The 55,899-nt window shown below is 62.3% G+C and carries 53 protein-coding genes, 1 tRNA gene and 1 other RNA gene (1 of these 55 only partly in view); 26 read left to right on the top strand and 29 right to left on the bottom strand.

Going from position 1 to position 55,899, the window contains the following annotated elements:
• Positions 1-914, top strand: the final stretch of a protein-coding gene (locus ACYVOC_RS09855) for a PLxRFG domain-containing protein (protein WP_461161696.1). 7,438 nt of this gene lie to the left of the window's left edge; the window shows 914 of its 8,352 coding nt (coding positions 7,439-8,352); its start codon lies beyond the left edge, outside the window; the stop codon is at positions 912-914.
• A 165-nt stretch (positions 915-1,079) separates the two neighbouring features.
• Positions 1,080-1,370: a hypothetical protein gene (locus tag ACYVOC_RS09850; protein ID WP_461161695.1), complete on the top strand. Its 291-nt coding sequence runs from the start codon at positions 1,080-1,082 to the stop codon at positions 1,368-1,370.
• Between the two features lie 266 nt (positions 1,371-1,636).
• Here ACYVOC_RS09850 and ACYVOC_RS09845 read toward each other — a convergent pair whose 3' ends face one another.
• Genes ACYVOC_RS09845 through ACYVOC_RS09835 form a run of 3 tightly spaced genes read right to left on the bottom strand, consistent with a single transcriptional unit; the run spans position 1,637 to position 4,335 of the window.
• Entirely contained in the window at positions 1,637-2,464 is an 828-nt protein-coding gene (locus tag ACYVOC_RS09845) for an ABC transporter permease (RefSeq protein WP_461161694.1), read from the bottom strand.
• Between the two features lie 4 nt (positions 2,465-2,468).
• Positions 2,469-3,329, bottom strand: a complete 861-nt coding sequence (locus tag ACYVOC_RS09840) for an ABC transporter ATP-binding protein (protein ID WP_116004269.1) — start codon at positions 3,327-3,329, stop codon at positions 2,469-2,471.
• The gene (locus ACYVOC_RS09835) at positions 3,310-4,335 is read right to left on the bottom strand and encodes an ABC transporter substrate-binding protein (protein ID WP_116004268.1); all 1,026 of its coding nucleotides are present in this window, start codon (positions 4,333-4,335) and stop codon (positions 3,310-3,312) included. Before ACYVOC_RS09835 ends, ACYVOC_RS09840 begins: the two co-directional genes overlap by 20 nt.
• A 662-nt stretch (positions 4,336-4,997) precedes the next feature.
• On the opposite strand from ACYVOC_RS09835, the gene ACYVOC_RS09830 reads away from it, so the two are divergent.
• From ACYVOC_RS09830 to ACYVOC_RS09770, 13 genes are all read left to right on the top strand, one after another.
• Positions 4,998-6,299, top strand: a complete 1,302-nt coding sequence (locus ACYVOC_RS09830; RefSeq protein ID WP_461161693.1) for a tyrosine-type recombinase/integrase — start codon at positions 4,998-5,000, stop codon at positions 6,297-6,299.
• 18 nt (positions 6,300-6,317) lie between these two features.
• Positions 6,318-6,647, top strand: coding sequence for a type II toxin-antitoxin system RelE/ParE family toxin (locus ACYVOC_RS09825; RefSeq protein ID WP_461161692.1), 330 nt, complete (start codon positions 6,318-6,320; stop codon positions 6,645-6,647).
• On the top strand, positions 6,644-6,994 hold the full coding sequence (locus ACYVOC_RS09820) for an addiction module antidote protein (RefSeq protein ID WP_461161691.1): 351 nt from the start codon (positions 6,644-6,646) through the stop codon (positions 6,992-6,994). The genes ACYVOC_RS09825 and ACYVOC_RS09820 overlap by 4 nt, the downstream gene beginning before the upstream one ends.
• A gap of 111 nt (positions 6,995-7,105) precedes the next feature.
• The gene (locus ACYVOC_RS09815; RefSeq protein WP_461161690.1) at positions 7,106-7,384 is read left to right on the top strand and encodes a type II toxin-antitoxin system RelE/ParE family toxin; all 279 of its coding nucleotides are present in this window, start codon (positions 7,106-7,108) and stop codon (positions 7,382-7,384) included.
• Positions 7,385-7,400: 16 nt separating this feature from the next.
• Positions 7,401-7,712 carry a HigA family addiction module antitoxin gene (locus ACYVOC_RS09810; protein ID WP_461161689.1) on the top strand — a complete coding sequence of 104 codons (312 nt, stop codon included), beginning with the start codon at positions 7,401-7,403 and terminating at the stop codon, positions 7,710-7,712.
• Positions 7,713-7,816: 104 nt separating this feature from the next.
• Positions 7,817-8,962: a hypothetical protein gene (locus ACYVOC_RS09805; RefSeq protein ID WP_461161688.1), complete on the top strand. Its 1,146-nt coding sequence runs from the start codon at positions 7,817-7,819 to the stop codon at positions 8,960-8,962.
• Positions 8,963-9,420: 458 nt separating this feature from the next.
• On the top strand, positions 9,421-9,906 hold the full coding sequence (locus ACYVOC_RS09800) for a helix-turn-helix domain-containing protein (protein WP_461161687.1): 486 nt from the start codon (positions 9,421-9,423) through the stop codon (positions 9,904-9,906).
• On the top strand, positions 9,903-10,223 hold the full coding sequence (locus ACYVOC_RS09795) for a hypothetical protein (protein ID WP_461161686.1): 321 nt from the start codon (positions 9,903-9,905) through the stop codon (positions 10,221-10,223). The genes ACYVOC_RS09800 and ACYVOC_RS09795 overlap by 4 nt, the downstream gene beginning before the upstream one ends.
• Positions 10,223-12,205 carry an AAA family ATPase gene (locus ACYVOC_RS09790; protein WP_461161685.1) on the top strand — a complete coding sequence of 661 codons (1,983 nt, stop codon included), beginning with the start codon at positions 10,223-10,225 and terminating at the stop codon, positions 12,203-12,205. Before ACYVOC_RS09795 ends, ACYVOC_RS09790 begins: the two co-directional genes overlap by 1 nt.
• Before the next feature lie 166 nt (positions 12,206-12,371).
• Positions 12,372-12,677: a VRR-NUC domain-containing protein gene (locus ACYVOC_RS09785; RefSeq protein ID WP_461161684.1), complete on the top strand. Its 306-nt coding sequence runs from the start codon at positions 12,372-12,374 to the stop codon at positions 12,675-12,677.
• Positions 12,674-13,090: a DUF5681 domain-containing protein gene (locus tag ACYVOC_RS09780; RefSeq protein ID WP_461161683.1), complete on the top strand. Its 417-nt coding sequence runs from the start codon at positions 12,674-12,676 to the stop codon at positions 13,088-13,090. Before ACYVOC_RS09785 ends, ACYVOC_RS09780 begins: the two co-directional genes overlap by 4 nt.
• Positions 13,087-13,308 carry a hypothetical protein gene (locus tag ACYVOC_RS09775; protein WP_461161682.1) on the top strand — a complete coding sequence of 74 codons (222 nt, stop codon included), beginning with the start codon at positions 13,087-13,089 and terminating at the stop codon, positions 13,306-13,308. The genes ACYVOC_RS09780 and ACYVOC_RS09775 overlap by 4 nt, the downstream gene beginning before the upstream one ends.
• Complete coding sequence (locus tag ACYVOC_RS09770; protein ID WP_461161681.1) at positions 13,298-13,564, top strand: hypothetical protein; 267 nt, start codon at positions 13,298-13,300, stop codon at positions 13,562-13,564. The genes ACYVOC_RS09775 and ACYVOC_RS09770 overlap by 11 nt, the downstream gene beginning before the upstream one ends.
• Positions 13,565-14,062: 498 nt before the next feature.
• Here the strand turns inward: ACYVOC_RS09770 and ACYVOC_RS09765 are convergent.
• The 5 genes from ACYVOC_RS09765 to ACYVOC_RS09745 all read right to left on the bottom strand — a co-directional run bounded on the left by ACYVOC_RS09765 (position 14,063) and on the right by ACYVOC_RS09745 (position 20,303).
• Positions 14,063-14,138: transfer RNA gene (locus tag ACYVOC_RS09765), tRNA-Thr, on the bottom strand.
• An 11-nt stretch (positions 14,139-14,149) separates the two neighbouring features.
• Positions 14,150-15,157: a class 1 fructose-bisphosphatase gene (locus ACYVOC_RS09760; protein WP_116004267.1), complete on the bottom strand. Its 1,008-nt coding sequence runs from the start codon at positions 15,155-15,157 to the stop codon at positions 14,150-14,152.
• 10 nt (positions 15,158-15,167) lie between these two features.
• Complete coding sequence (gene pepN, locus ACYVOC_RS09755; RefSeq protein ID WP_461161680.1) at positions 15,168-17,891, bottom strand: aminopeptidase N; 2,724 nt, start codon at positions 17,889-17,891, stop codon at positions 15,168-15,170.
• Between the two features lie 9 nt (positions 17,892-17,900).
• Positions 17,901-19,005, bottom strand: a protein-coding gene (prfB, locus tag ACYVOC_RS09750; protein ID WP_461161679.1) for a peptide chain release factor 2 whose coding sequence is annotated in 2 segments (ribosomal slippage) — positions 17,901-18,923 and positions 18,925-19,005 — 1,104 coding nt in all. Because the reading frame shifts where the segments join, the coding sequence is not laid out codon by codon here.
• Between the two features lie 380 nt (positions 19,006-19,385).
• Entirely contained in the window at positions 19,386-20,303 is a 918-nt protein-coding gene (locus ACYVOC_RS09745) for an alpha/beta fold hydrolase (protein WP_461161678.1), read from the bottom strand.
• Positions 20,304-20,439: 136 nt separating this feature from the next.
• Between ACYVOC_RS09745 and ACYVOC_RS09740 the strand changes: the two genes are divergently transcribed.
• From ACYVOC_RS09740 to plsY, 3 genes are all read left to right on the top strand, one after another.
• Positions 20,440-21,501 (top strand): aldo/keto reductase, encoded by a 1,062-nt coding sequence (locus ACYVOC_RS09740; RefSeq protein ID WP_461161677.1) that lies wholly within the window; start codon positions 20,440-20,442, stop codon positions 21,499-21,501.
• Between the two features lie 71 nt (positions 21,502-21,572).
• Positions 21,573-22,076, top strand: coding sequence for a Cys-tRNA(Pro) deacylase (ybaK, locus tag ACYVOC_RS09735; protein ID WP_461161676.1), 504 nt, complete (start codon positions 21,573-21,575; stop codon positions 22,074-22,076).
• Positions 22,077-22,145: 69 nt separating this feature from the next.
• Positions 22,146-22,832 carry a glycerol-3-phosphate 1-O-acyltransferase PlsY gene (gene plsY, locus ACYVOC_RS09730; RefSeq protein ID WP_461161675.1) on the top strand — a complete coding sequence of 229 codons (687 nt, stop codon included), beginning with the start codon at positions 22,146-22,148 and terminating at the stop codon, positions 22,830-22,832.
• 8 nt (positions 22,833-22,840) lie between these two features.
• Here the strand turns inward: plsY and ACYVOC_RS09725 are convergent, their stop codons facing one another.
• Positions 22,841-23,707 (bottom strand): LOG family protein, encoded by an 867-nt coding sequence (locus tag ACYVOC_RS09725; RefSeq protein ID WP_116004258.1) that lies wholly within the window; start codon positions 23,705-23,707, stop codon positions 22,841-22,843.
• 317 nt (positions 23,708-24,024) lie between these two features.
• Here ACYVOC_RS09725 and ACYVOC_RS09720 point away from each other — a divergent pair, with 317 nt between their 5' ends.
• A complete protein-coding gene (locus tag ACYVOC_RS09720; RefSeq protein WP_116004257.1) occupies positions 24,025-25,185 on the top strand; it encodes a cytochrome P450 in 1,161 nt (386 codons plus the stop codon).
• 3 nt (positions 25,186-25,188) lie between these two features.
• Here ACYVOC_RS09720 and crcB read toward each other — a convergent pair whose 3' ends face one another.
• Genes crcB through ACYVOC_RS09700 form a run of 4 tightly spaced genes read right to left on the bottom strand, consistent with a single transcriptional unit; the run spans position 25,189 to position 28,408 of the window.
• Positions 25,189-25,572, bottom strand: coding sequence for a fluoride efflux transporter CrcB (crcB, locus tag ACYVOC_RS09715; protein WP_116004256.1), 384 nt, complete (start codon positions 25,570-25,572; stop codon positions 25,189-25,191).
• 30 nt (positions 25,573-25,602) lie between these two features.
• Positions 25,603-26,907 (bottom strand): TRAP transporter large permease, encoded by a 1,305-nt coding sequence (locus tag ACYVOC_RS09710; protein ID WP_116004255.1) that lies wholly within the window; start codon positions 26,905-26,907, stop codon positions 25,603-25,605.
• The gene (locus ACYVOC_RS09705) at positions 26,900-27,409 is read right to left on the bottom strand and encodes a TRAP transporter small permease (protein ID WP_116004254.1); all 510 of its coding nucleotides are present in this window, start codon (positions 27,407-27,409) and stop codon (positions 26,900-26,902) included. Before ACYVOC_RS09705 ends, ACYVOC_RS09710 begins: the two co-directional genes overlap by 8 nt.
• A 15-nt stretch (positions 27,410-27,424) precedes the next feature.
• Complete coding sequence (locus tag ACYVOC_RS09700; RefSeq protein ID WP_116004253.1) at positions 27,425-28,408, bottom strand: TRAP transporter substrate-binding protein; 984 nt, start codon at positions 28,406-28,408, stop codon at positions 27,425-27,427.
• A 188-nt stretch (positions 28,409-28,596) separates the two neighbouring features.
• On the opposite strand from ACYVOC_RS09700, the gene ACYVOC_RS09695 reads away from it, so the two are divergent.
• Positions 28,597-29,127 (top strand): winged helix DNA-binding protein, encoded by a 531-nt coding sequence (locus ACYVOC_RS09695; protein ID WP_116004252.1) that lies wholly within the window; start codon positions 28,597-28,599, stop codon positions 29,125-29,127.
• A gap of 70 nt (positions 29,128-29,197) precedes the next feature.
• Complete coding sequence (locus ACYVOC_RS09690) at positions 29,198-32,881, top strand: hydantoinase B/oxoprolinase family protein (protein ID WP_461161674.1); 3,684 nt, start codon at positions 29,198-29,200, stop codon at positions 32,879-32,881.
• Positions 32,882-33,169: 288 nt separating this feature from the next.
• On the opposite strand, the gene mnhG is transcribed toward ACYVOC_RS09690, so the two are convergent.
• From mnhG to gyrA, 16 genes are all read right to left on the bottom strand, one after another.
• A complete protein-coding gene (gene mnhG, locus ACYVOC_RS09685) occupies positions 33,170-33,553 on the bottom strand; it encodes a monovalent cation/H(+) antiporter subunit G (RefSeq protein WP_461161673.1) in 384 nt (127 codons plus the stop codon).
• Complete coding sequence (locus tag ACYVOC_RS09680) at positions 33,550-33,828, bottom strand: K+/H+ antiporter subunit F (RefSeq protein ID WP_116004249.1); 279 nt, start codon at positions 33,826-33,828, stop codon at positions 33,550-33,552. Before ACYVOC_RS09680 ends, mnhG begins: the two co-directional genes overlap by 4 nt.
• Positions 33,825-34,313, bottom strand: a complete 489-nt coding sequence (locus ACYVOC_RS09675; RefSeq protein ID WP_116004248.1) for a Na+/H+ antiporter subunit E — start codon at positions 34,311-34,313, stop codon at positions 33,825-33,827. Before ACYVOC_RS09675 ends, ACYVOC_RS09680 begins: the two co-directional genes overlap by 4 nt.
• Positions 34,310-36,028 carry a monovalent cation/H+ antiporter subunit D gene (locus ACYVOC_RS09670; RefSeq protein WP_461161672.1) on the bottom strand — a complete coding sequence of 573 codons (1,719 nt, stop codon included), beginning with the start codon at positions 36,026-36,028 and terminating at the stop codon, positions 34,310-34,312. Before ACYVOC_RS09670 ends, ACYVOC_RS09675 begins: the two co-directional genes overlap by 4 nt.
• Positions 36,025-36,390, bottom strand: a complete 366-nt coding sequence (locus ACYVOC_RS09665) for a Na+/H+ antiporter subunit C (protein ID WP_116004247.1) — start codon at positions 36,388-36,390, stop codon at positions 36,025-36,027. The genes ACYVOC_RS09670 and ACYVOC_RS09665 overlap by 4 nt, the downstream gene beginning before the upstream one ends.
• Positions 36,390-39,332 carry a monovalent cation/H+ antiporter subunit A gene (locus tag ACYVOC_RS09660; protein ID WP_461161671.1) on the bottom strand — a complete coding sequence of 981 codons (2,943 nt, stop codon included), beginning with the start codon at positions 39,330-39,332 and terminating at the stop codon, positions 36,390-36,392. Before ACYVOC_RS09660 ends, ACYVOC_RS09665 begins: the two co-directional genes overlap by 1 nt.
• 186 nt (positions 39,333-39,518) lie before the next feature.
• Positions 39,519-39,818, bottom strand: a complete 300-nt coding sequence (locus ACYVOC_RS09655; protein WP_116004245.1) for a ComEA family DNA-binding protein — start codon at positions 39,816-39,818, stop codon at positions 39,519-39,521.
• 48 nt (positions 39,819-39,866) lie between these two features.
• Positions 39,867-41,024 carry a lipopolysaccharide assembly protein LapB gene (gene lapB / locus ACYVOC_RS09650; RefSeq protein ID WP_461161670.1) on the bottom strand — a complete coding sequence of 386 codons (1,158 nt, stop codon included), beginning with the start codon at positions 41,022-41,024 and terminating at the stop codon, positions 39,867-39,869.
• Positions 41,014-41,316, bottom strand: a complete 303-nt coding sequence (locus ACYVOC_RS09645) for a LapA family protein (RefSeq protein WP_116004243.1) — start codon at positions 41,314-41,316, stop codon at positions 41,014-41,016. The genes lapB and ACYVOC_RS09645 overlap by 11 nt, the downstream gene beginning before the upstream one ends.
• 129 nt (positions 41,317-41,445) lie before the next feature.
• Positions 41,446-41,751: an integration host factor subunit beta gene (locus ACYVOC_RS09640; protein WP_116004242.1), complete on the bottom strand. Its 306-nt coding sequence runs from the start codon at positions 41,749-41,751 to the stop codon at positions 41,446-41,448.
• A 78-nt stretch (positions 41,752-41,829) separates the two neighbouring features.
• Complete coding sequence (gene rpsA / locus ACYVOC_RS09635; RefSeq protein WP_116004241.1) at positions 41,830-43,515, bottom strand: 30S ribosomal protein S1; 1,686 nt, start codon at positions 43,513-43,515, stop codon at positions 41,830-41,832.
• Positions 43,516-43,686: 171 nt separating this feature from the next.
• Positions 43,687-45,717 (bottom strand): bifunctional 3-phosphoshikimate 1-carboxyvinyltransferase/cytidylate kinase, encoded by a 2,031-nt coding sequence (locus tag ACYVOC_RS09630; protein WP_461161669.1) that lies wholly within the window; start codon positions 45,715-45,717, stop codon positions 43,687-43,689.
• Between the two features lie 60 nt (positions 45,718-45,777).
• The gene (locus ACYVOC_RS09625) at positions 45,778-46,662 is read right to left on the bottom strand and encodes a prephenate dehydrogenase (protein WP_116004239.1); all 885 of its coding nucleotides are present in this window, start codon (positions 46,660-46,662) and stop codon (positions 45,778-45,780) included.
• Positions 46,663-46,725: 63 nt separating this feature from the next.
• The gene (gene pheA, locus ACYVOC_RS09620; RefSeq protein WP_461161668.1) at positions 46,726-47,823 is read right to left on the bottom strand and encodes a prephenate dehydratase; all 1,098 of its coding nucleotides are present in this window, start codon (positions 47,821-47,823) and stop codon (positions 46,726-46,728) included.
• A 15-nt stretch (positions 47,824-47,838) separates the two neighbouring features.
• The gene (serC, locus tag ACYVOC_RS09615) at positions 47,839-48,948 is read right to left on the bottom strand and encodes a 3-phosphoserine/phosphohydroxythreonine transaminase (protein ID WP_461161667.1); all 1,110 of its coding nucleotides are present in this window, start codon (positions 48,946-48,948) and stop codon (positions 47,839-47,841) included.
• Between the two features lie 96 nt (positions 48,949-49,044).
• Positions 49,045-51,705 carry a DNA gyrase subunit A gene (gene gyrA / locus ACYVOC_RS09610; protein WP_461161666.1) on the bottom strand — a complete coding sequence of 887 codons (2,661 nt, stop codon included), beginning with the start codon at positions 51,703-51,705 and terminating at the stop codon, positions 49,045-49,047.
• A 227-nt stretch (positions 51,706-51,932) separates the two neighbouring features.
• Between gyrA and ompA the strand changes: the two genes are divergently transcribed.
• The 5 genes from ompA (at position 51,933) to ACYVOC_RS09585 (ending at position 55,837) form a co-directional block, all read left to right on the top strand.
• Entirely contained in the window at positions 51,933-52,571 is a 639-nt protein-coding gene (gene ompA / locus ACYVOC_RS09605; RefSeq protein WP_116004235.1) for an outer membrane protein OmpA, read from the top strand.
• An 82-nt stretch (positions 52,572-52,653) separates the two neighbouring features.
• Positions 52,654-53,364 (top strand): bifunctional 2-polyprenyl-6-hydroxyphenol methylase/3-demethylubiquinol 3-O-methyltransferase UbiG, encoded by a 711-nt coding sequence (gene ubiG / locus ACYVOC_RS09600; RefSeq protein ID WP_461161665.1) that lies wholly within the window; start codon positions 52,654-52,656, stop codon positions 53,362-53,364.
• An 11-nt stretch (positions 53,365-53,375) separates the two neighbouring features.
• A complete protein-coding gene (locus tag ACYVOC_RS09595) occupies positions 53,376-54,041 on the top strand; it encodes an HAD-IA family hydrolase (RefSeq protein WP_461161664.1) in 666 nt (221 codons plus the stop codon).
• Positions 54,042-54,053: 12 nt separating this feature from the next.
• Positions 54,054-54,440: a transfer-messenger RNA gene (ssrA, locus tag ACYVOC_RS09590) on the top strand.
• A gap of 218 nt (positions 54,441-54,658) precedes the next feature.
• Positions 54,659-55,837: a tyrosine-type recombinase/integrase gene (locus ACYVOC_RS09585; protein WP_461161663.1), complete on the top strand. Its 1,179-nt coding sequence runs from the start codon at positions 54,659-54,661 to the stop codon at positions 55,835-55,837.
• Positions 55,838-55,899: the final 62 nt, after the last annotated feature.

Here is a 55,899-nt window from a genome sequence, read left to right as displayed (position 1 = left end):
TGCGCAACGCCCACCAGTCCCTCAAGGGCGCATCGCCGCAAGAACGTGCGCAGGCGCGCAAGGCGCTGGGCGGCCTGCTGACTATGCACGGACTGGCGGCCGGGGCCCTGGGCCTGCCCATGGTCACCACGCTGCTGTCCGCCGCCTCGATGCTTGGGGGCGACGACGATGAGCCTTGGGATGCCCAGGTAGCGCTGCAGAACATGCTGGCCGACACCTTTGGGCAAAAGCCTGCAGAGGTGCTGGCCCACGGTCTCTCGCGCCTGACCCCCTGGGACATCTCGGGCCGGGTGGGTCTGGACAAGCTGATCTTCCCGGACGTGCAGGAGGGGCTGGAGGGCCAGCGCCTGGGCGAGTCCGCCATGGCCGCCGCCCTGGGCCCGGTGGCCGGCATTGGCATCAATGTGCTCAAGGGCGTGCAGGACATGATCGAAGGGCGCTATGCGCGCGGGCTGGAGGCGATGGCGCCCAGCGTGCTGCGCGGGCCGCTCAAGGCCTGGCGCTACGAGACCGAAGGCGTCAAGGACAAGAGCGGCATCGTGGTGCAGGACGAAGTGGACGCTGCTTCGCTGCTGGGCCAGGCGGCCGGGTTCTCGCCTTCGAGCGTGCGCAATTCCTTCGAGGGCAAGAGCGCTATCGTCCAGCACGACCGCGTGCTACAGGCCCGGCGCAGCGCTTTGGTGGAACAGTTCGCCATGGCGGCCATGGCCGGTGATGAGGAGGGCAAGGCCGAGGCGCGAGAAGCCGCGGCCAAGTTCAACGAGAAGAACCCGAACCGGCGGATCCTGCCGATGCAGTTGGCGCAGAGCGTGAACATGCGGCAGAAGCGGATCCGGGAGGCGCAGGAGGGTGTGTATCTGCCGGGCAAGCGGCGAGATGCGCTGGAAGCTGGGCGATTCGCGGTGCAGGATTGAGTGCGCGCTGGCACATACCGACCAATAGTCGGGATGTGGTGTCTGGTGGCTAAGGGTCGGATTTCAAATCTGAACCATTTGCAAGTCCTTGATTTTGTTGAACTCCTGCAGAAAACCGGAATTGCGTTGCACTGTGGATGCATCCAGTGATGCACAATCCCGGTCATGCCGTCCGATCAGATCGTCCAAACCGCCATTGCCCTTCTCGGGCCCGCCGCCATTTGGCTCTCACAAAGCCGCAGCGTCCGCTTTCAGCGGTGGGCCTGCATCGTCGGACTGATGAGTCAGCCGTTCTGGTTCATGGCAACGTGGGCCAGCGGGCAGTGGGGGGTGTTCGTCGTCGCGGTGGTGTGCGCGCTGGCCTGGCTCAAGGGGTTGTGGGTGCACTGGCTGGCGCCGCGCCGGGACACGGGCATCAGCACAATAGCACTTCCACCGAGCAGCATGCGGCCATGAACCTGACCCAGTCAATGCGCGGGAACCTGTCGCCGCAGGCCAAGTGTTTGCGCGGGTCGAAATCATGCTGAAATTCCCACCAATCGGCCCGAAGGCCGCGCCAATGCTGGCTTGAGGCTTGGACTTTTAATCCGTTTGTCGTGGGTTCGACCCCCGCACGTCCCACCAAAATTTGGTTATGAATTAAGCACTTAGCGCAGAAATGCCTGGGTGCTTTTTTTTGGGTGGAGCAGAATCTGTGCGTTCGCATGTTGTGAAAACTCCCATCAGAGTTTTTCCACCTCACCCGCCTTGGGCTGCCATTTCAGCAGCCGCTTTTCGATTCGCCCGACCAGTCCATCAAGGATCAGGGCAAAGGCGGTGAGAACCAGGATGCCTGCCATCACGGTATTGATGTCAAAAGTACCCTCGGCCTGCAGGATCAGGTAGCCCACCCCCTGGCTGGAGCCCAGATACTCTCCGACCACCGCGCCCACAAAAGCCAGCCCCACCGAAGTGTGCAGAGAACTGAAAACCCAACTGGTGGCGCTGGGCAGATAAACGTGGCGCAGCAGCTGTCGCTGGCTTGCGCCCAGCATACGCGCGTTGGCCAGCACTACGGGGCTCACTTCCTTGACGCCCTGGTAGACATTGAAGAACACGATAAAGAACACCAAAGTGACGCCCAATGCCACCTTTGAGCCCATGCCCAGGCCAAACCACACCGAAAAAATAGGTGCCAGAACAATGCGCGGCATCGAGTTGAAGGCTTTGATGTAGGGCTCCAGCAGGGCTGATGCGGTGGGTGAGAGCGCGAGCCACAGGCCGCCTGCAAGCCCGCTGCACGCGCCAATGGCAAAGGCCATCGCAGTCTCCATCAGAGTGACAGCCAGATGGCGATAAATATCGGCATCGGTGACGAACCAGTCCCAGATGCGCTCGAGAATCGCCAAAGGCTGACCAAAGAAGAACGCTGCCTGGCGGTCGTTGTCGAACATGAATGGTGGAATAAACCCAGGCCGGGTCATTGCGTCCCAGAACAGGAACAGCAGCACCAGCAGGCCCAGCTGCCATGCACGCATGGTGGCTGCGCGCGGTTTGATCGTTTGCCACATGGTCTCAAGTCGCCTTTTGCAACTGTTGTTGATAGCCCTTGAGCACTTCGCTGCGCAGGACATCCCAGATGCCGGCGTGTAGTTCGCGAAAGCGTGCGGTGGATTTGATTTCTGCAACGTCGCGGGGACGTGGAATATCGATCACGAATTCGCCCATGGGATAGGACGCGGGGCCAGCGCTCATCACCACCACGCGGTCGCTCATGGCAATGGCTTCGTCCAGATCGTGGGTGATGAAGAGCACAGCTTTGCGTTTGGCCTGCCAGAGCTGAAGCAGCTCGTTTTCCATGAGTTGGCGGGTCTGGATGTCGAGTGCGGAAAACGGCTCGTCCATCAGGATGATGTCGGGGTCGAGCACCAACGTTTGCGCCAGGCTGGCGCGCTTGCGCATGCCGCCACTCATCTGGTGTGGATACCGGTCGCCAAACCCTGCCAGGCCTACGCGGGCAAGCCAGTCCTGTGCCTGGGCGGTGGCTTCCTTCGAAGGGGTTCCGCGAAACTCCAGCCCAGCCGATACGTTGGCCAGTGCTGTGCGCCAGGGCATCAGGCTTTCGGCCTGGAACATGTACCCGGCACGCCGATTGAGCGTCGTAAGGTGTTCGCCAAACACCGTCACGCTGCCCGTGCTGGGCGCCAGCAGACCGGCGGCCACGTTGAGCAGCGTACTTTTTCCACACCCCGTGGGGCCCACAACGCTGACGAATTCGCCTGCACTGACGTGCAGGTCCACGTTTTCAACAGCGGTATAGCGCTGGCCCGGAGCGTCCTTGCTGACGAAGGTGCAAGCCACGCCCGAGAGCGTGAGCGCTGGCGGTTGCCCGCTGGGGTTGCGGCCGTTGTGCACGTCAGCCGCGCTTGCGGGCATGGGCTTTCTTGACGAATTCGTTGGTATAGACCGCATCGAGGTCGAGTTTTGCGGCAGCAATTTTGGGGTCCACGCTGGCCAGAGCACGGAATGCGGTGCGAGCCCCGGCGGGTGGAATCATGCCATCGGGCGAAAGGGCTTTTTGCGCGGCCAGAAAGCCATCGATATAGATGGCGCGGTCGCCCAGCAAATAATTTTCGGGCACGACCTTGATCACATCGCCAGGGCCAGCTGCCTGGATCCAGCGGTCGGCCCGCACCATGGCGTTGGTCAGCGCCTGTATGGTGGCAGGGTGCGCCTCCACAAAGGGGACAGGCGCATACAGGCATGCTGCGGGCATGGGGCCGCCAAAGACCGCTTCGGCCTCAGACACGATGCGTGTATCGGACACGATCTTGAGATCGCCTGAGCGCTGCAGTAGCGTGATGACCGGGTCAAGATTGCTGATGGCGTCGATCTGCCCCGACCGCATCGCGGCCACCGCGCCGCTACTGGCGCCCACGCCCACAAAGCTCACCTCGCTGGGTTTTACGCCAGCCTTTGCCAGCACGTAGTTGACCATCACGTTGGTGGAGCTGCCGGGCGCCGTCACACCAATCTTTTTGCCACGCAGATCGGCAATGGATTTGTAGTGGGGCATGGTCTTTGGGTTGATACCCAGCACCACCTGCGGCGCCAGTCCTTGCAGTACAAAGGCGCGCATGGGCTGGCCCTTGAACTGCATGTTTACGGTGTGCTCAAAAGCACCGGAGACTACATCAGCACTACCTCCCACCACGGCCTGCAGCGCTTTGGAGCCGCCCGCGAAATCGACCACAGTGACGTCCAGCCCCTCGTCCTTGAAGTAACCCAACTGCTCGGCGATGGTCAGCGGCAGGTAGTAGAAGAGATTTTTGCCCCCGACCGCGATCGTGAGCTTTGGTTTTTCGATGGACTGGGCCAGTGCAATGCCGGGTAGTGCAGCACTGGCAAGTGCGGAGGCCATGAGGTGGCGGCGGTTGAGCATGGGTGTGTCTCCTTTGGTTTGATTTGACTTCCCACACTGCAGGCCCCATGGGAAGTGGCTGGCAAGGCATCGTAGCACCGCAAGCGCGCAAACTGCAGCCGACTGCCCGTTTTTGCGGCAGTGCAACACAAACCCATGTAAGCCGGGCACTTGCGCACGGCTTGTGTAGGCAGGTCACGGGTTGTCCACAGGTTTGTCCCCGTGAAATGGGGAGAACCTTGTGGGGTCACCCATGCTCATCGGCCATTCGTCCTACACGCGGTTGTCGCGCGTCCACAGCAGGCACTCGTGCCGGGTCGAGTCTTCGGGCGTGCGGGGTGTTTCTGCCTGTGCCTGGTAAGCGGGGGCAGCTACCAGGGCCCGAGGGGGTGTCAGCCAGCAAAATCAAAAAACCCCGCTACCTTTTCGATAGCGGGGTTTTCTTTACTGACTTGGTGCCGGAGAGATGAATCGAACACCCGACCTTCTCATTACGAATGATGGGATAGGTGTATTCTGCCGTGTTGATTAATGCTGATAGAATCAATACAAATCAACAGCTTACTATAAAATAACTGGATGCAAAACCAGTCAAAGCGTTGATTGAAATTCGGTTGTTTTCAGCAAATCGTCTTACATCCGCCCTTACATCCTGGCCGATGTAAGACCGCAAGAGGCACCACATGGCAAAGATTGCATTCACCGCTGGCCGGGTCGCGGGGTTCAAGTGCCCGCCCGACAAGAAGCAGGCCTTTCTGTGGGACGTGACCGCGCCGGGGCTGGGGCTCAGAGCAACGCCAGCCGGAAAACCTGCCTATGTGTTTCAGGGTGAGTTTCAGCAAAAGACCATCCGAATCACCATTGGCAACCCTGACGCCTGGAGCATTCCCCAAGCGCAAGGAAAGGCCCGCGAACTGCAGCGCCAGATTGACGAAGGCCACGACCCCCGAGACTTGAAGCGCGAGGTGTTGGCCACCGCCGTAGAAAAGAAAGCCGCAGCCGCTGCGCAAGCCGTGACTGTGGGCGAAGTTTGGCCGCTGTATCTGGCGAACGGCAAGCCCAAGCGCAGGGACGCATGGAAGCCCCGCTATCGTGCTGACCTGGAAGCGATGGCCGCGCCCGGTGGTGAAAAGAAAAAACGAGGGCAGGGCGTGACAAGGCCGGGGCCGCTCTATCCGCTGCTGGCACTCCCACTGACTGGCGTGAACGAGGACACGCTGAAAAGCTGGTACGACCGCGAAGCCGTGTCAGGCAAACACCAAGCCGCCCGCGCGCTGATGATGTTCCGGGGGTTCCTGCGCTGGTGCAGTGCCCGCCCTGAATACCGCACCATGACCGACCGCGATGCAGGCAAAGCCGCCGCCATCGTGGAGAGCCTGCCCAGCAACACGCGCCGCACCGATGCCCTGGAAGCCGCCCAGGTTCCCGGCTGGTGGGCTGGTGTAGAGCAACTGAGCAACCGCACCGCAAGCGCCTACCTGCGCGCCTTGCTGCTGACGGGTGCCCGCCGTGAAGAACTGGCCGCACTGACTTGGGCGAATGTGGATTTTCAGTGGCGCAAGCTGACCATTGCCGACAAGGTGGAAAGCACCCGAACCATTCCCCTGAGCCCCTATGTGGCGCACATGCTGGCAACGCTGCCGAGGGTGGGGCCGTATGTGTTTGCCAGCACGGGCAAGGCAGGGCGCATTACAGACACCCGCAACAGCCATGCAAAGGCCCTGCAAAGCGCTGCAATCGAGGGGCTGACAATTCACGGACTGCGCCGTTCCTTTTCGCTGCTTGGAGAGGCTGCCGGGGCACCTGCCGGGGCTATCGCGCAAGTGATGGGCCACAAGCCAAGCGCAACAGCCGAGGGCTACAGGCCGCGCAGCATTGACGCCCTGCGCCCGTTTCTGGAACAGATAGAGGCGCACATTCTGGCCCTGGCCGGGGTGCAGTTTGACGCCCAGGCCGCGCCCGGTGCGCTGCGTGTGGTGGTGTAACGTATAATTCACAGACCCATGTTTGAAGTGCAGACCTACCTGAGCCCCAGTGGGCAAGACCCATACGCGCAGTGGCTTGCCACGCTGGCAGACAGACAAGCAAGGGCCCGTGTGCTTGTGCGAGTGGGCCGCATGGCCGCTGGCAACTTTGGGGACTGCAAACCCATTGCCGAGGGGGTTTGGGAGCTGCGCGTTGATTGGGGGCCGGGCTACCGCGTGTATTACGCCCAAGCCGGAAAGCGCCTTGTATTGCTGCTAGCCGGTGGAGACAAGCGCACCCAGCAAGCCGACATTACCGCCGCCCTGGCGAACTGGCACGACTGGCAACAGCGAAGGAAAACGACATGACCACAAATACGCAACCCGCAAGCCGTCCGCACGATGCCGCCGTGGTGGAGCTGCTGAAAGCCGACCCAGATTTTGCCAATGAGTATCTGGCCGCTGCCCTTGAAGAAGCCGACGAGTCCGGCGGCCAAACTGCGCTACTGGCTGCCCTGCGCCATGTGGCAGAAGCACAAGGCATGGCAGCAGTGGCAGAGCGTGCAGGCATCCCGCGCGAAAGCCTTTACCGCGCGCTGGGGCCAAACGGAAACCCGACCGTAAAAACGCTCCTGGCGGTATTGAGCGCTGCCGGATTGCATTTGGCTGTGACGCGCCAGGACAACGCGCACGCTTGGCCTTTTCGCCCCAGCTAGGCAGGGTCGCAATCCTGCCGTAAGGCTAGTTCCCCCAAGGCCGCTCCCGGTGCGCGGCGCGTGGTGGCTGGGTGATACGCAATCTGTATCGTCATACGCTACAATCAACCCGTGATTAAGTCATTCCGTCACAAGGGGCTTCAAGCCTTTTTCGAGCGAGGCACCAAGGCAGGGATTCAAGCCGCCCATGCGCCTAAGCTGGCCCGGCAATTGGCCCGACTCGACCAAGCGCAACAGCCCCAGGATATGAACCTGCCCGGCTGGGGTCTGCACTCATTGCAAGGCCCCCTGAGCGGGCATTGGTCGGTGTCCGTGAATGGCAATTGGCGTATGACGTTCGCATTTGAAGGTGTGAATGCCGTACTGGTGGACTATCAGGACTACCACTGAGACAGGAGAAACAACGATGGCACGCATGTTCAACCCCCCGCACCCTGGCCTGACGCTGCGCGATGATGTTTTGCCCGCGCTGGGGCTGAGTGTGACCGAGGCCGCCCAGCAGTTGGACGTGTCCCGCGTGACCCTATCGCGCGTACTCAATGCCCGCGCTGCCATATCACCGGAAATGGCCTTGCGCATCGAGGCATGGCTAGGTGTGGAGCGTGGAGGGGATGCCCGCGTGTGGCTGGCAGAGCAAAGCGCCTACGACATGTGGCAGGCTGCCCAGCGATTCAAGGCTGCACCCATGCACGTTCAACCCGCGCCCGCTTTGGCCTGAGAGTTTCGCCCCAGCTAGGCAGGGCTGCAATCCTGCTGTAAATCCAGCTCCTCCCGCTGGCCTGCTGGGGCACCTATTGAGGGAGCCGCATTCGGGAGGGTGCTTTGCAAGTCATCATTAAAATCAACGACAGGCAGGCCCTGCCAGTTCGAGCCATCCCTCTACTGACTGATTGGCACGGACTTTCACCTGACGGACTGGCGCAGATTCTGGCTGGGGACTCTGACCACTGGCCATCGTTTGACGGACTGACCGCGCACCGTCTGCACTCCGATGGCAGCATAGAGGCAATACCGCCGCGCTGGTGGGTAAGCTGGGTTGTTGGCGAACTGGAAGCCACCAGCAACACAATCAAGGCCAAGGAAACCAGCCGCGCAACAGGCAGGCAACAATGGCGGCGTGAATCGCTAGCGCAGTTGCCCGCAGGGGTGTTTGTGTGGCGTGACGAGTTCGAGGCCGCCCACTCCAATGAATACCGGCCTGACGGGAGGCGCGCCCGCTCCAACCCCGAAGGTTTTGACCCAAGTGCCCACGCCTTGGACTTCAACCCGAACCCAAATCCATTGATTGCCCCTGCACCATTGGTGATGGAGGGGTTTGAGCCGTTGATTGCCCCACCAGGTTCCCGGAACCTTGAGCACCTTTGGTTTGTGCGCGGCTTCTACAGTGCCAGCGACAACGACGCCCATTGGCTGGGCCTCAAAAGTCTCACGCCGCATGAAGCGGCGGCGCTTTTGTGTGGACGTGACCCCTTGGTTCAACGGGGTTGTGACGAGCAATGTGTCGTACTACTAGAACGCAGATTGACGGACTACAACGAGAGTCACCCGGCCCGCCGTTCCTGGCGCGAATGGCACGGTGTGGCAAAGGAAATCGAGGCCGAATACGAAAAGGGCTTCGATGCGCTTTTTGCCGAACTGGCGCAAACGCCCAACACGTCAACTGCTGGAGCGCCCGCACAGCCCCAGGCCGCCCCGCCCGCGCCCATGGCAGACAGCGCCAGCAATGCTAAGCCGTGGCTATCGATTGACCAGCAAGACCCAACACCTGCGCAACTCTGGTACACGCCCGCCCGCTACTTTGCGCGTCAATTGGCTATGGAGAACCCCGCATTACTTGCAAACCGTAAGCGATTGGCCGACAGGGTAGCGACGGCACTTTTCAACGCTGGATTTAAAAAGCGTGGTGGCAAATTGCGGTTTGAGAGCGGCACAGTTCTAAAAGCACTCACTAACGTGACACTGGGCTGAAAAACTCTCAAACTCTCACTGAAAGTTTTAACGTAAATCGGGCTGTAAGCTTTTATCCATGCGGGTTTTAGCAAACTTTAGTAAGAGCTTGCAAGCATTAAAAGCACTTTCCCAATAGTGAACCTCAACAGCGCAAAACGCGCAGAGAGGTTCACAAGTGAAAACATCATCCGAACAACGCTTCACACCGCTGGAGCTTGAAACCCGCCCCACGGTAGACACCGCCGCATATGCACACTACATGCACATTGCGAAACAGACCGCGCGCATACACGCCTGCAAAGAATCGGGGCCTATCCGTCCTATTCGCATACCTGGCACCGCCAAACTTCATTGGCCAGTAGCTGAAATCCGCCGCGTGCTGGGAGTAGCGCCATGAGCGCCGCCATCAATCGCCTGCTGTTGGCGCTGTGGTGCGCAGCGCCGTCCCGCTGGTTTCACCGTGGGAGGGCCGCCAAATGAAAACGCCCGACACCACAAATGCAGTATCGAGCGCTACCCGGCAAGGTGCGCAGATTATCGCCCCAGGTGGACTGCCCGCCAAGCTGAATACGGTGACTGCCGAGGTTCTGGCCCGTTTGCTCCACTACGAACGCCTGACCAGCCTGGACGCCGTGGACGAAGCCAGCACGACGCGACTATCAGCCGTAACGTTCTACCTCGCGGAAAAATACGGATGGCCTATCCAGGCTCAGGACAAGGCCACAGGGTGCCGTGATGGCCGCGTGGCATGGGTGGCTGAATACTTCCTTGAACCGGAAATCGTCGCCTGCGCAATGGCTGCTGGCGCTGATAACTGGTGCACCAAGGTTCGGACTGCACGCCGGGCTCGCCGCTCAAAAGCTGCCGAAGCAAAGCGCATTGCGGACCGTTTCAACGCTGCGCTCAAGAGCCGCCGCCATCATCCGGGGCAGCAAGGTTTGTTTGAAGGGGATGCAGCATGAGGCAAGCCCCTGAACAACTCTCTTTCCTGCCGCCCCTACCGTTTTGCCCGACCTGGCCCAAGCGCGGAACCCTGGCAGACCGCGCCCTTGGAATGCTGATGGATGGCCGAATGATTGACCATCCAGACTTCGAGGGCAGTACACAAAGCTGGCGCTTGGGTGCGGTGATATTCACGCTGCGGACATTGGGTTGGCCGGTGGAAACCATCGAGGTGCCCAGCCCCACCGATGACAACCCGCACCGCATCATTGCCCTGTACCACCTTGACGGGAAATACACCGCGCAAGCACTGGCATTGAACGGGGGTGGCACATGATGGCCGCGCCTGCTGACCGCGCACGCGATGCGCTGCAAGCTATACCGCCCGACCTGCCGCGTGATGAATGGGTGAAGGTGGGCATGGCTGCACAAGCTGCTGGCCTTGACTTCGACGCCTTCAATGATTGGAGCGCCGGGGCCGGGAACTACAACGAACGCGACGCCCGCGATACGTGGCGCAGCATCAAGTCTGGCGGAGGCGTAGGGGCTGGAACTCTTTTCCGCGTGGCTGCTGAAAACGGCTGGCGCATTCGTGAAGGCAAGCCCCTGCGATGCCTACAGCAAGCTCCCAGAAAAGCCCCAGAGCCGCCGCGCATGCCTTCCTCCGGCATGAGCCCTGCCGAAGTGTGGGCGCGCTGCAAGCCCGCAACCGCCGCGCATCCGTACATCGTTGCTAAACGCGCCGCCGGGGTGCCGCTTGACGGCCTGCGCGTGGTGCCCGATGGCGACCCGTTGCACATACAGGCGCAGAGCATGGCCGGTGCGCTTGTGGTGCCCGTGCTGCGCCCCAGCGGAGAGCTTGCGACCGTGCAATGCATCGCGCCGCCTGAGACCGCCGCGCGCATGAAGGCGAAGGGCTTGAATGACAAGCCGAACCTACCGGGCGCAACCTTGCAGGATGGCTATTTCACGGTGGGCGAACTGGTGCCCGGTGGCGTAGCGCTTGTGTGCGAAGGCATTGGCACCGCGTGGGCCTGCTGGCAAGCGACCGGGCATTGCGCCGTGGTGTGTTTTGGCTGGGGCCGTGTGGCGCGCGTAGCTGCCGACTTGCGCCAGGGTGATGCATCCGCCCGCCTGGTGCTGGTGCCCGATGTTGGCAAAGAAGAAGCCGCCGAAAGGATAGCTCGCGAAGTCGGCGCTGCTGTGGCCTACATGCCAGAAGGAGAGGCGCAGAACTTCGACGCAAACGACCTTGCACAGCGTGACGGTTACGACGTGCTGGCCGATGTGCTGCAAGCCGCGCGCGAGCCTGCACTGCCGCCCCTGCCGCTGTCTGTGGCATTTGCCGACGAACTCCCCGACACCTTCACGCCGCCCGATGAGCTGGTGGAAGGGGTGCTAACCGCTGGCGATGGCAGCGTGCTCTATGGCGATAGCAATAGCGGAAAAACCTTTTTCGTTATCGACATGGCCGCCGCCGTGGCGCGTGGTGCGCAATGGATGGGGCGCAACACCGAGCCGGGCTTGGTGGTGTATCTGGCCGCTGAGAGCCCCGCATCCGTGCGTGGCCGATTGCAGGCATACCAAAAGCACCACGGAGTGCGCGTGCCTAACTTCGCCATTGTGCAAAGCCCTATCGACTTGTTTGATGGGGATGCCGACACCGAAGCCGTGATTGCCGTAGTGCGCCAGTTGGAGAACCAGCGAGGCCAAAAGGTGCGCCTGATTGTGGGTGACACCCTGGCACGCCTGAGCGCTGGTGCGAACGAAAACGCCGGGCAGGATATGGGCCTGGTGGTGCGCCGCTTCGACCGCATCCGCAGCGCCTGCAATGCGCATTTCCTGCTGGTGCACCACAGCGGAAAGGCAGCCGCGAACGGTGCGCGGGGCTGGAGTGGCATCCGCGCCGCAGTGGATACGGAAATCGAGGTAACCGACAGCGCGCAAGGCCGCTGCGCTGAAATCACCAAGCAACGCGACCTGAGCACCAAGGGCGAACGTATCGGGTTTCGACTGGACACCGTGACGCTGGGCAGCACGAAATGGGGGGCCGCTGCTACGTCCTGCGTGGTGGAGGCTGCTGATGCCCCAGACAAGCCCCAGGGCAAGCGGGTTTCTGAAGTCGGTGGTGCTGTGTTGGAGTACCTGCGCACCCAGCCCGCCGGAAAGAAAAAGCGCGAGGTGGTGGAGCACTTTCAGCCGCTATACGACAAAAGCGCCGTTTACCGCGAACTGAAAAAGCTGGTGAATGCCGGGCAGGTGTTGGAGTGCATAGGGATAGTGACCGCCGTTTGTGAGGTGCGAAATGGTGCGAAATAGTGCAAACACCAATCCGCACCGCCGGGCAGAAAAGGTGCAGATAGGTGCAGCACCCTATAGGGGTGCACCAATCCGCACCTGCCCCGCACCTGCTGCTGGTACTGACTTGCTGGGAGATGAAATACAGACCCTACGAACGAACAGCCGCCCAGAAGCTGCCGCCCTGGTGGAAGTCTTGAAAGCCCTGCGCACGCATCCCGCCGTGGCATGGGCAGAGCGCATGAATAGCGGGGCTGCAAAGGTGGAAGGCCGCTTTATCCGTTTTGGCTGGCGTGGCTGCCCTGACCTGCTGGGGCAATTGAAGGATGGCCGCCTGCTGGGTGTGGAAGTGAAAGCCCAGGCCGGACGCCTGTGCCCTGAGCAGACCCTATTCCTGGAGCGCATCCGCTGCGCTGGTGGCGTGGCATTCATGGCCCGTGACTGCCAGGACGTGCTGCGCGAACTTGATAGAGCAAAGGAAATGCAGATATGACCGCCGCAAAGAAAAGACCGCCCGGACGGTGGAAGGCCGGGGAAAGTGGGAACCCTGCCGGACGCAAGCCGGGCACTGGTGAAGTGGCAAAGCTACGCGCCGCCATTGCAGACCGCGTGCCTGATTTGCTGTCAAAGCTGATGGCGCAGGCATTGGAAGGCGACACCGCCGCCGCCCGCCTCTTGTTGGAGCGCGCCATTGCCCCGTTGAAGGCCGCAGAACAGCCGCAAGCCCTAACCCTGCCCGATGGCACCCTGACCGACCAAGGTCGAGCCGTTCTGGCTTCTGTAGCCGCTGGTGAGCTTGCGCCGGGGCAAGGGGCTGCGCTGCTGGGGGCCATTAGCACGCTGGCCCGCGTGGTGGAGATTGATGACCTGGCGCAGCGTGTGGCCAAACTGGAGGAAAAGCGATGAGCACCATAGAAAAACGCATTGAGGCCCTGGAAGCACACCAAGGCGGGAAAGATTGGAAGAGCTGCCTTGTTGTTGTGCACCCCGCTGAAAATGCCGACGCAAAACGGCTTGCAGAGGTGGCCGCATTTGTGGCCCAACACGGCCGGAAGCCGGACAGTGTTTCTGTGGTGCAGCTGGTGACACCCCAGCACACCAAGGGAGATAGCGATGCAGCTTGAAAAACGTGTGCAGGCCCTGGAGGCTCTGACTGGTGCCAATAGCCGCATCCGTGTGGTGTGCCTGCGCGATGGAGAAACCAAGGAGCAAGCCCAAGTGCGTGTCGGGTCTGCGGGTGTATCGGTACTTGGTACCGCATTTTTCCATCACACCACGGCTGACCCTGAGCGCGTGGCAAAGCTGGAAGCGGGAATAGCACCAAACGAAATGACGCTTGAGGAACTGGTGCAGTTGCGCAAGGCAATTATCGAAGGGTAAGGCCTGCCGATGGCCGAAAGAAGGCTTTGCAAGTGGGCCCCTGGCGCGAGGAGGGGCACCGCCAAGTATGTGCACCGGGTGACACAACTCGCTGGTTCGGCGCGTAGAGAAAATTGCGGTGTAAAGAGGTACGCGCCCAGTTGGTGCGCAACACGGTACGCATGGAATGACCGGGTTAACACGCATTGGTTACCAAGCTGGTTACCGTGGTTCCCCCAGTTGGAAACACCCGCGTTGCAATGGCTGCTGAACGTCATGCGCCATGGGCCCAGCCGCTGCGCCTGCGCGTTTGCTGCTGCTGAGGCCTTGATGCTGCATATGCACTCAAGGCACGGCAGTTTGATGGCCGTCGCATCCAACCAGTGCCCCCGCCGTGGGGCCTTTTTTGTTGCTGGTGCTGGCGTGGCTTTCCCGAAATCGTCTTACATCCGCCCTTACATACCAACAAAAGAAAAAGGGTTCACTACTATTTTCATAGCAATGAACCCTTATCTGACTTGGTGCCGGAGAGATGAATCGAACACCCGACCTTCTCATTACGAATGAGCTGCTCTACCGACTGAGCTACACCGGCTTAGCCTCGAATTATAGCGCTGAATGGTAGCTGGTTACGCGCTCGACCTCATTTTTTGAACCGAGGATGACACTTACGCGCTCATGGAGCTGGGTAGGCTGGATGTCTAGGATGCGCTGGCGACCGTTGGTGGCGGCGCCGCCGGCCTGTTCGATGAGCCAGGCCATGGGGTTGGCCTCGTACATCAGGCGCAACTTGCCGGGTTTGTTGGGCTCGCGCTTGTCCCAGGGGTACATGAAGATGCCGCCGCGCGTCATGATGCGGTGCACGTCGGCCACCATGCTGGCAATCCAGCGCATGTTGAAGTCCTTTTCGCGTGGGCCTTCACGGCCTTGCAGGCACTCGTCAATGTAGCGACGCACGGGCTCGTCCCAGTGGCGCATGTTGCTCATGTTGATGGCAAATTCTTGTGTGTCGGAGGGGATGCGTACGTTTTCCTGGGTGAGCACAAACGAGCCCTGCTCGCGGTCGAGTGTGAACATGGCAACGCCGTCGCCCACGGTCAGCACCAGCGTGGTCTGTGGGCCATAGACGCAATAGCCGGCGGCTACTTGCTGCGTGCCGCTCTGGAGGAAGTCGCCCTCGTCCACGCCGCGGTCGTCTTCGGGCATGCGCAGCACGCTGAAGATAGTGCCAATGCTTACGTTCACGTCGATGTTGCTCGAGCCGTCCAGGGGGTCGAAGAGCAGCAGGTATTCGCCCTTGGGGTAGCGGTTGGGCACAACGTAGATGGCGTCCATTTCTTCGGATGCCATGCCCGCCAGATGTCCACCCCATTCGTTGGCCTCGATCAGCACCTCATTGGCGATGATGTCGAGTTTTTTCTGCACTTCGCCCTGCACGTTCTCGCTGTAGGCGCTGCCCAGCACACCGCCGAGGGCGCCTTTGTTAACGGCTTGGCTGATACCTTTGCACGCGCGTGCCACCACTTCCAGCAGCAGGCGCAGCTGGCCGGGGATGAGCCCGTCCACCCGTTGCTGTTCGACCAGATAGCGTGTCAGGCTGACTCGTTTTGCCATGGGTTTCTCCTTATTCGGCCAGTGCGTGGGTGATGACTTCGCGCACGTCGTTGCTCAGGGTTTCTCGTGCGGCGACGCGGGCGATGGCTTCGCGGGCTGCGGTGCGCCAGGGCTCTGCCAGCTTCTTCCAGCGGTCTAGGGCGCGTGCCAGACGCGCGGCGACTTGTGGGTTGATGGCATCGAGTTCAATGACGCGCTCGCACCAGAACACGTAGCCCGCGGCGTCCTGCCGGTGAAAGGCGCCAGGGTTGGCGCTGCAGTAGCTAAAGACGAGGCTGCGTGCGCGGTTCGGATTTTTCAGGCTGAAGTCGGGGTGCTGCATGAGTTGGCGCACGATGGGTAGCACGTGGCCGCCACGGTCGGGGCAGCCTGCCTGCAGCGCGAACCATTTGTCGATGACCAGCGGCTCATCCTTGAACAGCGCATGAAAGCGCGCCAGCGCAGGTGCTGCCAGGGCGTGGCCACTGCCCACCAGGGCGCTGAGCGCATTGAAACGATCGGTCATGTTGCCCGCGTCCTTGAAGCGCTGCAGCGTCTTGCCGGGCCAGATCGCATCGCCCGTGTGCTGCGCCGCCAGGCACAGCATGGACAACGCCATACCGGTGAGGGCGCGGCGCCCGCTGGAAATGGCGTCGGGCCGGTAGGCGCCGACTTGTTCGTGCTGCTCGCACGCCCACTGCCAGTCGTCGTGCAGCGCCAGGGCCAGTTGCAGGCGCATGGCTTCGCGCACGGCATGCACGCGCTGCGGGTCCACCACCTCGAGTTGTTCGGCGATGTAGGTTTCAGACGGCAACGTGAGCGCCAGCTCCTTGAACGCAGCGTCCAGTTGGGGGTGGCGCAGCACGCCGCGCATCGCCTGGGTGAAGTTGTCAGGCAGAATTTTTTGATTAAATTGGCCGCTAGAGCTTACCTGTAGGGCGCTATCAGCTATCGCATTGATAGCGATTCGCAATGCCAGGCGCTGTCCTGCCTCCCAGCGGTTGAAGGCGTCGCTGTCGTGCGCCAGCAGGGTCAGCAAGTCCTCGTCGCTGTAGTCGCAGTCCAGCACTACCGGGGCGCTGAAAGACCGCAGCAGCGAAGGCACAGGGGCGCTGTCGACATTGACAAACGTCAGCGACAGGCTTGGTTCGGCCAGCACCACCGTGCGCGTGGGCGCGCCAGGGGCGTCTTCGCCCGCCAGTTGCAAGGGCAGGGCACGGCCATCTTGTGCGAGCAGGCCCAGTTCCACGGGAATGACGAAGGGGGCCTTGACCGGCTGGCCGGGTGTGGATGCGCAGTTTTGCGTGAGCGTGAGCGTGTAGCTGCGTGCCTGTGCATCGTACTGGCCCGTGGCGTGCACATGGGGCGTACCGGCCTGGCTGTACCAGTGCTTGAACTGGGGCAGCAGGGTCGCCAGACTGCTGTGCGGATTGGCATCAGCGATGGCTTGCGCAAAATCATCGCAAGTGACGGCGTGGCCGTCATGGCGTTCGAAATACAGCTTCATGCCACGCGCAAAGCCGTCGCGGCCCACCAGGTTATGCATCATGCGCACCACCTCGGCCCCTTTTTCGTAGATGGTGAGGGTGTAGAAGTTGTTGATTTCGACGTAACTGTCGGGCCGCACCGGGTGGGCCATGGGGCCGGCGTCTTCGGGGAACTGGGCGGTGCGCAGCACGCGCACGTCCTCGATGCGCTTGACGGCGCGGGCCGAAGGGCTGCCCGCCATGTCCATGGAAAACTCCTGGTCGCGGAAGACGGTGAGACCTTCCTTCAGGCTGAGCTGGAACCAGTCGCGGCAGGTGACGCGGTTGCCCGTCCAGTTGTGGAAATACTCGTGGCCCACCACGCTTTCTATGTGGGCGAAGTCAGCATCCGTGGCCGTGGCTTCGCTGGCCAGAACGTATTTCGTGTTGAAGATGTTCAGGCCCTTGTTCTCCATCGCGCCCATGTTGAAATCGCTGGTGGCGACGATCATGAAGCGCTCCAGATCGAGCGACAGGCCAAAGCGTGCCTCGTCCCAGGCCACGCTGGCCATGAGGGAGTTCATCGCGTGCTCGGTCTTGCCCAGGTCGCCCTGGCGCACGTACACCTCCAGCAGGTGCTCGTTGCCGGCGCGCGAGACGATGCGCTGCTGGCGCGCCACCAGCTTGCCCGCCACCAGGGCGAACAGGTAGCTTGGCTTCTTGTGCGGATCGACCCATTTGGCGAAGTGGCGGCCTCCGTCAAGCTCGCCCTGCTCGACCAGGTTGCCGTTGGACAGCAGCACCGGGTACGCAGCCTTGTCGGCCCGCAGTACCACGGTGTAGCTGGCCATGACGTCAGGCCGGTCGAGGAAGTAAGTAATGCGCCGGAAACCCTCGGCCTCGCACTGCGTGAAGAACGTGCCCTGGCTGACGTACAAGCCCATGAGCTTGGTGTTTTTCTCGGGTGCGCAGGTGGTGAAGATCTCCAGCTCCACCGGCTCGTAGCCTTCGGGCAGGTTTTCCAGTACGAGCACGTTGCCGTCCATCTTGAACGAGGTGCCAGCGCCCCCCACCAGTACGCGCGAAAGGTTCAGTTCCTCGCCGTGCAGGCGCAGCGGTTGTGCGGCCACATCCGGATTGCGGCGCACGTGCATCTTGTTCAGGACGCGGGTCTTGGCCGGATCGAGGTCAAAGGTGAGTTCCACGCTGTCAATCCACCAGGCAGGGGCCTGGTAGTCAGCACGGTAGATGGCGGTGGCCGGGGCCTGTCCGTCACGCATTGATGGCATGTGGTTTCCTTATATGCCTTGCTTGAGCGAGGCTTCGATGAAAGCGTCGAGATCACCGTCCAGCACTTTTTGCGTGGCGGAGATTTCAACGTTCGTGCGCAGGTCCTTGATGCGGCTGTTGTCCAGCACGTAGGAACGGATCTGGTGGCCCCAGCCGACATCGGTCTTGGTGTCTTCGAGCTTTTGCGCCTCTTCCTGGCGCTTGCGCATCTCGAAGTCGTAGAGCTTGGAGCGCAGGCGCTGCCAGGCGATGTCGCGGTTGCCGTGCTGGCTGCGCCCGTCCTGGCATTGCACCACGATACCGGTCGGCATGTGTGTCAGGCGCACGGCCGAGTCGGTCTTGTTGATGTGCTGGCCGCCGGCGCCCGAAGCGCGGTAGGTGTCGGTGCGCACGTCCGACGGGTTGATGTCGATCTGGATCGAGTCGTCGATCTCGGGGTAGACAAACACACTGGCAAAGCTGGTGTGGCGCCCGCCGGAGCTGTCGAACGGCGATTTGCGCACCAGGCGGTGCACGCCGGTCTCGGTGCGCAGCAAACCATAGGCGTACTCGCCTTCGATGTGGATGGTCGCGCCCTTGATACCGGCGACGTCGCCCGGCGTTTCGTCGTCCACACTGGTCTTGAAGCCCTTGCGCTCGGCGTAGCGCAGGTACTGGCGCAGCAGCATGCTGGCCCAGTCGCAGGCCTCGGTGCCGCCAGCGCCAGCCTGGATGTCGAGGTAGCAGTTGAGCGGATCGGCCTCGTGGCGGAACATGCGGCGAAACTCCAGCTCTTCGATCTCGGGCTGCAGTTTGGCGGCCTCGGCAGCAATGGCCTCCAGGTCGTCGTCGTTGCCTTCTTCGACGCTCATTTCGTACAACTCGGTGTTGTCGGCCAGCTCGCGCGTCAGGCGCTCGAGCGTCAGCACTACGCCGTCGAGGGACTTTTTTTCCTTGCCCAGCTCTTGGGCCTTCTTCGGATCGTTCCAGACCGCCGGGTCTTCGAGCGAGGCGTTTACCGTGCGCAGGCGTTCAAATTTGGCATCGTAGTCAAAGATACCCCCGTAACTCACGGGTGCGCTCCGCGAGGTCGTTCAGGGTGTTGCCGATGAGGTTGATGCGTTCTGCTTCCATGATGGTGTCCTGGGTGTTCTGTAAATAACCCGTGATTTTCTCATGCGCAGCGCTGCGCCGGTTTTCGGGCCGGCAAGCCTGACAACGAGGGCGCTTTCTTTCAGCGTGTCGGCATGTCGAGAAAAGCCAGCAATATGCCAAGGTTGGCGGGATCGATCCGCGCTGATGCGCACACTGTGCGTGCCTTGGCATCGCTGTCAGGGCGCGCCACGAGGGTCAGCTCGCTCGATGCGTGGCCTTGTCCGGCGTGGGCCAGCAAGGCTTGCAATGCGATGGCGCTTTGCGGGGTCAGGAAGTGGTTTGGTCTTTGCCCCGGCACAAGTTCGCGCTCGGCCCCTGATTGCTGCGGGCATCGGGTCGAATGGGGCTGATTCGGGCTGCTACGCCAGAAAGGATTCGATCAAAGCCGCCACGGCCTGCGGCTGGTCGTGGTGCAGCATGTGACCGGCGTCTTGCACCACGGCGGTGCGGCAGTCAGGTACCGACTGGAGCCGCTCGTGGTACTGCTCCAGCGTGTACCGGCCTTTCCACCACAGCCCCAGGCTGTCGTCGCTGGCTTCGATGGCCAGGGTGGGCGCGGTGATGGCGGCGTAGTGGGCCAGCGCCTCTTCCAGGCGAAACAGCTGTGCGTTGGTGATCTTGTGCGCCGCATCGCCCAGGATGTGCCATTGCCCCTGGGCATCGGGCTGGGCCCAGTGCGGGGCCAGCCAGTCGGCCTTGTCTTGCGAGAGACGGGGGTTGGTCTTCATCAGGCGCCGGGCCACGCCGTCCACGCTGTCATAGGTCTTGAGCGCCATCTCGCCGCGCTGCAAGGCCTTGAGCTGGTCCATCCACTCGGCATAGCGTGCCGGGGCCTTGGCGGGTTGGTTGTCGGGCATGCCAAAGCCTTCCAGGTTGACCAGGCGGCGAATGCGTCCGGGCCGTGCACCAGCGTAGAACATGACGACGCTGCCCCCCATGCTGTGGCCCACCAGGTCGACCGGGGTGTCGCCGGCGTAGTGGTCGAGCAACTGGTCGAGGTCGGCCAGGTAGTCTGGAAAAAAATAATGGTCGGTCGGTGAGGGCGGCGCCGTCTGGCCAAACCCCCGCCAGTCGGGGGCAATGATGCGCCGTCCCTGCATGAAGGCCGCGCCAAAGGCATCCACCACGAACTGGTACGAGGCGGCCACGTCCATCCAGCCATGTACCAGCACCAGGGGCGGCAGGCTGGAGGTTTCGGGACCCCACAGTCGCACATGGTAGCTGAGCTGGCGGATGGGCACGAATTCGCTGCGTGAGGTGTGGGCGGTCTGGTACATGGGTTTTATTATTACCAAGCATTTGCTTTGTTGATGTCAATCCCGGGACAATTTTTGCGGCTGGGCCGGAGATAAGCCCTGCCCAGCAGCCGCAGCGCTGGCGCCGTAAACTGGCGCGCTTGTCAACGGAGACCGCATGAAAACGATTCCACTGGGCCAAAGCGACCTGCACGTCACCCCCATCTGCCTGGGCACCATGACCTTTGGCGAGCAGGTGACCGAACAGGATGCCCACCGCATTCTTGACCGCTCGCTGGAGCGGGGCGTGAACTTCATCGATACCGCAGAGATGTACGCCGTGCCCGCCCGCGCCGAGACCTTTGGCGCCACCGAGGCCATCATCGGCAACTGGTTTGCCCAGCGTCCCGGCGCGCGTGGCAGGGTTGTTCTGGCCTCCAAGGTGGCCGGCCCCTCGCGCGGCATGCCCTGGATTCGCGGAGGCCAAGGCATGACGGCGGCCGACATCGTGGCCTCGTGCGAGGCCAGCCTGCGCCGCCTGCAGACCGATGTGATCGACCTCTACCAGATCCACTGGCCTGAGCGCCACGTGCCCGCGTTTGGTATCAAGTACTACGACCCGGCCAAGGAGACCTCGCAAACGCCGATCCACACGCAACTCGAAGTATTGGCCGGGCTGGTCAAGGCGGGCAAGGTGCGAACCATCGGTTTGTCGAACGAAACGCCCTATGGCGTGCACGAATTTGTGCGTCTGGCCGAGCAGCATGGCTTGCCACGTGTAGCCTCGGTGCAGAACCCTTATTGCCTGGTCAACCGCAGCTACGAGAACGCGCTGGATGAAACCTGCCACCGGCTGGGCGTGTCGCTGCTGGCGTATTCGCCGCTGGCCTTTGGTCTGCTGACCGGCAAGTTTGACCAGAGCGGCACGACCGGCCCCGATGCCCCGCAGGGCGCGCGCATGGCCCGCTACGAGCAGGTGCGCAAACAGCGCTGGGGCCGCCCTGAGGCGCTGGCGGCCGCACGCCGCTACAACCAGCTGGCCCGCGACCACGGCTTGAGCCCCACGCAGATGGCGCTGGCTTTTTGCTACACCAAGTGGCAGGTAGCCAGCACCATCATCGGCGTGACATCGCTCGCGCAGCTGGATGAAAACCTGGACGCCTGGGGAACGGCTCTTTCGCCGGAGTTGCTGGCCGCCATCGACGCCATTCGCTGGGAGCTGGGCGATCCGGCGCTTTAATGAAAATATGATGGAAAATGGGCTCTAACGCTTATGGATAAAGCGCTAATAGCTATTAAATTTGAATTTTCATGGCCAAGAAAGACGGCAAAACCGCCCATGTGAGCGAAACCCCTGCCACGCAAATGCTCAAGGCGCACAAGGTCGAGTTCACCGGTCACCCCTATGAGTACGTGGACCACGGCGGTACTGCGCACAGTGCGGCCTGCCTGGGCCTGGATGAGCACCAGGTCATCAAAACCCTGGTGATGCAGGACCAGGACGCCAAGCCGCTCATCGTGCTGATGCACGGTGACTGCAAGGTTTCCACCAAGAACCTGGCACGCCAGATTGGCGCCAAGTCGGTCGAGCCCTGCACGCCCGAGGTGGCCCATCGCCACAGTGGCTACCTTATTGGCGGCACCTCTCCCTTTGGCACCCGCCGGGACATGCCGGTGTACATCGAGGAAAGCATCCTGCAACTCCCGCGCATCGCCATCAACGGCGGGCGCCGGGGCTACCTGGTGCAGCTCGATCCGCAGGTGTGCGTGCGCTTGCTGGGCGCGCAGCCTGTGCAGTGTGCGCTGGCCGAATAGGCTGGCAGAATGAGCGCCGCCTCCGTGCCGTCCTGGCATGGCCGTTTGCTGTGATCTGGAGAATTTTTCGTGCCCGTTGTCTATTCTGTTTGTGTCGTGCTGGCGGCTTACCTGCTGGGCTCGCTGTCTTTTGCCGTCATCGTGACGCGCGCCATGGGCCTGAACGACCCGCGCACCTACGGCAGCAAGAACCCGGGTGCCACCAACGTGCTGCGCTCGGGCAGCAAGGCCGCCGCCGTGATCACACTGCTGCTCGATGCCATCAAAGGCTGGTTGCCCGTGGTGCTGGTGCGCTGGTTTGGCGAGCCCTATGGCCTGGGTGAGGGCGCCGTGGCCATGGCGGGGCTGGCCGCATTCCTTGGGCACCTGTGGCCGGTGTTTTTTCGCTTCGAGGGCGGCAAGGGCGTTGCCACGGCACTGGGCGTGCTGGTCGGCATCAGCCCCTGGCTGGGCCTGTTCACTGCGCTGACCTGGCTGGTGGTGGCAGCGGTGTCGCGTTATTCATCCCTGGCTTCGCTGTCTGCGGCGTTGCTGGCGCCGCTGGTGTATGTGCTGGCGGGCGGCATGCTGTGGTCCACGGACCGCGTCACCGTGGTCGCCATCATCGCCATGTCGGCCTTGCTGGCCTGGCGCCACAAAGAGAACATCAGCCGCCTGGTGCAAGGCAAGGAATCACGCCTGGGCAAAAGCAAGGAAGTCGCGGCCACCGCTGCCGTGCCAGGGTCCGCGAACCGCAAGCGCCGCAAAAGGCACTGAGCCGTTTTTTACGCGAGTTGGTAAAACTCCCGAATCATTTCCCAGGCCTCCTTCGGGTCGTCGGTGTAGCGAAAGAGGCCCAGATTCTCGGGGGAAATCGTGCCTTCCTCGACCAGGAAATCGAGGTTGATCAGCCGCTTCCAGAATTGCGTGCCGAACAGGATGATGGGCACCGGCTTGGTCTTGCCGGTTTGCACCAGGGTGAGCACTTCAAACAATTCGTCCATGGTTCCAAAACCGCCGGGAAAGGCTACCAAGGCCTTGGCGCGCATCATGAAATGCATCTTGCGCAGCGCAAAATAATGGAACTTGAAACTCAATGAAGGCGTGATGAACCGGTTGCCGCTTTGTTCGTGCGGCAGGGTGATGTTCAGCCCGATGTTGAGTGCGCCTGCGTCATGCGCACCGCGGTTGGCGGCTTCCATGATGCCGGGGCCGCCGCCGGTGCAGATATACAGGCGATTGGCCGGGGACTGGCGGTTGCTGTGTTCGGCCACCATGCGCGCGAACTGGCGGGCCTGGTCGTAGTAGCGGGCGTTGCGCACGGCGCGTTCGGCCCGTGCGATGGTCTCGGCGTCGCCGCTGGCCAGCGCATCGGACAGTTGCTGCTCTGCCTTGTTCGGGGCGACAAACCGGGCACTGCCGTAAACCACCACCGTGCTTTCGATGCCTTGCTCGGCTTGCCCCAGGTCGGGTTTGAGCATTTCGAGCTGGAAGCGGATACCCCGGGTCTCGCGTCGGAATAAAAACTCAGGGTCCGCAAAGGCCATGCGGTTGGAGTCGGCGAGCAGCGGGTTGCCGTTGTTGGCTTGCGAATGCAGTTCTTCCCAGGCGTCGGCCAGGCGGCGTTCGTTCAGTTGTGTGTTGGCTTCCATCAAATTTTCCGAGGGGCGCGGCCATTGCCACGCAGTTTTTTGAAGTGGTTTCAGGCCAGGGCCTGCGTTCCAGTGTAGCCCTGAATTTTTACAGAATATGGCATTTTCTCTTACCTGATAATGCTTTATTGCTATTGTTTGCATAGTGATTTGTCTGCAGTGTAAAAGCCGCCAGAGCCGTGCGGCGCATTGGCAAAACCTGGGCCGTGGCGCGGATGGTGCTTGGCTGGCGTAGGCACCTGGGCCATACTGGTCCTCTATCCGAATGTGGGCGGTATAGCCGCCACAGAGGTCAGCTTGAGAAGCAACGGAGTGCCATGAATACCGCACCACAGCCAGACTGGAACCCACGGGCCGAAGAGGTTCAGCGGGCCCCCATCGCCACCGGCGATCATTTGCGAGAACAGTGCCCAGTGGCCTACAGCGAGTTGTTGGGGTGGTCGCTGTTCCGCCACGAAGACGTCAAGCGCGTATTGCACGACCATGTGCGCTTTAGCAGCGTGGTGTCGCGCCATGTCGCCGTGCCCAATGGTATGGACCCGCCCGAGCACACGGCGTACCGCAGCGCCATCGAGCCGTACTTTTCTGTACGCCGCGTCGATGCGTTCGAGCCCCTTTGCCGGGCCATTGCGGCCCAATTGGTGCAGGATTTGGCGCGGGGCGAGAGGGTGGAGTTGATGTCTGCCTGGGCGCTGCCTTTTGCCGTGCAGGTGCAGTGTGCCTTTCTGGGCTGGCCGGCAAGCCTGCATGCCCCGCTGGCGCAATGGACGCGCCAGAACCACCAGGCGACTCTCGCGCAGGACCGCAGCGCGCTGACGGCACTGGCGCTGCAGTTCGAAACCATGGTGGACGATGTTCTGCAGCAGCGGCGCCTGGACGGTGTGGCGCCGGGGCATGATGTCACTGCATCGCTCATGCACGAAAGCGTGCAGGGCCGCACGCTCACCGTGGCGGAAATTGCCAGCATCCTGCGCAACTGGACGGTGGGAGAGATCGGCACCCTCGCCGCCGCCGTGGGCATTCTCGCGGGCTGGCTGGCCGAGCATCCCGACATACAGGCCCAGTTGCGCACGGACCCGGCACTCCAGCCCGAGGCCATTGATGAAATCCTGCGGCTCCATGGCCCGCTGGCCACCAACCGTCGCACCACGACCTGCCCGGTGGTGCTGGGTGGTCGGCGGATTGAAGAAGCGGAGCGGGTAACGGTGCACTGGGCTGCAGCCAACCGCGATGCGCGCGTTTTCGAGGCGCCCGAAACCTTTCGCTGGGGCCGCAACCCCGCCGACAACCTGCTCTATGGTGCAGGCATCCACGTGTGTCCGGGTGCGCCGTTGGCGCGCATGGAACTGCGTGTGGCCTTGCGGGCGCTGCTCGACGCCACGCAGGATTGGGCGTGTGTGGCAGACCAGCCCTTCACCGTGGCGCAGTACCCTGCCAGCGGTTATGCCACGGTGCCGCTGCGCATGCGCTGGGCGTAAGAATCACCCGCGGCCGGGCAATAACAGGGCGGCAGACTGCAGACCGAGCACGGTCATCAGCAAAGAACCACACAGGTGCAGCGCCACCGTGCCCAGGGCCAGCAGGTAGCGCTGTTGTTGCAACATGGCCACCACTTCGGCCGAGAAGCTGGAAAAGGTGGTCAGCGCGCCCAGAAAACCCGTGATGAGGGCCAGTCGCCAGACCGGGTCGATCTGCGGCAGGGCCTGGAAAACAGCGACACACAACCCAATCAGGTAGCCCCCGATCAGGTTGGCAGCGAGCGTGCCCCAGGGCAGCACGCTGCCGGGGCTGAGCCACAGGCCCAGGCGCCAGCGGGCCAGCGCACCCAGGCTGGCACCGAAGCAGATGGACAGGACATTCAACATGCTGCCATTGTCATCGCAAGCGCGCCCGCATCAGTTCGCCGACATTTGCTGTGGCAGCCAGGTGACGATAGCCGGGAAGAGGTAAATCAACATGACCGCCGCGCACATCAGCAGGAACATGGGCAGGGTGACCCGGGCAATCCAGGTCAGTTCTCGTCCCGTCATGCCTTGCAGCACAAACAGGTTGAAGCCCACGGGCGGCGTGATCTGTGCCATCTCGACCACCAGTACCACAAAGATGCCAAACCAGATCGGATCGATCCCGGCGGCCTGCACCGTGGGCATGAGGACCCCCATGGTCAGCACCACCATGGAGATGCCGTCCAGGAACGAGCCCAGCACAATGAAGAACAGGGACAGCGCCAGGATGAGTTGCGCCTGGCTCAAACCCAACGATGCAATCCATTCGGCCAGGTGGCGCGGCAGGGCGATGTAGCCCATCGATAGCGTTAGAAAGGCTGCGCCCGACAGGATCAGCGCGATCATGCAATACAGCCGCGTGGCGCCCATGAGGGCATCGCGAAAACTCACCCAATTCAGTGAGCCCTGCAGTGCCGACAACACCAGTGCACCGACCACGCCCACGGCGGCGGCCTCGGTAGCGGTGGCGATGCCGGTATAGATGGAGCCCAGTACCGCTGCGATCAGCAATACCACCGGTATGAGGGCGCGTGAGGCGGCCAGCTTTTGCCGCAGTGGGAGTTGCTCGGTGGCCTGCGGAATCGCTCCGGGGTGGCGCAGCGCCCACAGCATGATGTATCCCGAGAACAGCCCCGCCAGGAGCAGGCCGGGCAGCACCCCGGCCACGAACAGTCGGGAGATCGAGACGTCGGCCATGACCCCGTAAACGATCATGATGATGGACGGCGGTATCAAAAGTCCCAGTGTGCTGGCCCCTGCCAGGGTTCCGATCACCATGTGCTCGGGGTAGCCGCGCCGGGTCAGTTCGGGCAGCGTCATCTTGCCGATGGTGGCGCAGGTGGCGGCGCTGGAGCCAGACACCGCTGCAAAAATGGTGCAGCCCACCACGTTGGTGTGCAGCAGGCGTCCGGGCAGGCCTTGCACCCAGGGCGCCAGGCCCTTGAACATGTCTTGCGAGAGCCGGGTGCGGAACAGGATTTCACCCATCCAGATGAACAGGGGCAGGGCGGTCAGCGTCCAGCTCGATGCCGATCCCCAGATGGTCACGGCCATGGCATCGCCCGCCGGGCGTGACGAAAAAAGCTGCATACCGATCCACGCCACACCCGAGAGCGTGAGCCCGATCCACACGCCGCTGCCCAGAATCAGGAACAGCGAAAGCACCAGCAGGCCGGTGATGGCAAGGTCACTCATTGCGCAGGGCCTCTTCGGGGTTGTGTGGCGTGCGGCAGCCCCGCAGTTCCAGCACCAGCTCGTCGATGAAGGCGATGGCCAGCACGGCTGTGCCTATGGCCATGCCCAGTTGCGGAATCCACAATGGCGTGGCGTCGCTGCCCGTGGAAATGTCGTTAAAAACATGGGACTGCCACGCCAGCCGAGCGCTGTAGAAGGCAAACAGCAGGGTCAGAAAACTGGCTGCGCCCAAGGCCCATATCTCCAGCGCCTTGCGCCCGCCGCCGCGCAGGGCGTTGAGCAAAAGCGTGACGCGGATATGTTCGCCCCGCTTGAGCGTGTGCGCCAGCGCCAGGAACCCGGCGCCCGCCATCAGATAGCCGGCGTAGGCGTCGGTACCGGGTACGTGAAAGTGCAGTTGTCGGCTGGCAATCGACAACAGCACCATCCCCAGCAGCGCAACCATGAAAAGCGCCGCCAGGGCGGCGGCGCCGTTGTACAGGGCGTCTAGCAGACGGCGCATCGGCAGGCCGTGTGCTTACTTGCGGTAAGCGTCCACCAGGGCCTTGCCTTCGGGGCCGGCCTTTTCCTGCCATTCCTTGAGCATGGTCTCGCCCACCTTGGCGAGGTCGGCCTTGAGCTGGGGCGAGGGCGGCAGCACCTGCATGCCATTGGCCTTGAGCTTGGCCAGCGTATCGGCGTTGACCTTTTCGGCAGCGACCCAGCCGCGTGCTTCCGCGTCCATGCCGGCCTTGAGCAGGGCCTCTTGCGATCCCTTGTTCAGGCCATCGAACGCCTTGCGGTTCACGATGACGACATTCTTGGGCAGCCAGGCCTGCAGGTCGTAGTAGTACTTGAGGTGCTCGTACAGCTTGCTGTCCACGCCGGTGGCGCCCGAGGTCATGGTCGATTCGACCACGCCCGTGGCCAGCGCCTGCGAGAACTCAGCCGCCTGCACAGTGACAGGCTGTGCACCTACCAGTTCGGCGATACGTGCCGTGGCCGGGCTGTAGGCGCGCCACTTGATGCCCTTGAGGTCGGCCGCCGACTCGATAGGCTTCTTGGTGTACAGGCCCTGGGGTGGCCATGGCACGGCGTACAACAGCAGCATGCCTTGCTCAGCCAGCTTCTTCTCCAGCAACGGCTTTTGGGCCTGGTAGAGCTTCTTTGACTCGGCAAAGCTGGTAGCCAGGAAGGGCAGGCCATCGGCGCCGAAAAGCGGCCATTCGTTCTGGAAGTTGGCGAGCAGGATCTCACCCATCTGCGCTTGCCCGCCCTGCACCGCGCGCTTGATCTCGGGTGCCTTGAACAGCGAGGCATTGGCGTGCAGCGTAATCTTGAATACACCGCCGGTGGTCTTGTCCATGTCAGCGACCAGCTGGGCCATGTTTTCCGTGTGAAAGTTGCCGGCGGGGTAGGCCGCGGCCAAGTCCCACTTGGTCTGGGCCATGGCAGGGGCGACAGACAGGCCGCAGGCCAGGGCCAGGCCAAGAGCTGTGGCGGTGAAGTTTCTACGCTGCATGGAAGGACTCCGCAAGGTGGTTGAACGAGGTAAAGAGGCTCTGGCACTGTAGCGGAAGGTGGCCGCGCCCACCTAGGTGTTTGTACTAAACGTTGACAAATTGTCGGCAAATTATTGTCTTGGTGCCTACAATCCAGACGGCCTTGCCGACCTTTTTCGGCCGGGCCATCACTGGAGCCCCGTCCCCCATGAAACCTGCTTCCACAGCAAAGCCAGAGCATGCCCCCATTGTCTCGTCGGCGCACCTGGTGTCGGCGCACAGCGCCGAGATGAGCGAGTTCGAGTTCGGGCTCATCGTGGCGGGCAATGCGTTTCACCGCTGGGTGGTGCATTGCATGGCTGCTGCGGGTCTGAAGGAGCTGACACCGCTCGATGTGCTGGTGCTGCACCATGTCACGCACCGCGCCCGCAACAAGCGCCTGGCGGACATCTGTTTCATCATGAACGTGGAGGACACGCACCTGGTGAACTATGCGCTCAAGAAGCTGCAGGGCCTGGGCGTGGTGGCTTCGCAGAAAAATGGCAAAGAAGTGACCTATGCCGCCACCGAAGAAGGCCGCGCCCATGTGCAGCGTTACCGCGAAATCCGCGAGAGCTGCCTGATCGACGCCCTGAACGCCGACGACGCGCTCAACCGCGATATTGGCGAGCTGGCGCGCCTGCTGCGCGTGCTCTCGGGCATGTACGACCAGGCGGCGCGTGCGGCGGCATCACTCTGATAATTAAAGTAAAAATAGCTTTTAGCGCTTAATGGGTAAGCGCTAAAAGCTATAAAATATATAGCATACAATGACCATCTCACAGGTTTTGCAACCCACCCGCTGGCAGTTCTGGATCGACCGGGGCGGCACCTTCACCGACGTGGTGGGCAAGCGGCCCGACGGCCAGCTCGTCACGCACAAGCTGCTGTCGGACAACCCCGAGCAGTACCGCGACGCGGCGGTCGCTGGTATCCGCCACCTGCTGGGGCTGGCGCCCGGGGCACCGGTCACGCCCGACCTGGTCGAGTGCGTGAAGATGGGCACCACCGTGGCCACCAATGCCTTGCTCGAACGCAAGGGCGAGCCCACGTTGCTGGTGACCACGCAGGGCTTTCGTGATGCGCTGCGTATCGCCTACCAGAACCGCCCGCGCATTTTCGACCGCCATATCGTGCTGCCCGAGCTGCTCTACAGCCGCGTCATCGAGGCGCAGGAGCGCATTGGCGCGCATGGCGATGTGATCGAACCCATCGACGAGGAGCACCTCAAGGAGCGTCTATGGGCCGCGTTTGATGCGGGCTTGCGCAGCGTGGCCATTGTCTTCATGCACGGCTACCGCTATACGCAGCACGAGCAGGTGGCTGCCCGCCTGGCGCGCCAGGCGGGATTCACGCAGATCAGCACCTCGCACCAGACCAGCCCGATGATGAAGTTCGTGGGCCGGGGTGACACCACCGTGGTGGACGCCTATCTCTCGCCCATTCTGCGCCGCTATGTGGAGCAGGTGGCGGGCGAGATGCCGGGCGTCAAGCTGTTCTTCATGCAGTCTTCGGGCGGCTTGACAGACGCCCAGGTGTTCCAGGGCAAGGACGCCATCCTGTCCGGCCCGGCCGGCGGCATCGTGGGCATGGCGCGCACGGCCGAGCTGGCCGGGCATGGGCGCGTGATCGGTTTCGACATGGGCGGCACATCGACCGACGTCAGCCACTATGCCGGCACGTTCGAGCGCGAGTTCGAGACCCAGGTGGCCGGCGTGCGCATGCGCGCGCCCATGATGAGCATCCACACGGTGGCGGCGGGTGGCGGTTCGCTGCTGGGTTTTGACGGGGCGCGCTTTCGCGTGGGCCCTGAGAGTGCGGGCGCCAACCCCGGCCCGGCCAGCTACCGGCGCGGCGGTCCGTTGGCCGTGACCGACGCCAACGTGATGGTGGGCAAGCTCCAGCCGGCGCATTTTCCGCGTGTTTTTGGGCATGCGGCCAACGAGCCGCTCGACAGCGATGTGGTCGCGCAGCAGTTTGGCGTCCTGGCGCAGCAAACGGGCCGCAAGCCCGAGGACGTGGCCCACGGTTTCATCGAGATCGCCGTGCAGCAGATGGCCAACGCCATCAAGAAGATTTCGGTGGCGCGCGGCTACGACGTCACGCGCTACACGCTGCAGTGCTTTGGCGGTGCCGGTGGCCAGCATGCCTGCCTGGTGGCCGACGCGCTGGGCATGCAGCAGGTGCTGGTGCACCCGCTGGCGGGGGTGCTGTCAGCCTATGGCATGGGCTTGGCAGACCAGAACGTCATCCGCGAGCAGGCGGTGGAGAGCCCGCTCACCGAGGCAGCGTTGCCCGCCGTGCAGGCCGCGCTGGATGCACTGGCCGCCGCCGCCCGCGCCGACTTGGTACGCCAGCAGGCCAGCGGCGGTGCAGTGACGGTGCTGCGCCGTGTGCATGTGCGCTACGAAGGCTCGGACGCCGCCCTGGTGGTCGGTTGCCCTGGCGACCTGTGCGCCCCTGCCGCCCAAGGCGTGGTGGACCTGGTGGCCGGGTTTGAGGCGGCCTACCGGCAGCGCTATGCTTTTTTGATGCAGGGCAAGGGCTTGGTGGTGGAAGCTGTATCGGTGGAGGCGGTGGTGGCGGGGGATGCCCCTGACGAGCCGCGCCATGCGCTGAACCCGGTGCGCGAAGTGCCGCACCGGGGCATTGTGCGCATCTACAGCGCAGGGGTCGACGGGCGGGCCGCCTGGCACGATGCAGCCTTGGTCGCGCGCGAAGAAATGCGTCCGGGCGATGTGCTGCCCGGTCCCGCCATCATTGCCGAAAAGAACGCCACGACCATCGTCGAACCCGGATGGGAGGCGCAGCTGACCGCGCTCGACCACTTGCTGCTCGAACGCCGCGTGCCACGCCCGGTGCGCCATGCGGTGGGCACCACGGTCGATCCGGTGCTGCTCGAGGTGTTCAACAACCTGTTCATGAACATTGCCGAGCAGATGGGCCTGCAACTGCAGAACACGGCCTATTCGGTCAACATTAAGGAGCGGCTCGATTTTTCGTGCGCGCTGTTCGACGCCGAAGGCCATCTCATCGCCAACGCGCCGCACATGCCGGTGCATCTGGGGAGCATGGGCGAGAGCATCAAGACCGTGATCCTCGACAATGCGGGCCGCATGCAGCCGGGCGACGTATACGTGCTCAACGATCCCTACCACGGCGGCACGCACCTGCCCGACATCACCGTCATCACGCCGGTGTATGTGCAAGGCACGGCACAGCCCACCTTCTACGTGGGCAGCCGGGGGCACCACGCCGATGTGGGGGGCACCACACCGGGGTCGATGCCGCCGTTCTCTACGCGCATCGAAGAAGAGGGAGTGCAGATCCATAACTTCAAGCTGGTCGATGCGGGGGTGCTGCGGGAGGCGGAAATTTTGGCGTTACTGGGTTCGGGTGAATATCCTTCGCGCAACCCGCAGCAGAATCTGGCCGACCTGAAGGCCCAGATCGCCGCCAACGAAAAAGGCGTGCAGGAACTGCGCCGCATGGTGCAGCAGTTTGGCCTGGAGGTGGTGCGCGCCTACATGGGCCATGTGCAGGACAACGCCGAAGAGTCGGTGCGCCGGGCCATCACGCGCCTGGCAGCGCGGCTGAAGGACGGGCGCTTCACGCTGCCGCTGGACAACGGCGCACAGATCCAGGTGGCGGTGCACATCAACGCGCAGCAGCGCAGCGCCGTGGTGGATTTCACGGGCACTTCGCCCCAGCAGCAGAACAACTTCAACGCACCCACAGCCGTGTGCATGGCTGCTGTGCTGTACGTTTTCCGCTGCCTGGTGGATGACGACATCCCGCTCAATGCCGGTTGCCTCAAGCCCATTGAGGTCATCATTCCGCCCGGCTCCATGCTCAACCCCAACCCACCGGCCTCGGTGGTGGCGGGTAATGTGGAAACCTCTACCTGCATCACCAATGCGCTGTTCGGGGCCCTGGGGGTGATGGCGGGCAGTCAGCCCACCATGAACAACTTCACCTTTGGCAACGCGCAGTACCAGTACTACGAAACCATTTCTGGCGGCAGTGGTGCGGGCGGGGTGTTTGATGACAGTGGTGCGCTGGTCGGTGGTTTCAGCGGCACCAGCGTGGTGCAGACGCACATGACCAACTCGCGCTTGACCGACCCCGAGGTGCTGGAGTTCCGTTTCCCGGTGCGGCTCGAGAGCTACGCCATCCGCCAGGGTTCGGGCGGCGCGGGGCGCTGGCAGGGGGGCAATGGCGGGGTGCGGCGTGTGCGCTTTCTGGAGCCTATGACGGCCAGCATCCTCTCGAATGGCCGTGTGCATGGCGCTTTCGGCATGGCCGGAGGGCAGGCTGGGCTACCGGGCATGAACTGCGTAGTGCGGGCCCAGGGCCGGGTGGAGAAGATCGACCACCTGGGCCAGGCCGATATGCAGCCGGGGGACATTTTTGAAATCCACACGCCGGGTGGCGGTGGGTTTGGTGAGGCCTGATTTTTTAGGCGTGACGATCATGCCTTGTCTATTTCTGGAGTGATGGATTGGGGTCGCGTTCTTTTGCCTTCTTTTCTTGGCGAGACAAGAAAAGAAGGTGCCCCGCCGGGGGCACATCCCGGCCTCCACACTTGGTGCAAGCACTACATCCCGCACCCACAGCGGGGGCCGCCGCCTGCACTGTGTCGACCGCAGGCAAGAACGACGTTTACGCCAGTTGTTCGAGGGGAGAAAATTAAGAAAAATTGGCTTCAAACGCTTACTGGATAAGCGCAAGCAGCTCTCGTTTCAGGAGTGATCTATCTGTGTTTCAACAGTTTGGGGAACCGTCTGGCTCACGCTGGCCGGTACGTTCTGTCCTGAGCGGCGGGCGCGGAACAGCGCGGCGCGCATCAGGAAAATATTGGTGACGGGTACCGTGATGGCCACGAACACGGCGATCAGCAGCGGATAGGCGGCAAAACCGTGGCCTTGCAGCGAGAAGAACAGCACCGACGCATGCATGATGCTCCAGCACCCCATGGTGGCGATCATGGCGGGCGCGTGCACCCGTTCGTAATAGTCTTTCAGGCGCAGCAGGCCCATCGAACCGATCAGCGCAATGACGGCGCCCAGCAGCACCAGGGCGGCAATGGTGATCTCGGCCCACAGGGCCAGGGGTTGATCGGTCATTCAATCACCTCCCCGCGCAGCAAGAATTTAGCCATGGCCGTGGAGCCGACGAAGCCAAACAAGGCCACCAGCAGCGCTGCCTCGAAATAGTTGCTGCTGCCATTCACAATGCCCAGCACCAGCATGAGCAGCATGCCGTTGAGGTACATGCAGTCCAGTGCCAGCACGCGGTCTTGCGCGGTAGGCCCCTTGAGCAGGCGCACCAGCGTCAGCAGCATGGCCAGGGCCAGGATGACCAGGGCGAGGGGGAGCGCCCAGGCAAGGATGGGGTTCATTCAAAAATCTCCATCAAGGGCTTTTCATAGCACTGCTGCACATGGGCGATCAGGCTTTGCGGATCACCCACTTCCAGCACATGCAGCAGCAGCACGGAACGGTCCAGAGACAACTCTGCCCAGGATGTACCGGGCGTGATGCAGACGATCATGGCCAGCACGGCCAGGGCATTGGGGTCGCGCAGCTGCAGCGGAATGTGTACAAAACCCGAGGGGTGGCGCCGCAGGGACGGAAACACCAGAAGGCGTGCGGCGCCCAGGTTGGACTCCACCGTGTCCACCATCACCCGCAGCCCCAGACGCAGCACCGCCGTCGGTTTGCGTATACGCACGGGCAGCGGGCGCAGCCCCCGGGTGAGCACGGGCACGGCCAGGGCCAGGACCGTGGCCAGGAGCAGGTGGCCAGCGCTGAGTGAACGGGTGAGCAGCAGCCACAAAAAGAACAGGGCCAGCGACAGCAGCGGCGCAGGCAGCAGACGCTTCATGGGGCCTCCGGGAGTGGTGTGGCCGTGTTGGGCCGGACGGGGTTGGGAACGGGCATGGCGGACAGCACGGCCTGCACATAGCGCGCGGGCTGGTGTAGCCCCTGGGCAGTGCGGTGGGCATAGTCCATTGCCGGTTGGGCCTGCAGCGTCAGGACTACGCAGCCGCCCAGCAGCAAGGCAATGGGCAGGCCCTCAAGCACACGCAACCGGGGCGCAGAGCGGCCATAGCTGGCCCAGAAATGGCGAATACCTGTGCGCGTGAGCGTGATGAGTGCCAGCAGGCCGGTACCCACCATCAGGGCCAGCAGGGTCCAGCTCCAGGCGCTGAGAGGGGTATCGGCCGAGGCGCCCAGGCCCAGCGGGTTGAGCAGTGCGGTCAGCATGGCGAACTTGCCCACAAAACCCGACAGCGGCGGCAGGCCGGTGATGACCAGCGTGCACAGCAGGAACGACAGGCCGAGCAAGGCCGTGGCGGCGGGAATCACGCGGCCAATGAGTGCTTCTTCGTCATCGTCGGGCTTCAACCTTTCGGTGGGAACCAGTTCCGGGTTGAGAAACGGGGCATCGTCCCCCTGCTCGTGCGGAGCCTGGTGGGCGCCGTCGTTACGCCAGCGGTCGATCGGGTCGGCCAGCAGGAAAAGTGCGCTGACAGCCAGCGTGGAACTGGGCAGGTAGTACAGCAGCCCGGCGGTCAGCTGGGGCTGCCCAAAACCACCGGCAGCCAGCAGCGTGCCCGATGACAAAATGGCCGCAAACCCCGCCAGGTGGGTCAAGCGCTGGGCCCCCAGCATGCCGATGGCACCAAACGCCATGGTCACCATGCCGCCGCCTACCAGCCACAGGCTGCCATACAGGGCTGAAGGCCCCGCATCTACGCCAAACAGCAGCGTCCACAGGCGCAGCAGGGTGTAGACCCCCACCTTGGTCATCAGCGCGAACAGGGCGCCCACGGGCGCCGTGGCGGCACTGTAGGCGGGCACCAACCAGAAGTTCAGGGGCCAGACGGCGGCCTTGATGAGGAAGGCCGTGGCAAGAATGGCCGCTGCCGAGTGCAGCAGCCCGCGGTCGGCCGCTGCCACCGTGGGAATGCTGCGGGCCAGGTCGGCCATGTTCAGCGTGCCGGTGATGCCGTACAGCATGGACACACCAATCAGGAACAGCGACGAAGCGGCCAGGTTGATGGCGATGTAATGCAGGCCCGCCTTGATCCGCTGGCGACCCGAGCCGTGCAGCAACAGCCCATAGGACGCTGCCAACATGATTTCGAAAAACACAAACAGGTTGAACAGATCGGCCGTGAGGAATGCCCCGGCCAGCCCCATGAGCTGGAACTGGAACAGCGGGTGAAAGTGCACGCCTGCGCGGTGCCAGTGTGTGGCCGCAAAAAGGATGGATGCCAGCGCCACGCTGCTGGTCAGTACCAGCATCATGGCGGACAGGTGGTCGAGCACCAGCACGATCCCGAATGGTGCCGGCCAGTTGCCCGGCAGGTACACCCCCAGGGGAGCGGGTTCACCGCTGTGGTGCACCCACGCCAGCAGCAGCACCGCCACGACCAGCCCCAGCAGTGTGGAGAACAGGTTGACTGTGACTTTCAATCGTTGCTGATCCTCGCGCAGCAGCAGCATCAGTGCGGCGGTGAGCAAGGGCAGCGCAATGGGGGCCAGCAACAGGTGTGGCATGAGCAGCATCGCGAGCGTGTGCAAGGCGGTCATGGCATCTCCTGCACATCACGCGATGCGCTGCCATCCACATGGTCCGTTCCCGCAATGCCGCGCGACGCCAGCAGCACCACAAGGAACAGGGCCGTCATGGCAAAGCCGATGACGATGGCGGTCAACACCAGGGCTTGCGGCAGGGGGTCTGCATAGTGCAGCAGATCTTGCGGCACGCCGGGCTGCAGTACGGGTTCCTTGTCGATGGCCAGGCCCAGGCGCCCCATGCTGAAGATGAACAGGTTGACGGCATACGACAGCAGCGACAGCCCCATGATGACCTGGAAAGTGCGCGGGCGCAGCAGCAGCCACACGCCCGAACCGGTCAGTACCCCAATGGCCAGGACGAGAACGATTTCCATCAAGAAGCCTCTTGGGGGATGGGTGCCTGGTGCGCGGCCGCTTCTTCGGCCAGGCGGGCGTGGTGGCGGTGGCCGCGCACCGACTGGTGGGCAATGGCCGTCAGAATGAGCAGGGTGGAACCCACCACGAGGGCAAACACGCCCATGTCAAAGAACGTGGCGCTGGCCACATGGATCTCGCCCACGACGGGCAGATGCAGGTGGGCGGTGTGGCTGGTGAGGAAAGGGTAGCCCAAGGTGACCGCGCCCAGGCCGGTCGCCAGCGCGCACAGCAGACCGAAGGCGATCCAGCGGCGTGGGCTGAGCGGTAAGTGGGCTTCAAACCACTGGGTGCCCGAAATGATGTACTGCAGCAGCAGTGCGACGGAGAGCACCAGCCCGGCCACGAAGCCGCCACCGGGTTCGTTGTGTCCACGCACGAACATGTGGGCCGCCACCACCACCGCAAACGGCAGCAGCAGGCGCACCAGCACGGCGGGCACCATGAGGTAGCCGACCGCCGTATCGCTGGCGTGGCGCGGGTTGATCAGGTCAGTCTGCAGGTCGGCGGGCCGGGCACGTTGTTGTGCGGGCAGGTCCATGGCCTCGTGCGCCGGGCGAAAGCGCCGCAGCAGCGCATACACCGTCAGTGCCACGATGCCCAGCACCACGATTTCACCGAAGGTGTCGAATCCGCGGAAATCCACCAGCATCACGTTGACGACGTTGGTGCCGCCCCCTTCGGTCAGTGCGCGCTCCAGGAAGAAGGTGGAGGTGCTTTGCGCAAAGGGGCGGCTCATCATGGCAAAGGCGAGCCAGGCCATGCCGCCGCCTGCCAGAACCGCTAGCGCCATGTCGCGCATGCGGCGCAGCCGGGTGCCGCGCTGCTCTGCACGGGTAGGCACGCGCAGGCTTTCGTCGCGCATGGGCAGCCAGCGCAAACCCAGCAGGATGAGGATGGTGGTCACCAGCTCCACCACGATCTGCGTGAGGGCCAGATCCGGGGCCGAGAACCACAGAAACGTTATGCACGTGGCCAGGCCAGCACCGCCTAGCAGCGTCAGCGCCGCCAGACGGTGGTATTTGGCCTGCCAGGCGGCCGCAATGGCACACACACCGCCCACGACCCAGAGCATTGCGAACGCCGGTGACAGTGGCAGCGGCAAGCGGTCTCCCCGTTGCAGGCCGTGCGTCCACAGGGGCATGAAACCGGCGACCAGGGCCGCCACGACCAGCCAGAGCATCTGCCATTGCAGCCGGTCCGTACCTAGCCAGTGCCGACCCTTGCGGCCGGCTTGCGAGAGCAAGGCCAACGCGGCTTCGAACAACCGTTGGCCATCGACATGGTGTGAGAGCCAGGGGAAATCGAGGCGCCCCGCATTGCGCCAGCGGCGCAGCAGGGCATACAGCACAACCCCGCCGATCAGGGCCACCACGCTCATCAGGAAGGGGGTGTTCAGCCCGTGCCAGATCGCCAGGCTGAACACAGGCATGGACCCGCCGACCACAGGGCGTGCTGCGGCATTCAAGAAAAGCCCCACAGACCAGGCGGGCAGCATGCCTACCACCAGGCAGGTCAGCACCAGCAGCTCCACCGGCACGCGCATCCAGTGGGGTGGCTCGTGCGGCTGACGGGGCAGGTCGGTGGCGGGGGGGCCAAAGAACACATCCACGGTAAAGCGCAGCGAATACGCCACGCCAAACATGCCTGCCAGCGTGGCGGCAATGGGCAGGCCGACGCGCACCAGGGGTGCAGCATCGAGAAAAATGGTTTCTGCAAAGAACATTTCCTTGGACAGAAACCCATTGAGCAGCGGCACCCCCGCCATGGCTGCACTGGCCACCATGGCCAATGTGGCAGTGATCGGCATCATGCTGCGCAGGCCCGACAGGCGCCGGATGTCCCGGGTGCCGGTTTCATGGTCCATGATGCCCGCCGCCATGAACAGCGAAGCCTTGAAGGTGGCGTGGTTCATGATGTGAAAAACGGCGGCCACGGCGGCCAGCGGGCTGTTCAGACCAAGCAGCAGGGTGATGAGCCCCAGGTGCGAAATGGTGGAATAAGCCAGCAGCCCCTTGAGATCGCTCTGGAACATGGCCAGGAAGCCACCCAACAGCAAGGTGCACACACCGGCCCCACCGACGAGCCAGAACCACTGTTCCGTGCCTCCCAGCACGGGCCAAAAGCGCGCCAGTAAAAAGACGCCTGCCTTGACCATGGTGGCCGAATGCAGGTAGGCGGAGACTGGTGTGGGCGCCGCCATGGCATGGGGCAGCCAGAAATGGAAAGGAAATTGTGCGCTCTTGGTCAGGGCGCCCAGCAGCACCAGCACGAGGGCCGTGAAATACAGCGGGTGCGCGCGCACTTGCAGACCGGCTGCCAGCACCTGGTCCAGGTCGTAGCTGCCCACGATGTGGCCGATGACCAGCATGCCTGCCAGCATGCACAGTCCGCCCGTGCCGGTGACGGTGAGCGCCATGCGCGCGCCGCGCCGTGCATCCTTGCGGTGGTGCCAGTAACCGATCAGCAGGAACGAGAACAGGCTGGTCAGCTCCCAGAAGAAGGCCAGCTGGATGATGTTGCCCGAAAGCACCACCCCCACCATGGAGCCCATGAAGGCCAGCAGGAAGGAGAAAAAACGAGGTACCGGGTCTGACGGCGACATGTAGTAGCGCGCGTACAGCACCACCAGCGCGCCGATGCCCAGGATCAGCATGCAGAACATCCAGGCAAAACCGTCCATGCGCACCACAAAGTTCAGGCCCAGTGTGGGCAGCCATGCAATCTCTTCACGCAGCACGCTACCGTCGGCAATAGCGGGAAAACACAGTGCCGTTTGCACGGCACAGAAAAGAGCTATCAGACCCGCGAGGGTCGATTCCGCATTGCGCGCATTGGCGGGCATGACGGCCGCCAACAGGCTGCCGATGAAGGGCAGGAGCACGAGATACATCAGGGGCATACGCGGAGGATCCTCAGGGTGGCCGTGGAATGCTGCTGACAGTGGTACAGGGGAGGAGGCCGACGAAAAAGCGGCCCCAAGCGACGCCAGACCGCGGGAATATTAGCGGCCTGTTGCAGGTTTGATTCTACGGGGCGTGTCTGGCGCTGGCGTCCCGTGCTTTCGGATGCCCTTGCAAAACCAGCGTCAGCGGGTGTCTTGCGCCGGTGCCGTGCCGCCCGGCTCAAAGGCGTGGCCGCCGACAGTCAGTCCAGCGGCGGACAATCTTGCGGCGCTGCCTTTGCCCACGCCGTTCACGCGCCTGATCAGATCAGCCCAGTCCTGGAAGGGGGTTTTCTGCCGTTCATGGAGGATTTTTTCGGTGGTGGCCGGGCCCAGGCCCTTGATGCTATCGAGCTCGGCCTCGGTGGCCTGGTTCACATCGATGGCGGCGCAGGAGAGAGCCATGCCGAACAGGGCTGCAAAGACCAAGGCTTGCTTGTGCATGGGGGTGCTCCGGTGAAGAATCCTTGCGGGTCTATCGTTGCGCGTTACTCACAACTCTTCCACGCGCCGTGCCGGGTAGCTGTCCCAGGTCTGGCAGCCAGGGCATTGCCAGAAATGCTGGCGCGCCTCGAAGCCGCAGGCCGCGCAGCGGTAGCGCATGAGGGGTTGCGCAGCATGGTCGAGGGCGCGCTGTACCAGCGTGTGGTGTTGCTCGTGCTCCAGCCGTTCTTGGGCCATCCATTTGGCTGCAGCCACCAGGGACGGTTCGGTCTCCAGGTGCCGCAGGTACCACTGGCGGCCCTGTGTCGCCTGTGATTCGGTCGGGGAGGTCAATGCGACGATGGCATCGAGCACATCCAGGGACGGCGCTGCCGCGTAGTGCCGCTGCAGCACTTCCAGCGCCTGCGCTGTTTTTCCACTGGCCTGTGCGGTCTTGACCAGCAGGGTAGCCGCCAAGGGCAAGGCGGCGGGGGCCTCGGTTGCCAGGGCTTTGAGTGTTGCGATGGCGATGTCCGGCTGGCCCTGGGCCTGTGCCAGTCGGGCCAGTTCGATGCGTGGGCGAGGGGCTTCCGGCGCAATGGCGCGGGCCTTGTCCAGCAGCGCGCTCGCCTTGTCGATGTCGCCGTGTGCCACATGCTCCAGGGCTTGCTCGCACAGGTAGTGGGCCTGCCGTGTGCTGAAGTTGCCCTGGCCTGCGGCCTGCATCTGGCTGGCAATGGTGGCGGCACGGTGCCAGTCCCGCGAACGTTCGTAAATGGCGAGCAGCGCCAACCGCGCCTGCTCTTCGAAGGGCGTGCCTTCCAGGCGTGCCAGGGCGTCTTCGGCACGGTCCAGCAGCCCCGCTTTCAGGAAATCAAGCGCCAGGGCGTGCTGGGCGCGTTCGCGGTCCCGGGGGCCGAGGTCGCCGCGCGAGAGCAGGTGCTCGTGCACGCGCACGGCACGGTCGTATTCGCCACGGCGCCTGAAGAGGTTGCCCAGCGCGAAGTGCAGTTCCGAGGTATCGGGGTCGTTCTGCACGGCCTCGATGAAGACATCGATCGCTTTGTCTTGCTGTTCGTTGAGCAGGAAGTTCAAGCCCTTGAAATACGCCTTCGGGACGTTGCGGTTTTCAGCGCGCAACTGGCGCAGGTCCAGGCGCGATGCACCCCATCCCAGCACAAAGGCTAGCGGCAAACCCAGCAGCAGCCAGACGAGATCAAATTCCATGGGGCGGCTGGCTATCAACGTCCGGCGAAGGCGCGGCTGCTGCGGGTGCTGCAGTGGGTGCCGGCTTGGGCGTATGGCGGGCTGCTACGCGGTGCTTCCACCAGCGCGGCACCATGCCAAGCACGCCGGTCACCAACCCGGCTGCAAAAGCGGTCAGCACGACCAGCACCAGCGGCGCACGCCACTGGGTGCCAAAGAAGAAATGCACGGTGGCATCCTGCTGGTTGTTCAGCGCGAAAGCGAACAGGGTAAAAAAAAGGGCTGCCTTGAGCAGCCACAGGAGGTATTTCATGTGTCTCCCCGGTGGTGACGCCATTCTAAGAGGCGCAGTGTGCTGGGCCGGGTGGATGGAGAAAATTGAAAAAAATGGCCAAGCCGCAGATAGGTAAAGCGCTGCAAGCTATTGATTAAATAGCGCCAATCAACCCGTGCCTTCCAGCTCTGCGGTGCGTTTGTCTACGGCTTCGCGCAAGGCCTTGCCTGGCTTGAAATGGGGTACGCGCTTGGCGGGAATAGCCACGGCCTCGCCGCTGCGGGGATTGCGCCCCATGCGTGGGGGGCGGTGGTTGATGGAGAAGCTGCCAAAGCCGCGCACCTCAATGCGGTGCCCGCGTACCAGGGCTTCGCCAACAGCGTCGAGCAATGTCTTGACGGCGAATTCGGCATCGCGGTGCGTGAGCTGGCTAAAACGGGCGGCAAGCTCTTCAACGAGATCGGATCGTGTCATAACAAAATGTTTCAATAAAAAAACCGGGTGGGCGCATTGTGCACCCACCCGGCCTTGCTTTAAACCGTTACGGGTTTTTTACTTCTCGGAATTGTCCAGTTTGGCACGCAACAGGGCGCCCAGGCTGGTCGTGCCAGCGCTTTCGCGGCTCGACTGCTGGCTCAGGTTGGCCATGGCACCTTGCTCGTCGATCATGTCCTTTTGCTTGATGGACAGCTGGATGTTGCGGGTCTTGCGATCCACGTTGACCACCACGGCCGTGACTTCGTCGCCTTCCTTGAGCACGTTGCGGGCGTCTTCCACGCGGTCGCGGGAGATTTCCGAAGCACGCAGGTAGCCGATGATGTCGTCACCGAGGTCGATTTCAGCGCCGCGGGCATCCACGGTCTTGACTTTGCCGGTGACGGTCTGGCCCTTGTCGTTCACGGTCACGAAGGTGGTGAACGGATCGCCGTCGAGCTGCTTGATGCCCAGGGAGATGCGCTCGCGGTCCACGTCCACGGCCAGCACGATGGCTTCGACTTCCTGGCCCTTCTTGTAGTTGCGCACGGCGGCTTCGCCGGTTTCGTTCCAGGAGAGGTCAGACAGGTGCACCAGGCCGTCGATACCGGCAGCCAGGCCCACGAATACGCCGAAGTCGGTGATCGACTTGATCGGGCCCTTGACGCGGTCGCCACGCTTGGTGTCCTGTGCGAACTCTTGCCAGGGGTTGGCCTTGCACTGCTTCATGCCCAGGCTGATGCGGCGCTTGTCTTCGTCGATTTCGAGGACCATGACTTCGACTTCGTCGCCCAGGGTGACCAGCTTGGAAGGAGCGATGTTCTTGTTCGTCCAGTCCATTTCGGACACGTGCACCAGGCCTTCGATGCCGGGTTCGAGTTCGACGAACGCGCCGTAGTCGGCAATGTTCGTGATCTTGCCGAACAGGCGGGTGCTTTGTGGGTAGCGGCGCGAAACACCCATCCATGGGTCGTCGCCCATTTGCTTGAGACCCAGCGAGACACGGTTCTTTTCGGTGTCGAACTTGAGGATCTTGGCCATGATTTCCTGGCCAGCGGTGACCACCTCAGAGGGGTGGCGCACACGGCGCCATGCCATGTCGGTGATGTGCAGCAGGCCGTCGATGCCTCCCAGGTCCACGAACGCACCGTATTCGGTGATGTTCTTGACCACGCCTTGAACGATGGAGCCTTCCTTGAGGGTTTCCATCAGCTTGGCGCGCTCTTCGCCCATCGAGGCTTCGACCACAGCGCGGCGGCTCAGCACCACGTTGTTGCGCTTGCGGTCGAGCTTGATGACCTTGAATTCCATGGTCTTGTTTTCGTACGGCGTCAGATCCTTGATCGGACGCGTGTCGATCAGCGAGCCGGGCAGGAAGGCGCGGATGCCGTTGACCAGGACGGTCAGACCGCCCTTGACCTTGCCGCTGGTCGTGCCAGTGACGAATTCGCCGGATTCCAGGGCCTTTTCCAGGCTCATCCACGAAGCGAGGCGCTTGGCGGTGTCGCGCGACAGGATAGTGTCGCCGTAGCCGTTTTCGATCGAGCCGATGGCGACCGAAACGAAGTCGCCTACCTGGACTTCAACTTCGCCCTTGTCGTTCTTGAACTCTTCCAGCGGCACGTAGGCTTCAGACTTGAGGCCGGCGTTGACCACGACGAAGCTGTGTTCCACGCGCACGACTTCGGCGGTGATGACTTCGCCTGGGCGCATTTCGGTGCGTTGCAGGGATTCTTCAAAAAGGGCGGCAAAAGATTCAGACATGTATTTCCTTGCCACGAACAGGTTTACGGCAACACGATTGCTGCGGTTTCAAAGACTGCGCGTGGCGGCTGGTGGTGCGGAAGAACCGCAGGTTCGTTAAAGAACCATACTGCCGGTGCGTTGCTGCGCGGGGCTGGCGGTATGGGCCGGTGTGAGGCACGAGGCCCCGTTTCAGTCTTGCGCGCTGGACGCGAAAGGCTGGCGCTGTTGCCACCAGCCAAGCACCTGATCCACGGCCTGTTCGATCGTGAGTTCGGAGTTGTCCAGTACCAGAGCGTCCTGCGCGGGCTTCAAGGGGGCGACGCGGCGGGACATGTCCCGGGCGTCGCGCGCCTCCAAGTCTGCGCGAAGGTCGGCTATTGTAGCGGCTAAGCCCTTGGCAATCAATTGCTGGTAGCGTCGCTCGGCACGGCACGCGGCACTGGCTGTCAGGTAAACCTTCAGCGGAGCATCTGGAAAAATGACCGTGCCCATGTCGCGCCCATCGGCGACCAGGCCGGGCAGGCGGCGAAAGCTGTGTTGCAGATCGACCAATGCAGTGCGCACGGCGGGCAGGGCTGACACGCGCGAGGCGTTCATACCTGCTTCTTCGGTGCGGATGGCGTCGGTCACGTCGTCGTTGCCCAGCCACACCTGTCCGCCCTCGAAGCGCACCGGGAGTTGGCGGGCCAGGGTGGCGATTTGCGCTTCATGGCCGGCGTCGATGGGCAGTCCGGCGCGCGTGGCGGCCAGGGCCGTGATGCGGTACATCGCGCCCGAATCGAGAAACCGATAACCCAGGCGCTGTGCCACGGCAGCGGCCACGGTACCTTTACCCGAGGCTGTGGGGCCATCAATGCAGATCACGGGAATCTGCGCAGGCAGCGCCTGAGTGATGGAGAACAGGGCTTCAAAGTAGTCCGGAAAAGTCTTGGCAACGCACTGGGGGTCTTGGATGCGCACGGGCAGACCCGCCGGGTTGAAAGCCGCCAGCGAGAAGCACATGGCGACGCGGTGGTCGTCATAGGTGTGGATGCTGGCGGCGCGCCAGTCGCCCGGGGTGGCGGGCGGCGTGATGTGGATAGAGTCAGCTGTTTCCTCCACGGTGGCACCCAGCTTGCGCAGCTCGGTGGCCATGGCGGCGATGCGGTCGGTTTCCTTGACGCGCCAGCTGGCGATGTTGCGCAAGCTGGTGGTGCCTTGTGCATACAGCGCCATCACGGACAGCGTCATGGCGGCATCGGGGATGTGGTTGCAGTCCAGGTCGATGGCCTTGAGCGGCCAGGCGCCGCGCCCAATTTGCAGCCAGTTGGGACCGCCAGTAATGTGTGCGCCCATGGCCTGGGCCGCTTCGACAAAGCGGATGTCACCCTGGATGGAGTCGAGTCCTACGCCCAGAATTTTTATGCCATTTCCCATTCCATCGGCCGCTGCAATTGCGCCAGCAGCTATGAAATAGCTAGCGGAAGAGGCATCTGCCTCGACATGGATGCTGCCTGGTGAGCGGTAGCTGCTGCCCGCTGTTATGGTGAAACGCTGCCAGTTTTCGTGGTGCACCGTGATGCCAAAGCGCTCCAGCAGCTGCAGGGTGATGTGGATGTAGGGCTTGGAGATCAGCTCGCCCACCACCTCGATGACCACATTCTGGTGTGTAGCCGCCAGGGGCAGGGCCATGAGCAGTGCGGTCAGGAACTGGCTGGAAACGTCGCCACGCACGCGGATCGGGGTGGACAGTGCCAGGGCGGGCACGCCATCAGGCTGCGCAATGCGCAGCGGTGGGTAGCCGTCATTGCCCAGGTAGTCGATGTGGCAACCCAGCTGGCGCAAGGCGTCCACCAGGTCGCCAATCGGGCGCTCATGCATGCGTGCAATGCCGCTGAGTTCAAACACACCGCCCAGCAGGGCCAGTGCCGCCGTGAGGGGGCGCATGGCCGTGCCTGCGTTGCCCAGAAACAAGGTGGCGGGGGATGTGGGCTGGCGGCCACCCAGCCCGGTGATACGCGCCTGCGCGCCGTCTTCTTCAACGCCACAGCCCAGTTGGCGCAGGGCATCGAGCATGACGCGGGTGTCGTCGGATGCCAGCAGGTCGTGCACCGTGGTGGTGCCCTGGCTCAGCGCTGCCAGCAGCAGTACGCGGTTAGAGATGCTTTTAGAGCCTGGCAGCTGCACGCTGCCCTGGGCCGACTGGAGCGCGGGGAGATCAAGAAAAACGGTGGAATACATCGAAAGCTGTCCGGGGCAATGGCATACCGGTCGGCCGTTGGCCGGCCGCCAGGCGCCGGGTTAGCGGTTTTTGAGGGAGCGCTGTGCGCCCATGCGCCAGTGTGCACGGGTTTCGCTGGCCAGGGTGAGCATGTCCTCAATGGTCTGGGCGTTGTTGCTGAGCATGGCTTGCTCGAGGCGCTGCAAGGTTTGCTGGAACAGGCTGGATTGGGCCAGCAGCTCCTCGCGGTTGGACAGGAAAATGTCACGCCACATCTTGGGGTCGCTCGCCGCAATGCGGGTGAAATCCCGAAAGCCCGGGCCTGCCAGCGACAGGAAGGTGTCGGCATGTTCCTGTCCCGTGATGCTATTGACCATTGCGAAGGCCAGCAGGTGCGGCAGATGGCTGACGGCAGCAAAGGCGTTGTCGTGCGCCTCGGGCGACATGCTGGTGACGCGGCAGCCCAAGGCCGTCCAGACGTCCTGCGCGCGTTGCAGCTGCACCGTGAGAGTGCGTTCTGTAGGCGTCAGGATGACTTGGCGGCCGGTGTAAAGCTCGGCTTCGGCGTGCTCCACGCCTGAGACTTCGCGCCCCGTAATCGGGTGTGCCGGCACAAACGAGCCGACCTTGTCGCGCAAGGACCGCTCGGCGGCCTGCACCACATCGGCCTTGGTGGAGCCCACGTCCATCACCAGCATCTGGGGAGTCACCAGGTGCTTGATGGCCTTGAGGGTGGCTTCCGTGGCCGATACCGGGACTGCCAGCAGCACGATGTCGGCGCCGGCCACTGCCAGCAGAGCAGAAGGGGCTTCCACGTCGATCACGCCGAGCTGGCGGGCACGATCCGTGGTGGAGGGGGATTTGCTATAGCCCACTACGCGCTGCACCAAGCCTGCACGCTTGAGGGCCAGAGCAAAAGAGCCGCCCATGAGGCCACAACCGATCAAACCCAATTGTTCAAACATGGGGAGTCCTGGCTGTGTCGGGCGCTGCACGCGGCGCAATGAGGTGGGCAGGGCTGTGCAAGATCATGGCGTCACCGGGTAGGTGCCCAGCACTTTGTAGAAGGCGCACAAACTGCGCAATTCGAGGAGCGCGGCACTGACATGGGGCTGGCTCGGGTGGCCGTCGATGTCGATGTAAAAATAGTATTCCCACTGGCCGGTGCGTGCCGGGCGCGACTCGAAGCGCGTCATGGATACGCCGTGCTTTTTGAGCGGGACCAGCAGATCGTGCACGGCGCCGGGTTCGTTGGGTACGGAGACGATCAGGCTGGTGCAGTCGCGCGCCGACGGCGGCGGCGTGTCCAGCGTATGCGGCAAGCAGATGATGGCAAACCGTGTGCGGTTGTAGGCATCGTCCTGGATGGCGTGTGCCACGATATGCAGGCCAAACTGCGTTGCGGCGCGATCGCTGGCCAGGGCTGCCCAGGCCGGGTTGGTTGCAGCCAGACGTGCGCCTTCGGCATTGCTGGAGACAGGGCGGCGCTCGACATGCGGCAGGTGCTTGGACAGCCAGGCCTGGCATTGGGCCAGGGCCTGCGGGTGGGCCAAAACGGCCTCGATACCGTCGACGGAGGGGCTGGTGCGCAGCAGATTGTGCCGGACCAGCAGGCTGACTTCTCCCACGACATGCGTGGGGGTGTGCAAAAACAGGTCGAGCGAGCGCGTAACAACGCCTTCCACCGAGTTTTCAACACCGACCACGCCAAATTGGGCGCTTCCCGATGCTGTAGCGTGAAACACTTCATCAAAGTTGGCGCAATAAACGATGTCGGCAGCGCCGCCAAAGAATTCGATGGCGGCTTGCTCGCAGAACGTGCCTTCTGGCCCCAAGACGGCCACGCGCTGGGGCGATTCAAGTGCCAGACAGGCGGACATGATTTCGCGCCAGATAGCGGTGACATGGGCGCTTTTGAGCGGCCCAGGGTTGGCGGCCTGGATTTTTTCGATGACCTGCGCCACGCGGTCGGGGCGGAAGAAGGGCGTGCCCTCGCGCTTCTTGACTTCGCCGACGCGCTCGGCCACCAAGGCGCGCTGGTTCAGCAAAGTCAGCAACTGCTGGTCAATGTTGTCGATCTGGACGCGCAGGCTGGACAGGTCGGGGGAAGATTGCGGTGTATTCATTGAAGGGTGCGTGGGTCAGGCGTGCTGCTGCTCAAATTCTCGCATGTAGTCAACCAGCGCTTGCACGCCTGCCAAGGGCATGGCGTTGTAGATGCTGGCGCGCATGCCGCCCACGGACTTGTGGCCCTTGAGCTGCAGCAGGCCGCGCTGTTTTGCACCAGCCAGGAAAGCGTCGTTGCGGGTTTCGTCGCGCAGAAAGAAAGGGATGTTCATGCGCGAACGGCAGTTGGCGGCGACCTTGTTGACGTAGAAGCCAGAATTGTCGATCGCCTCATACAGCAACTGGGCCTTGGCAATATTGCGCAGCTCCATGGCGGCGATGCCACTGGCCGTGTCTTCGCGCTGGCGCTTGAGCCATTGAAAGGTCAGGCCCGCCATGTAGATGCCCCACGTGGGCGGGGTGTTGTACATGGACTGGTTGTCGGCCACGATTTTGTAATCAAACGCGCTCGGGCAGGCGGGCAGGGCATGGCCGAGCAGGTCTTCGCGCACCACCACCAGGGTGAGGCCCGCAGGGCCCAGGTTTTTTTGCGCACCGCCGAAGGCCAGGCCGATGCGCGACCAGTCCACCGGGCGCGATGCCACGTGCGAAGAAAAATCAATCACCAGGGGGGTGTCTACACCCAGGGCGCGCAGGTCGGGCAACTCGTGGAACTCCACGCCGTTGATGGTTTCGTTGCTGCACAGGTGCAAATAGCTGGCCCCTTTGCTGGGGCGCCATTGCGAGGGGTCTGGCAAGGTGGTGAAGCCCCTGTCTTCGCCCGACGCGATGATGTTTGCCTCGGCAGCGTATTTGCGCGCCTCTTTCTGCGACTTCTGGCTCCAGCTTCCGGTGACCACGAAGTCGACCGTGGCTGCGCGCGAGAGGTTGAGTGGCACGATGGCGTTTTCTGCCAAACCGCCCCCTTGCATGAACAAAATCTTGAAATGTGCGGGCACCGCCAGCAATTCGCGCAGATCGGCCTCGGCCTGTTCGTAGATGGAGATGAATTCCTTGCCCCGGTGGCTCATCTCCATGACGCCCATGCCGCTGCCATGCCAGTTCAGCATTTCAGCCGCAGCCTGTTCCAGAACTTCGGCAGGAATAGCCGCCGGACCGGCAGAGAAATTGTACGGACGTTGCATGGTTATTGGGCTAAAAAGTGGCTAAAACGCTTTATGAGTAAGCGCACCAAGCTACTGAATTAATAGCTGTCAGGTGCTGTTCCGGGCTGCCGCCTCTCAGGCGTCGGCAGCTGGCGGTGTGGCATCTGGTGCGGAAGTGGGTTCGTCGTCCGTGGATTCGGAATCTGCGGGGTTGGCATCGTTTTCCACAATGCGCTGCAGTCCGCTGAGCTTGGAGCCTTCGTCCAGGGCAATCAACGTCACGCCTTGCGTGGCGCGGCCGAGTTCGCGGATTTCGCTGACGCGCGTGCGCACCAGAACGCCCTTGTCGGTGATGAGCATGATCTCGTCATCGGCACGCACCAGGGTGGCTGCCACGACCTTGCCGTTGCGCTCGGTTTGCTGGATGGCGATCATGCCCTTGGTGCCACGGCCGTGGCGGGTGTACTCGGTGATGCTGGTGCGTTTGCCGTAGCCGTTTTCGGTTGCGGTCAGTACGCTTTGGCTCTCGTCCTCGGCCACCAGCATGGCAATCACGCTCTGGCCTTCTTCCAGCATCATGCCGCGCACGCCACGGGCTTGGCGGCCCAGCGGTCGCACATCGTTTTCGTCAAAACGCACAGCTTTGCCGCCATCGGAGAACAGCATCACGTCGTGTTGGCCGTCCGTGAGGGCGGCGCCAATCAGGTAGTCGCCTTCGTCCAGATTCACGGCGATGATGCCGCCCTTGCGCGGGTTGGAGAACTCGTCCAGCGCAGTCTTCTTGACCGTACCCATGCTGGTGGACATGAAGACATACTGGTCGGCGGGAAAGCTGCGCTTTTCGCCGGTGAGTGCCAGCACGACGTTGATTTTCTCGCCTTCTTGCAAAGGGAACATGTTGACGATGGGGCGTCCGCGCGAGCCGCGCGAGCCGGCCGGTACTTCCCATACCTTGAGCCAGTACAAGCGCCCACGGTTGGAGAAGCACAGAATGTAGTCGTGCGTGTTGGCGATGAAGAGCTGGTCGATCCAGTCGTCTTCCTTGGTGGCCGTTGCCTGTTTACCTCGCCCACCGCGCTTTTGCGCGCGGTATTCAGACAATGGCTGGCTTTTGATGTAACCCGTGTGGCTGAGTGTGACCACCATGTCGGTGGGTGTGATCAGGTCTTCTGTGGAGAGGTCTTGCGCGCTGTATTCGACCAGGCTGCGGCGTGCGCCGAGCTTGCTTTGGCCAAATTCATGCTTGATGGTGGTCAGCTCGTCGCCAATGATGGTCGAGACGCGTTCGGGTGTGGCCAGGATGTCGAGCAGGTCTTCAATAACGGCCATGACCTCCTTGTATTCAGCCACGATTTTGTCCTGCTCCAGGCCCGTGAGGCGCTGCAGGCGCATCTGCAGGATTTCCTGGGCCTGCGTTTCCGACAGGCGGTACAGGCCGTCCTGGCCCATGCCAAACTCTTTTTCCAGGCCGTCGGGGCGGTAATCATCGGCATTGATGACACCGCCATCGGTGCGGGTGCGGGTGAGCATTTCACGCACCAGCTTGCTGTCCCATGAGCGGGTCATCAGCTCGGCCTTGGCCACCGGTGGAGTGGGCGCGTTGCGAATGATGGCGATGAAGTCGTCAATATTGGCCAATGCCACAGCCAAACCTTCGAGCACGTGGCCCCGCTCACGTGCCTTGCGCAACTCGAACACCGTGCGGCGGGTGACCACTTCGCGGCGGTGCTGCAAGAAGACGCTGACCAAATCCTTGAGGTTGCACAAACGGGGCTGACCATCGATCAGCGCCACCATGTTCATGCCGAAGGTATCCTGTAACTGGGTCTGCTTGTACAGGTTGTTCAGAACCACTTCGGGCACTTCACCGCGCTTGAGTTCAATGACGAGGCGCATGCCCGACTTGTCGGATTCGTCCTGGATATGGCTGATGCCTTCGAGTTTTTTCTCGTGCACCAACTCGGCCATGCGTTCCTGCAGCGTCTTCTTATTGACTTGGTAGGGCAGTTCGTCAACGATGATGGCTTGGCGCTGCCCCTTGTCGATGTCCTCGAAATGGCACTTGGCGCGCATGATCACGCGACCCCGGCCTGTGCGGTAACCGTCCTTGACGCCGTTGATGCCGTAGATGATGCCTGCGGTCGGAAAATCTGGTGCAGGAATGATCTCCATCAAATCGTCGATCGTCGATTCAGGGTTGCGCAGCATATGCAGGCAGGCGTCCACCACCTCGTTCAGGTTATGGGGCGGAATATTGGTGGCCATGCCAACGGCGATACCTGCCGAGCCGTTGACTAATAAGTTGGGCAGTTTGCTGGGCAAAACCAGCGGTTCCTTTTCGCTGCCATCGTAGTTGGGGCCGAAATCGACGGTTTCCTTGTCAATATCGCCCAGCATTTCGTGGGCAATTTTTGCCAGGCGGATTTCGGTGTAGCGCATGGCCGCGGCGTTGTCGCCGTCCACCGAACCGAAGTTGCCCTGGCCGTCCACCAGCATGTGGCGCAACGAGAAATCCTGCGCCATACGCACAATGGTGTCGTAGACCGCGCTGTCGCCGTGCGGGTGGTACTTACCAATGACGTCACCGACGATACGCGCTGACTTCTTGTATGGGCGGTTCCAATCGTTGTTCAATTCGTGCATGGCGAACAACACGCGCCGGTGCACAGGCTTGAGGCCATCGCGCGCATCCGGCAGCGCCCGGCCTACGATCACGCTCATGGCGTAATCGAGATAACTGCGGCGCATCTCCTCTTCAAGGCTGATGGGCAGGGTTTCTTTGGCGAACTGGGTCATGGGATGGCGGTGAGACAGCAAAGGAGAGCCATTTTAGGCTCAAGCGCTTGTCGCAGTTATGCAACAGATTGGTGTGATTGCGCAATTGTCCTACGGGCACGGCAAACCTGGGGCGGTCACCCGTCGGTTACGTATGGCACAATCGATTTCAACGTTTTTGGTGATGGTCACCACAGACGTCCAAATTACGCAGCGCGGCTGCGGCTTTTTCGCCCCAGAGGAGAACCATGAAGAAACTGAACAAAGTGGCAATGTTGATTGCCTCCGCAGCGCTCGCAACTGCCGCCGGCGCACAAACCGTCGACAACTGGAAGAACGGCACGAACGAGCTGGTCTGGAAGAACGGCACCAACGAACTGTGCTGGCGCGATGCCTCGTGGACGCCTGCTACTGCAGCTCCCGACTGCGATGGCGCGTTGGCCGCTCCTGCTGCAGCTCCCGCTGCCGCTCCTGCGCCTGCAGCTCCTGCCGCCGCTGCACCTGCTGCACCAGCACCAGCACCAGCCATGGCCACCAAGGTGACCTACGCTGCCGACGCCTTCTTCGACTTCGACAAGTCGGTCCTGAAGCCAGAAGGCAAAGCCAAGCTGGACGACTTGGTATCCAAGGTCAAGGGCATTAACCTGGAAGTCATCATTGCCGTGGGTCACACCGACTCCGTCGGCTCTGATGCTTACAACCAGAAGCTGTCGGTGCGTCGCTCTGAAGCTGTGAAGGCTTACTTGGTGTCCAAGGGCATCGAGAAGAACCGTGTTTACACCGAAGGCAAGGGCGAAAAGCAGCCTGTGGCTGATAACAAGACCAAAGAAGGTCGCGCCAAGAACCGCCGTGTTGAAATCGAAGTGGTCGGCACCCGTGCCAACTGATCTTCTGTGATCGACAAAAAAGCCCCGGTAACGGGGCTTTTTTTATGGGGCATGCAGAAAGCTTGTCGGACAATACACCTCCATGAATAACACCTTGAATGTCGATCCAGCTGAGCTGGCCAAATTTTCAGAGCTAGCCCATCGGTGGTGGGATCAGGAAAGTGAGTTTCGGCCTTTGCACGAAATAAACCCGTTACGGCTGGACTGGATCAATACTTTGTCGCCATTGGATGGCCAAAGGGTGTTGGACGTCGGATGCGGCGGGGGAATTCTGGCGGATGCCATGGCCCGCAAAGGTGCGCAAGTGCTGGGCATTGATCTGGCGGGCAAGTCCTTGCGGGTCGCGCAGTTGCACGCCCTAGAAGCGCAGACTCCCCGTGTTCAATACCGAGAAGTGAGCGTGGAGGCGTTAGCCGTCGAACAGCCTGCAAGTTTTGATACGGTGACCTGCATGGAAATGCTGGAGCACGTCCCCAACCCGGCATCCGTGATCCAAGCATGTGCTCAGTTGGTCAAGCCGGGGGGGTGGGTTTTCTTCTCCACCATCAACCGCAATACCAAAGCCTTCATGTTGGCTATTGTTGGGGCTGAATACGTGCTGAACATGCTGCCTCGCGGAACGCACGAATATGCGCGTCTGATTCGTCCGAGTGAGCTGGCTGCCAGCTGCCGGGCTGCCGGGCTGGACGTGAATGAAGCCCGGGGGCTGGCCTATAACCCGTTGACACGTCGCTATTGGATGAATACCGACACCAGCGTAAATTACCTTTTGGCTGCGCGCCGCCCTGCCTGAAAAGTTACCGCATGTTTCAAAATATCCAGGCGGTGCTCTTCGATCTGGACGGCACACTGATCGATAGTGCGCCCGACCTTGGTGCGGCTGCAGACAAAATGCGCACCGACCGGGGACTTCCATCGCTTCCATTGGCGCGCTACCGCCCCCTGGCGGGCGCTGGCGCACGTGGAATGCTTAGCGAAGCCTTTGGTATGACGCCAGAACACCCCGACTTTGCCTCCTATCGCGAGGAATTTTTCACCAATTACCAGAATTGCATGACATGTCGCACCCAAGTGTTCGATGGCGTGTGTGCACTGCTGGAAAGCCTTGTTGGCAGGGGATTGGCATGGGGCGTAGTGACCAACAAGTCCATGCGCTTCACCGATCCATTAACCCGTGCGATGCCACTATTCGCCAGTGCCGGTGCCGTGGTCAGCGGCGACACGACGCCACATGCCAAGCCTCATCCAGCGCCGCTGCTCGAAGCCGCTAGGCTACTGCATCTTGATCCTAGGCATTGTGTGTATGTGGGTGATGATGAACGCGACATCGTTGCGGGTCTGGCTGCTGGCATGGGCACGGTTGCCGCCACCTATGGGTATCTGGGTAGCGTGACCAACGTGCGGCAGTGGGGTGCCCATGCGGAGATTAATTTTCCGCTCGATCTCTTGCAATTGCTGAACCTGGCCTAAAATGACTTTTGAGGGGCTGTCCTGGTTTCGACGTGGGTTCGGAATCGGTGTGGTGCATGTCGAGCTTGAGTCACGCTCGTAAATCTCGATTTAAAAAACTAACTGCAAACGACGAACGTTTCGCACTCGCTGCTTAATTGTCAGTGAGCCTTGCAACAGTTGGCCGATGGGCTGGGCAAGGGGGTATCGAGCAATCGACGCCTCCCGGCTGCAAGGATAATTACATGGGCTGGTCCTGATCCGGGTACCTTGGGTTGGGGCGAGAAAATAGGGTGCTGGCGGCCGGTGTAGCGTGCGACTGCGCGACAACGGTGGCGAGACTCAAATCAGATCGCTAAACATGTAGATCTGCCCGATGAAGGCTTGCGGACGCGGGTTCAATTCCCGCCAGCTCCACCATTACGACGTCCAAGGGCGTTCACCAACATCCGGTGAACGCCTTTTTTCTTTGGTAAATCAATGGGTTACGGTGTGGGGACGTCCGGAGCGGTCTCCTGGCAGCCAGGCTGAGGCGGGGGAACAGACGGGGGAACAAAATCCGAAAAAGGTAGACTGGCGGCGTTTGTTCCCCCGTTTCAGAGGGGAAATCCTAGCTAAACCTCTGGAGGTGTTCCCCCATGTTGACCGACGCACAGTGCCGTAACGCCGTCTGTTCCCCCACATCGAAGCGGGAGCGTTTGTCGGACTCGGGAGGTCTGTATCTGGAGGTTGCTCCCGGAGGATCGAGGCGCTGGTTCTGGAAGTATCGGCATGAGGGCAAGGAAGGGCGTATGGCTCTGGGCAGCTATCCCTCGGTCAGCCTGACGGCAGCTCGCAAGGCTCGTGATACCGCCAGGCTGCAGAAATCGACAGGAATAAATCCTGTGCATGCCAGAAAGGTGGAAAGGCTGAAGGCTTCTGCCAGTGCCGGGGATACCTTCAAAGCTGTCGCTCTGGAGTGGTACGACAAACAGAAGCCTCTATGGAGTAATTCTCATGCTGAGCGCTCGCTGCGCCAGTTCGAACGTGATCTCTTTCCGTGGCTAGGGGGGCGTCGTCTGGCTGAGATTGAGCCGGTGGAACTGCTGGCAACCCTGCGCAAGGTGGAAGAGCGCGGGGCTGTAGAGACTGCTGATCGTGGATTGATGCTGGCTCGCCAGGTCTGGCGTTATGGCGTCGCGACAGGCAGGGTGGGGCGGGATATCACGGGAGACCTCAAAGGCGCGTTGTCTCCGTATCGCGGCAAGCACTTTGCCGCTATCACCGAACCAGTCAAGCTGGCTGAGTTGTTGCGTGCCATCCAAGCTTACAAGGGCGGGCCTATTGTGCGGGCAGCATTGCAATTGGCGCCCTTGCTGTTTCAGCGACCCGGCGAATTGCGCGGTGCGGCTTGGGCCGAAGTGGACCTCGATTCTGCTCTCTGGACGATTCCAGCTGCCCGGATGAAGCGGGGCAAAGACGGGAAGGAGAACGGGGATCCACATCTGGTGCCTCTTTCAACCCAGGCTGTGAAAGTCCTTCGAGAACTGCATCCGTTGACAGGTCACGGCGCATTGGTGTTTCCTGGCGAGCGCAGCCACAGCAGGCCAGTTTCGGAGAATTCGGTCCGTACTGCTTTAATCACCATGGGCTACACCCCTGAGATTCAGACATGGCATGGCTTTCGGGCTACGGCCCGAACCATGCTTGCGGAGCGGCTGGATGTCGATCCACTTGTTATTGAGGCACAGTTGGCCCATGCCGTGAAGGACGCTAACGGGCGCGCCTATAACAGGACCCAGTACCTAGCCCATCGAACGAGAATGATGCAGCTGTGAATCGCCCCGGGTTTTGAGGAGGCTCTTTTCTCTGAGAGGATTGAGCCATGAAGAAGTCAAAC

Source organism: Simplicispira piscis, from assembly GCF_054783455.1.
This window is presented reverse-complemented; position numbering and strand designations above follow the sequence as displayed.

Excerpts from the sequence above, each read along its gene's own strand:
- ACYVOC_RS09770 (WP_461161681.1), top strand. The coding sequence starts at position 13,298 with ATGCAGCTTGAAAAACGTGTGCAGGCCCTGGAGGCTCTGACTGGTGCC.
- ACYVOC_RS09810 (WP_461161689.1), top strand. The coding sequence starts at position 7,401 with ATGGCACGCATGTTCAACCCCCCGCACCCTGGCCTGACGCTGCGCGAT.
- ACYVOC_RS09675 (WP_116004248.1), bottom strand. The coding sequence starts at position 34,313 with ATGAAGCGTCTGCTGCCTGCGCCGCTGCTGTCGCTGGCCCTGTTCTTT.
- ACYVOC_RS09775 (WP_461161682.1), top strand. The coding sequence starts at position 13,087 with ATGAGCACCATAGAAAAACGCATTGAGGCCCTGGAAGCACACCAAGGC.
- lapB (WP_461161670.1), bottom strand. The coding sequence starts at position 41,024 with ATGGAATTTGATCTCGTCTGGCTGCTGCTGGGTTTGCCGCTAGCCTTT.
- rpsA (WP_116004241.1), bottom strand. The coding sequence starts at position 43,515 with ATGTCTGAATCTTTTGCCGCCCTTTTTGAAGAATCCCTGCAACGCACC.
- ACYVOC_RS09585 (WP_461161663.1), top strand. The coding sequence starts at position 54,659 with ATGTTGACCGACGCACAGTGCCGTAACGCCGTCTGTTCCCCCACATCG.
- ACYVOC_RS09660 (WP_461161671.1), bottom strand. The coding sequence starts at position 39,332 with ATGCCCCTGATGTATCTCGTGCTCCTGCCCTTCATCGGCAGCCTGTTG.
- ACYVOC_RS09740 (WP_461161677.1), top strand. The coding sequence starts at position 20,440 with ATGAAAACGATTCCACTGGGCCAAAGCGACCTGCACGTCACCCCCATC.
- ACYVOC_RS09630 (WP_461161669.1), bottom strand. The coding sequence starts at position 45,717 with ATGTATTCCACCGTTTTTCTTGATCTCCCCGCGCTCCAGTCGGCCCAG.
- ACYVOC_RS09625 (WP_116004239.1), bottom strand. The coding sequence starts at position 46,662 with ATGTTTGAACAATTGGGTTTGATCGGTTGTGGCCTCATGGGCGGCTCT.
- serC (WP_461161667.1), bottom strand. The coding sequence starts at position 48,948 with ATGCAACGTCCGTACAATTTCTCTGCCGGTCCGGCGGCTATTCCTGCC.
- ACYVOC_RS09670 (WP_461161672.1), bottom strand. The coding sequence starts at position 36,028 with ATGACCGCCTTGCACACGCTCGCGATGCTGCTCATGCCACACCTGTTG.
- pepN (WP_461161680.1), bottom strand. The coding sequence starts at position 17,891 with ATGCCATCAATGCGTGACGGACAGGCCCCGGCCACCGCCATCTACCGT.
- ACYVOC_RS09665 (WP_116004247.1), bottom strand. The coding sequence starts at position 36,390 with ATGGAAATCGTTCTCGTCCTGGCCATTGGGGTACTGACCGGTTCGGGC.
- ACYVOC_RS09725 (WP_116004258.1), bottom strand. The coding sequence starts at position 23,707 with ATGGAAGCCAACACACAACTGAACGAACGCCGCCTGGCCGACGCCTGG.
- ACYVOC_RS09780 (WP_461161683.1), top strand. The coding sequence starts at position 12,674 with ATGACCGCCGCAAAGAAAAGACCGCCCGGACGGTGGAAGGCCGGGGAA.
- ACYVOC_RS09595 (WP_461161664.1), top strand. The coding sequence starts at position 53,376 with ATGTTTCAAAATATCCAGGCGGTGCTCTTCGATCTGGACGGCACACTG.
- ACYVOC_RS09790 (WP_461161685.1), top strand. The coding sequence starts at position 10,223 with ATGGCCGCGCCTGCTGACCGCGCACGCGATGCGCTGCAAGCTATACCG.
- ACYVOC_RS09710 (WP_116004255.1), bottom strand. The coding sequence starts at position 26,907 with ATGAGTGACCTTGCCATCACCGGCCTGCTGGTGCTTTCGCTGTTCCTG.
- crcB (WP_116004256.1), bottom strand. The coding sequence starts at position 25,572 with ATGTTGAATGTCCTGTCCATCTGCTTCGGTGCCAGCCTGGGTGCGCTG.
- ACYVOC_RS09720 (WP_116004257.1), top strand. The coding sequence starts at position 24,025 with ATGAATACCGCACCACAGCCAGACTGGAACCCACGGGCCGAAGAGGTT.
- ACYVOC_RS09680 (WP_116004249.1), bottom strand. The coding sequence starts at position 33,828 with ATGAACCCCATCCTTGCCTGGGCGCTCCCCCTCGCCCTGGTCATCCTG.
- ACYVOC_RS09845 (WP_461161694.1), bottom strand. The coding sequence starts at position 2,464 with ATGTGGCAAACGATCAAACCGCGCGCAGCCACCATGCGTGCATGGCAG.
- ACYVOC_RS09695 (WP_116004252.1), top strand. The coding sequence starts at position 28,597 with ATGAAACCTGCTTCCACAGCAAAGCCAGAGCATGCCCCCATTGTCTCG.
- ACYVOC_RS09700 (WP_116004253.1), bottom strand. The coding sequence starts at position 28,408 with ATGCAGCGTAGAAACTTCACCGCCACAGCTCTTGGCCTGGCCCTGGCC.
- ACYVOC_RS09655 (WP_116004245.1), bottom strand. The coding sequence starts at position 39,818 with ATGCACAAGCAAGCCTTGGTCTTTGCAGCCCTGTTCGGCATGGCTCTC.
- ACYVOC_RS09690 (WP_461161674.1), top strand. The coding sequence starts at position 29,198 with ATGACCATCTCACAGGTTTTGCAACCCACCCGCTGGCAGTTCTGGATC.
- ACYVOC_RS09760 (WP_116004267.1), bottom strand. The coding sequence starts at position 15,157 with ATGGCAAAACGAGTCAGCCTGACACGCTATCTGGTCGAACAGCAACGG.
- ACYVOC_RS09800 (WP_461161687.1), top strand. The coding sequence starts at position 9,421 with ATGAAAACGCCCGACACCACAAATGCAGTATCGAGCGCTACCCGGCAA.
- ACYVOC_RS09795 (WP_461161686.1), top strand. The coding sequence starts at position 9,903 with ATGAGGCAAGCCCCTGAACAACTCTCTTTCCTGCCGCCCCTACCGTTT.
- ompA (WP_116004235.1), top strand. The coding sequence starts at position 51,933 with ATGAAGAAACTGAACAAAGTGGCAATGTTGATTGCCTCCGCAGCGCTC.
- ACYVOC_RS09850 (WP_461161695.1), top strand. The coding sequence starts at position 1,080 with ATGCCGTCCGATCAGATCGTCCAAACCGCCATTGCCCTTCTCGGGCCC.
- ACYVOC_RS09840 (WP_116004269.1), bottom strand. The coding sequence starts at position 3,329 with ATGCCCGCAAGCGCGGCTGACGTGCACAACGGCCGCAACCCCAGCGGG.
- ybaK (WP_461161676.1), top strand. The coding sequence starts at position 21,573 with ATGGCCAAGAAAGACGGCAAAACCGCCCATGTGAGCGAAACCCCTGCC.
- ACYVOC_RS09705 (WP_116004254.1), bottom strand. The coding sequence starts at position 27,409 with ATGCGCCGTCTGCTAGACGCCCTGTACAACGGCGCCGCCGCCCTGGCG.
- ACYVOC_RS09820 (WP_461161691.1), top strand. The coding sequence starts at position 6,644 with ATGACCACAAATACGCAACCCGCAAGCCGTCCGCACGATGCCGCCGTG.
- pheA (WP_461161668.1), bottom strand. The coding sequence starts at position 47,823 with ATGAATACACCGCAATCTTCCCCCGACCTGTCCAGCCTGCGCGTCCAG.
- gyrA (WP_461161666.1), bottom strand. The coding sequence starts at position 51,705 with ATGACCCAGTTCGCCAAAGAAACCCTGCCCATCAGCCTTGAAGAGGAG.
- ubiG (WP_461161665.1), top strand. The coding sequence starts at position 52,654 with ATGAATAACACCTTGAATGTCGATCCAGCTGAGCTGGCCAAATTTTCA.
- ACYVOC_RS09745 (WP_461161678.1), bottom strand. The coding sequence starts at position 20,303 with ATGTACCAGACCGCCCACACCTCACGCAGCGAATTCGTGCCCATCCGC.
- ACYVOC_RS09645 (WP_116004243.1), bottom strand. The coding sequence starts at position 41,316 with ATGAAATACCTCCTGTGGCTGCTCAAGGCAGCCCTTTTTTTTACCCTG.
- mnhG (WP_461161673.1), bottom strand. The coding sequence starts at position 33,553 with ATGACCGATCAACCCCTGGCCCTGTGGGCCGAGATCACCATTGCCGCC.
- ACYVOC_RS09835 (WP_116004268.1), bottom strand. The coding sequence starts at position 4,335 with ATGCTCAACCGCCGCCACCTCATGGCCTCCGCACTTGCCAGTGCTGCA.
- ACYVOC_RS09640 (WP_116004242.1), bottom strand. The coding sequence starts at position 41,751 with ATGACACGATCCGATCTCGTTGAAGAGCTTGCCGCCCGTTTTAGCCAG.
- ACYVOC_RS09825 (WP_461161692.1), top strand. The coding sequence starts at position 6,318 with ATGTTTGAAGTGCAGACCTACCTGAGCCCCAGTGGGCAAGACCCATAC.
- ACYVOC_RS09830 (WP_461161693.1), top strand. The coding sequence starts at position 4,998 with ATGGCAAAGATTGCATTCACCGCTGGCCGGGTCGCGGGGTTCAAGTGC.